The sequence below is a fragment of the Mycoplana sp. ABR4_002 genome (assembly GCF_056159645.1).
This window is the reverse complement of sequence record NZ_JBSWVO010000001.1, coordinates 2,566,692-2,623,329: the sequence shown is the minus strand read 5'-3', so window position 1 is coordinate 2,623,329 and position 56,638 is coordinate 2,566,692. Positions and strand designations below refer to the sequence as shown.

The 56,638-nt window shown below is 67.0% G+C and carries 48 protein-coding genes and 1 riboswitch (2 of these 49 only partly in view); of the genes, 17 read left to right on the top strand and 31 right to left on the bottom strand.

The window, feature by feature from the left end:
- From ACXAGF_RS12590 to ACXAGF_RS12555, 8 genes are all read right to left on the bottom strand, one after another.
- Positions 1–1,260, bottom strand: partial view of a gamma-aminobutyraldehyde dehydrogenase gene (locus tag ACXAGF_RS12590; RefSeq protein ID WP_475017511.1) — the 5' portion only. Its footprint begins 168 nt before the window's first position; the window shows 1,260 of its 1,428 coding nt (coding positions 1–1,260); its start codon is at positions 1,258–1,260; its stop codon lies off the left edge, out of view.
- Between the two features lie 31 nt (positions 1,261–1,291).
- On the bottom strand, positions 1,292–2,107 hold the full coding sequence (locus ACXAGF_RS12585) for an ABC transporter permease (RefSeq protein WP_475017508.1): 816 nt from the start codon (positions 2,105–2,107) through the stop codon (positions 1,292–1,294).
- Complete coding sequence (locus ACXAGF_RS12580) at positions 2,097–3,047, bottom strand: ABC transporter permease (RefSeq protein WP_475017506.1); 951 nt, start codon at positions 3,045–3,047, stop codon at positions 2,097–2,099. The genes ACXAGF_RS12585 and ACXAGF_RS12580 overlap by 11 nt, the downstream gene beginning before the upstream one ends.
- Complete coding sequence (locus ACXAGF_RS12575) at positions 3,044–4,045, bottom strand: ABC transporter ATP-binding protein (RefSeq protein ID WP_475017504.1); 1,002 nt, start codon at positions 4,043–4,045, stop codon at positions 3,044–3,046. Before ACXAGF_RS12575 ends, ACXAGF_RS12580 begins: the two co-directional genes overlap by 4 nt.
- Before the next feature lie 207 nt (positions 4,046–4,252).
- Positions 4,253–5,413 carry an ABC transporter substrate-binding protein gene (locus tag ACXAGF_RS12570; protein WP_475017502.1) on the bottom strand — a complete coding sequence of 387 codons (1,161 nt, stop codon included), beginning with the start codon at positions 5,411–5,413 and terminating at the stop codon, positions 4,253–4,255.
- A 230-nt stretch (positions 5,414–5,643) separates the two neighbouring features.
- Positions 5,644–6,180, bottom strand: coding sequence for an SRPBCC family protein (locus tag ACXAGF_RS12565; protein WP_475017501.1), 537 nt, complete (start codon positions 6,178–6,180; stop codon positions 5,644–5,646).
- Positions 6,177–6,545, bottom strand: a complete 369-nt coding sequence (locus tag ACXAGF_RS12560) for an ArsR/SmtB family transcription factor (protein ID WP_475017500.1) — start codon at positions 6,543–6,545, stop codon at positions 6,177–6,179. Before ACXAGF_RS12560 ends, ACXAGF_RS12565 begins: the two co-directional genes overlap by 4 nt.
- Before the next feature lie 149 nt (positions 6,546–6,694).
- Entirely contained in the window at positions 6,695–7,603 is a 909-nt protein-coding gene (locus ACXAGF_RS12555; protein ID WP_475017498.1) for a LysR family transcriptional regulator, read from the bottom strand.
- A 148-nt stretch (positions 7,604–7,751) separates the two neighbouring features.
- Between ACXAGF_RS12555 and ACXAGF_RS12550 the strand changes: the two genes are divergently transcribed.
- From ACXAGF_RS12550 to ACXAGF_RS12540, 3 genes are read left to right on the top strand one after another with little or no spacing between them, the layout of a single operon-like run.
- Entirely contained in the window at positions 7,752–10,364 is a 2,613-nt protein-coding gene (locus ACXAGF_RS12550; RefSeq protein WP_475017497.1) for an AMP-binding protein, read from the top strand.
- A gap of 32 nt (positions 10,365–10,396) precedes the next feature.
- Positions 10,397–11,326 (top strand): alpha/beta hydrolase, encoded by a 930-nt coding sequence (locus ACXAGF_RS12545; RefSeq protein WP_475017496.1) that lies wholly within the window; start codon positions 10,397–10,399, stop codon positions 11,324–11,326.
- Positions 11,323–11,736 (top strand): ACT domain-containing protein, encoded by a 414-nt coding sequence (locus ACXAGF_RS12540; protein WP_475017495.1) that lies wholly within the window; start codon positions 11,323–11,325, stop codon positions 11,734–11,736. The genes ACXAGF_RS12545 and ACXAGF_RS12540 overlap by 4 nt, the downstream gene beginning before the upstream one ends.
- 18 nt (positions 11,737–11,754) lie before the next feature.
- Here ACXAGF_RS12540 and ACXAGF_RS12535 read toward each other — a convergent pair whose 3' ends face one another.
- The 12 genes from ACXAGF_RS12535 to bcoG all read right to left on the bottom strand — a co-directional run bounded on the left by ACXAGF_RS12535 (position 11,755) and on the right by bcoG (position 27,828).
- On the bottom strand, positions 11,755–12,228 hold the full coding sequence (locus ACXAGF_RS12535) for an SRPBCC family protein (RefSeq protein WP_475017493.1): 474 nt from the start codon (positions 12,226–12,228) through the stop codon (positions 11,755–11,757).
- A gap of 353 nt (positions 12,229–12,581) precedes the next feature.
- A complete protein-coding gene (locus ACXAGF_RS12530) occupies positions 12,582–14,582 on the bottom strand; it encodes a CocE/NonD family hydrolase (protein WP_475017492.1) in 2,001 nt (666 codons plus the stop codon).
- A 40-nt stretch (positions 14,583–14,622) separates the two neighbouring features.
- Positions 14,623–15,615: a threo-3-hydroxy-L-aspartate ammonia-lyase gene (locus ACXAGF_RS12525; RefSeq protein WP_475017490.1), complete on the bottom strand. Its 993-nt coding sequence runs from the start codon at positions 15,613–15,615 to the stop codon at positions 14,623–14,625.
- A 70-nt stretch (positions 15,616–15,685) separates the two neighbouring features.
- On the bottom strand, positions 15,686–17,317 hold the full coding sequence (locus tag ACXAGF_RS12520) for an ABC transporter ATP-binding protein (RefSeq protein ID WP_475017489.1): 1,632 nt from the start codon (positions 17,315–17,317) through the stop codon (positions 15,686–15,688).
- Positions 17,310–18,137, bottom strand: coding sequence for an ABC transporter permease (locus tag ACXAGF_RS12515; RefSeq protein ID WP_475017488.1), 828 nt, complete (start codon positions 18,135–18,137; stop codon positions 17,310–17,312). The genes ACXAGF_RS12520 and ACXAGF_RS12515 overlap by 8 nt, the downstream gene beginning before the upstream one ends.
- Positions 18,134–19,258, bottom strand: coding sequence for an ABC transporter permease (locus tag ACXAGF_RS12510; protein WP_475017487.1), 1,125 nt, complete (start codon positions 19,256–19,258; stop codon positions 18,134–18,136). Before ACXAGF_RS12510 ends, ACXAGF_RS12515 begins: the two co-directional genes overlap by 4 nt.
- Entirely contained in the window at positions 19,258–20,847 is a 1,590-nt protein-coding gene (locus tag ACXAGF_RS12505) for an ABC transporter substrate-binding protein (protein ID WP_475017486.1), read from the bottom strand. Before ACXAGF_RS12505 ends, ACXAGF_RS12510 begins: the two co-directional genes overlap by 1 nt.
- Before the next feature lie 266 nt (positions 20,848–21,113).
- The gene (locus tag ACXAGF_RS12500; RefSeq protein ID WP_475017485.1) at positions 21,114–21,896 is read right to left on the bottom strand and encodes a carnitinyl-CoA dehydratase; all 783 of its coding nucleotides are present in this window, start codon (positions 21,894–21,896) and stop codon (positions 21,114–21,116) included.
- Between the two features lie 4 nt (positions 21,897–21,900).
- A complete protein-coding gene (locus ACXAGF_RS12495) occupies positions 21,901–23,955 on the bottom strand; it encodes an acetate--CoA ligase family protein (protein WP_475017484.1) in 2,055 nt (684 codons plus the stop codon).
- 7 nt (positions 23,956–23,962) lie between these two features.
- Positions 23,963–25,123, bottom strand: a complete 1,161-nt coding sequence (locus ACXAGF_RS12490) for an acyl-CoA dehydrogenase family protein (RefSeq protein WP_475017483.1) — start codon at positions 25,121–25,123, stop codon at positions 23,963–23,965.
- 214 nt (positions 25,124–25,337) lie between these two features.
- Positions 25,338–26,828 (bottom strand): carnitine 3-dehydrogenase, encoded by a 1,491-nt coding sequence (locus tag ACXAGF_RS12485; protein ID WP_475017480.1) that lies wholly within the window; start codon positions 26,826–26,828, stop codon positions 25,338–25,340.
- A gap of 97 nt (positions 26,829–26,925) precedes the next feature.
- Complete coding sequence (bcoG, locus tag ACXAGF_RS12480; RefSeq protein WP_475017479.1) at positions 26,926–27,828, bottom strand: 3-dehydrocarnitine:acetyl-CoA trimethylamine transferase BcoG; 903 nt, start codon at positions 27,826–27,828, stop codon at positions 26,926–26,928.
- A 113-nt stretch (positions 27,829–27,941) separates the two neighbouring features.
- Here bcoG and ACXAGF_RS12475 point away from each other — a divergent pair, with 113 nt between their 5' ends.
- On the top strand, positions 27,942–28,922 hold the full coding sequence (locus tag ACXAGF_RS12475; protein ID WP_475017477.1) for a GlxA family transcriptional regulator: 981 nt from the start codon (positions 27,942–27,944) through the stop codon (positions 28,920–28,922).
- A 108-nt stretch (positions 28,923–29,030) separates the two neighbouring features.
- Positions 29,031–29,744 (top strand): LssY C-terminal domain-containing protein, encoded by a 714-nt coding sequence (locus ACXAGF_RS12470; protein WP_475017476.1) that lies wholly within the window; start codon positions 29,031–29,033, stop codon positions 29,742–29,744.
- Between the two features lie 157 nt (positions 29,745–29,901).
- Here ACXAGF_RS12470 and ACXAGF_RS12465 read toward each other — a convergent pair whose 3' ends face one another.
- The 6 genes from ACXAGF_RS12465 to ACXAGF_RS12440 form a co-directional block, all read right to left on the bottom strand.
- Positions 29,902–30,375, bottom strand: a complete 474-nt coding sequence (locus tag ACXAGF_RS12465; RefSeq protein WP_475017474.1) for a 6,7-dimethyl-8-ribityllumazine synthase — start codon at positions 30,373–30,375, stop codon at positions 29,902–29,904.
- 89 nt (positions 30,376–30,464) lie between these two features.
- Positions 30,465–30,632, bottom strand: a riboswitch (FMN riboswitch).
- Positions 30,633–30,738: 106 nt separating this feature from the next.
- Entirely contained in the window at positions 30,739–31,800 is a 1,062-nt protein-coding gene (locus tag ACXAGF_RS12460; protein ID WP_475017473.1) for an ABC transporter ATP-binding protein, read from the bottom strand.
- A 13-nt stretch (positions 31,801–31,813) separates the two neighbouring features.
- On the bottom strand, positions 31,814–32,605 hold the full coding sequence (locus tag ACXAGF_RS12455) for an ABC transporter permease (RefSeq protein WP_475017472.1): 792 nt from the start codon (positions 32,603–32,605) through the stop codon (positions 31,814–31,816).
- Positions 32,602–33,477 (bottom strand): ABC transporter permease, encoded by an 876-nt coding sequence (locus tag ACXAGF_RS12450; RefSeq protein ID WP_475017470.1) that lies wholly within the window; start codon positions 33,475–33,477, stop codon positions 32,602–32,604. Before ACXAGF_RS12450 ends, ACXAGF_RS12455 begins: the two co-directional genes overlap by 4 nt.
- A gap of 108 nt (positions 33,478–33,585) precedes the next feature.
- The gene (locus tag ACXAGF_RS12445; protein WP_475017468.1) at positions 33,586–34,692 is read right to left on the bottom strand and encodes an ABC transporter substrate-binding protein; all 1,107 of its coding nucleotides are present in this window, start codon (positions 34,690–34,692) and stop codon (positions 33,586–33,588) included.
- Positions 34,693–34,819: 127 nt separating this feature from the next.
- The gene (locus ACXAGF_RS12440; RefSeq protein WP_475019275.1) at positions 34,820–35,677 is read right to left on the bottom strand and encodes a MurR/RpiR family transcriptional regulator; all 858 of its coding nucleotides are present in this window, start codon (positions 35,675–35,677) and stop codon (positions 34,820–34,822) included.
- Positions 35,678–35,870: 193 nt separating this feature from the next.
- Between ACXAGF_RS12440 and ACXAGF_RS12435 the strand changes: the two genes are divergently transcribed.
- From ACXAGF_RS12435 to ACXAGF_RS12405, 7 genes are all read left to right on the top strand, one after another.
- Positions 35,871–36,638: an N-formylglutamate amidohydrolase gene (locus ACXAGF_RS12435; RefSeq protein ID WP_475017466.1), complete on the top strand. Its 768-nt coding sequence runs from the start codon at positions 35,871–35,873 to the stop codon at positions 36,636–36,638.
- Between the two features lie 122 nt (positions 36,639–36,760).
- Positions 36,761–38,131, top strand: a complete 1,371-nt coding sequence (locus ACXAGF_RS12430) for a glutamine synthetase family protein (RefSeq protein WP_475017464.1) — start codon at positions 36,761–36,763, stop codon at positions 38,129–38,131.
- A 168-nt stretch (positions 38,132–38,299) separates the two neighbouring features.
- Positions 38,300–39,685: an aldehyde dehydrogenase family protein gene (locus ACXAGF_RS12425; RefSeq protein WP_475017463.1), complete on the top strand. Its 1,386-nt coding sequence runs from the start codon at positions 38,300–38,302 to the stop codon at positions 39,683–39,685.
- Entirely contained in the window at positions 39,682–40,827 is a 1,146-nt protein-coding gene (locus ACXAGF_RS12420; RefSeq protein ID WP_475017461.1) for an iron-containing alcohol dehydrogenase, read from the top strand. Before ACXAGF_RS12425 ends, ACXAGF_RS12420 begins: the two co-directional genes overlap by 4 nt.
- Positions 40,828–41,407: 580 nt before the next feature.
- Positions 41,408–42,181, top strand: coding sequence for an AAA family ATPase (locus ACXAGF_RS12415; protein WP_475017459.1), 774 nt, complete (start codon positions 41,408–41,410; stop codon positions 42,179–42,181).
- 135 nt (positions 42,182–42,316) lie between these two features.
- Positions 42,317–43,033, top strand: a complete 717-nt coding sequence (locus ACXAGF_RS12410) for an AAA family ATPase (RefSeq protein ID WP_475017457.1) — start codon at positions 42,317–42,319, stop codon at positions 43,031–43,033.
- Between the two features lie 318 nt (positions 43,034–43,351).
- Positions 43,352–44,875, top strand: coding sequence for a methyl-accepting chemotaxis protein (locus ACXAGF_RS12405; protein ID WP_475017456.1), 1,524 nt, complete (start codon positions 43,352–43,354; stop codon positions 44,873–44,875).
- A gap of 123 nt (positions 44,876–44,998) precedes the next feature.
- On the opposite strand, the gene ACXAGF_RS12400 is transcribed toward ACXAGF_RS12405, so the two are convergent.
- The gene (locus ACXAGF_RS12400; RefSeq protein ID WP_475019274.1) at positions 44,999–46,315 is read right to left on the bottom strand and encodes a L,D-transpeptidase family protein; all 1,317 of its coding nucleotides are present in this window, start codon (positions 46,313–46,315) and stop codon (positions 44,999–45,001) included.
- Between the two features lie 366 nt (positions 46,316–46,681).
- Here ACXAGF_RS12400 and ACXAGF_RS12395 point away from each other — a divergent pair, with 366 nt between their 5' ends.
- Positions 46,682–47,536: a DUF4432 family protein gene (locus ACXAGF_RS12395; protein WP_475017454.1), complete on the top strand. Its 855-nt coding sequence runs from the start codon at positions 46,682–46,684 to the stop codon at positions 47,534–47,536.
- Between the two features lie 85 nt (positions 47,537–47,621).
- Entirely contained in the window at positions 47,622–47,960 is a 339-nt protein-coding gene (locus ACXAGF_RS12390) for a protein tyrosine phosphatase family protein (protein WP_475017452.1), read from the top strand.
- Positions 47,961–48,061: 101 nt separating this feature from the next.
- Here the strand turns inward: ACXAGF_RS12390 and ACXAGF_RS12385 are convergent, their stop codons facing one another.
- The 4 genes from ACXAGF_RS12385 to ACXAGF_RS12370 form a co-directional block, all read right to left on the bottom strand.
- Positions 48,062–49,735, bottom strand: coding sequence for a thiamine pyrophosphate-binding protein (locus tag ACXAGF_RS12385; protein ID WP_475017450.1), 1,674 nt, complete (start codon positions 49,733–49,735; stop codon positions 48,062–48,064).
- Positions 49,732–50,928 (bottom strand): succinate--glutarate CoA-transferase, encoded by a 1,197-nt coding sequence (gene caiB / locus ACXAGF_RS12380; RefSeq protein WP_475017447.1) that lies wholly within the window; start codon positions 50,926–50,928, stop codon positions 49,732–49,734. The genes ACXAGF_RS12385 and caiB overlap by 4 nt, the downstream gene beginning before the upstream one ends.
- A gap of 154 nt (positions 50,929–51,082) precedes the next feature.
- Complete coding sequence (locus ACXAGF_RS12375) at positions 51,083–52,036, bottom strand: DMT family transporter (RefSeq protein WP_475017445.1); 954 nt, start codon at positions 52,034–52,036, stop codon at positions 51,083–51,085.
- Positions 52,037–52,058: 22 nt separating this feature from the next.
- Positions 52,059–52,991, bottom strand: a complete 933-nt coding sequence (locus ACXAGF_RS12370; protein ID WP_475017443.1) for an alpha/beta fold hydrolase — start codon at positions 52,989–52,991, stop codon at positions 52,059–52,061.
- A 190-nt stretch (positions 52,992–53,181) separates the two neighbouring features.
- Here ACXAGF_RS12370 and ACXAGF_RS12365 point away from each other — a divergent pair, with 190 nt between their 5' ends.
- From ACXAGF_RS12365 to ACXAGF_RS12355, 3 genes are all read left to right on the top strand, one after another.
- Positions 53,182–53,946 carry a ribonuclease T2 family protein gene (locus ACXAGF_RS12365; RefSeq protein WP_475017441.1) on the top strand — a complete coding sequence of 255 codons (765 nt, stop codon included), beginning with the start codon at positions 53,182–53,184 and terminating at the stop codon, positions 53,944–53,946.
- 236 nt (positions 53,947–54,182) lie between these two features.
- The gene (gene ettA / locus ACXAGF_RS12360) at positions 54,183–55,832 is read left to right on the top strand and encodes an energy-dependent translational throttle protein EttA (protein WP_475017440.1); all 1,650 of its coding nucleotides are present in this window, start codon (positions 54,183–54,185) and stop codon (positions 55,830–55,832) included.
- Positions 55,833–56,233: 401 nt separating this feature from the next.
- Positions 56,234–56,638, top strand: the 5' end (the start) of a protein-coding gene (locus ACXAGF_RS12355) for an ArsR/SmtB family transcription factor (RefSeq protein WP_475017437.1). Its footprint extends 609 nt past the window's final position; only the first 405 of its 1,014 coding nucleotides appear in the window; its start codon is at positions 56,234–56,236; the stop codon falls past the right edge of the window.

The following is a 56,638-nucleotide window of genomic DNA, read 5'->3' as shown; positions in this document are numbered from 1 at the left end:
GCGCATGGCCTTGGAAACGTCCTTGGTCCAGACCGAGGAGGCGAGGCCGTAGTCGCTGTCGTTGGCCCAGCCGATCGCCTGCTCCTCGCCGGAGAACCGGGTGACGGAGACGACCGGCCCGAACACCTCGCGCCGGACGATCTCGTCATCCTGGGTCGCGCCGGCGACGACGGTCGGCTGGAAGAAGAAGCCGTCGTCGCTGCCCTGCTTGCCGCCGGTGGTGATCTCGATGTGGCTGACCTCGGCGGCGCGCTCGACGAAGCTCGCGACGCGATCGCGCTGGCGCTTCGAGATCAGCGGGCCGATCTCGTTGTCGCCGTCGTCGGCCTGATTGTAGCGGATCGTCGATACGGCCGAGGAGAGATCGGCGACGAACCTGTCGTAGATGCCGGCCTCGGCATAGATGCGGCAGGCGGCGGTGCAGTCCTGGCCGGCATTGTAGTAGCCGAAGGCGCGAATCCCGCTCACGACGGCGTCGAGATCGGCGTCGTCATAGACGATCACCGGCGCCTTGCCGCCGAGTTCGAGATGGGTGCGCTTGACCGTCTTGGCGGCGGCGGCGAGCACCTTCTTGCCGGTGGCGACGTCGCCGGTGATCGAGACCATGCCGATCTTCGGATGGTTGATCAGCGCGTTGCCGACCGTCTCGCCGCGGCCGAGCACGACGTTGACGACGCCTTCCGGCAGGACGTCGGCGAGCACCTTGGCCATCTTCAGCGCCGTCAGCGGCGTCTGCTCCGACGGCTTGAAGACGACGGTGTTGCCGCCGGCGATCGCCGGGGCCAGCTTCCAGGCCATCATCATCAGCGGGTAGTTCCACGGTGCGATCGAGCCGACGATGCCGATTGGATCGCGGCGGATCATCGAGGTGTGGCCGGGCAGGTACTCGGCGGCCACCGGCCCGTGCAGGGTCCGCACCGCGCCGGCGAAGAAGCGCCAGCAGTCGACGATCGCCGGGATCTCGTCGTTGCGCACGGCATTGATCGGCTTGCCGCAGTTCAGCGCCTCCAGCGCGGCAAAGCCGTCGGCGTCGCGCTCGATGGCGTCGGCGATCTGCAGCAGATAGCCGGCGCGCTCTCCGGGCGTCGTCGCCGACCAGGAGACGAAGGCCTTCTCCGCCGCCGAGACGGCCGCGTCGATCTGCGCATGCGAGGCCTCGGGCAGGTCGACGACCGTGGCGCCGGTCTTCGGGTTGAGGATGTGCTCCTCGCTTTCGGTGCCAGCCTCCAAGCGCGAGCCGATCAGCATCTGCGTGTCCATTACAAGGTCTCCCTCTGTCAAAGTCGTTGTTCTATTTGCCGGCGCCGGCGACCTGGTCGCCCTCGCGCGTCAGGTAGTAGGCGGCCAGGATCGGCAGGAAGGTGACGAGCACGACGACCATGGCGACCACGTTGGTGACCGGCCGCTGGCGCGGGCGCACCAGTTCCTCCAGCATCCAGATCGGTAGCGTCTGCTGCTGGCCGGCAGTGAAGGTGGTGACGATCACCTCGTCGAAGGACAGGGCGAAGGCCAGCATGCCGCCGGCGAGCAGCGCGGTGCCGATGTTGGGCAGGATCACGTAGCGGAACGTCTGGAAGCCGTCGGCGCCGAGGTCCATCGATGCCTCGATCAGCGAACCGGAGACGCGGCGGAAGCGCGCCACGGCGTTGTTGTAGACCACCACCACGCAGAAGGTCGCGTGGCCGAGCACGATCGTCCAGAACGAGAAGGGAATCTCGGCAAAGGAAAAGGCCGAGCGCAGCGCGATGCCGGTGATGATGCCGGGCAGGGCGATCGGCAGGATGACGAGCAGCGAGACCGTCTCGCGGCCGAAGAACTTCGTCTGGCTGACGGCGGCGGCGCAGAGCGTGCCGAGCACCAGCGCGGTCGCGGTCGCAATCGCGGCCACCCGCACGGACAGGCCCAGTGCCTGCCAGACGTCCGGCCGGTTCCAGGCGACGGCGAGCCAGTCGAGCGTCAGGCCCGGCGGCGGGAACTGGTAGCTCTTCTCCTCGGTGGTGAAGGCATAGAGGAAGATCAAAAGGATCGGCAGGTGCAGGAACAGGAGCCCGGCGGCCGCGGCGATCTTCAGCCCGAGGGGCGCGGAGGAGGAACGGTCAGAGTGCATCGAAGGCCCCCTGTCTTTTGGCGATCCAGAGATAGAAGCCCATGATGACGATCGGCACGACGGTGAAGGCGGCGGCGAGCGGGATGTTGCCGGCCGTGCCCTGCTGGGCATAGACGGCCTGGCCGATGAACAGGCGCGACGAGCCGATGATCTGCGGGATGATGTAGTCTCCGAGCGTCAGCGAGAAGGTGAAGATCGAACCGGCGATGATACCCGGCAGCGCCAGCGGGAACAGCACGTGGCGGAAGGTCTGGGCCGGGGTGCCGCCGAGGTCGGCCGAGGCCTCGATCAGGTTTCCCGGCACCCGCTCGAGCGCGGCCTGGATCGGCAGGATCATGAACGGCATCCAGACATAGACGAAGACGATGAACGTGCCGGTGTAGCTGATCGACAGCGAGTTGCCGCCGACGACCGGCAGCGCCAGCCAGGCGTCGAGCAGCCAGGTCAGGTGCAGCCTGGCGAAGGCCCAGGTGAGAATGCCCTCCTTGGCAAGGATCAGCTTCCAGGCGTAGACCTTGACCAGGTAGCTCGACCAGAGCGGCAGCATGACCGCGAGGTAGAACAGCGCCTTCCATTTTCCGCGGGCGTAGCGCGCAGCGTAATAGGCGATCGGGAAGGCGATGACGGCGGAGGCGAGTGTCACCAGTGCCGCCATCACGACCGTGCGCAGGATGATGTCGAAATTCGCCGGCGCCAGCAGCTGCCGGTAGGTGGCGAGCGTGAACTCGTAGTTGATCAGGCCGGAGAACTCGTCGATCGAGAAGAAGCTCTGCAACAGCAGCGCGAACAGCGAGCCGAGATAGACGATGCCGAGCCACAGCAGCGGCGGGGCAAGCATCAACAGCAGCAGAACCTTGGGATTGCGCCAGAAGAAATCCGACAGCCGGCCGAAGGTGCCCGCGCGTCGGGCGAGGATGGTCGTTTCGGCGATCGCGCTCATGCCGCGTCGTCCATCAGGTGCAGGTCCTCGGCGGCGAAGGAGAGGGTGACGCCCGAGCCTTTCGGCGGGAGCGTGTCTGCGGCAGGCACCATGGCGGCGACGCGGGTGCCCGCGGTCTCGACCGTCAGCCGGTTGGTTGCGCCGAGGAAGCTCGTGCCGACGACCGTGCCGGAGAAGCGCTTGCGATCGGGGCCGCCTTCGCCCAGCACCAGCGCCTCGGGGCGCAGGCTCGCATAGCGCGGCGGATAGCCGAGGCTCTGCACGAAGGACGGCGCCAGCACGTTCGAGGAGCCGACGAAATCGGCGACGAAACGGGTCTGCGGCCGCTTGTAGACGTCCTCGGGCGTGCCGAGCTGCTGGATCCTACCGTCGTTGAACACGGCGATGCGGTCGGCCATCGACAACGCCTCGCCCTGGTCGTGGGTGACGAAAACGAAGGTGATGCCGAGCGACTTCTGCAGTGCCTTCAGTTCCTCCTGCATCTGCTCGCGCAGCTTCAGGTCGAGCGCGCCGAGCGGCTCGTCGAGCAACAGCACACGCGGGCGGTTGACGAGGGCGCGGGCGAGGGCGACACGCTGGCGCTGGCCGCCGGACAGCTGGCCGGGGCGGCGGGTGCCATAGCCGGGGAGTTGCACCATGTCGAGCGCGTTCTCGGCCGCCTTCAGCCGCTCCTGCTTGCCGACGCCCTTGACCATCAGGCCATAGGCGACGTTCTCGAGGATCGAGAGGTGGGGGAACAGCGCGTAGTCCTGGAACACGGTGTTGACGTTGCGGCGATAGGGCGGCACGCCCTCTGCGGTCTCGCCGAAGATCTCGATGTGCCCCCCGGTCGGCTGCTCGAAGCCGGCCATCAGCCGCAGGCAGGTGGTCTTGCCCGAGCCGGACGGGCCGAGCATGGCGAAGAACTCGCCCTCGGCAACGGCGAGGTTCACGCGGTCGACGGCGCGCACGGCGCCGAAGTGGCGGGAGACGTTCTCGAACAGGACGGCGGCGGTCATGGAAACTCCGATCTTCAGTTTGTCCCTAACGGGACGACGCGGGTGGCGTCGGTCTGCGCCGGGGCCGGCAAAGCGGTGCCCGGCCGATCCCGTTCCTCTCCCCGCGGACGGGGAGAGGGCAGGAGGGGCAAACGCTGCACGGTCAACGAGGGCAAACCCCTCCAGGCCGGTAAGGCCATCCTCCCCGCCAGGGGGAGGGCATCGGCATCAACGCCCGCCGATCACGCCGATATAGTCGGACACCCAGCGGTGATAGGGCACGCACTCGCCCTGGCTCTCGCACTTCGATACCGGGGTCTTCCAGAACTTGATCTTCTCGAAGTTCTCGAAGCCGTTGTTGGCGCAGCCCTCGTCCGTCAGCAGCGCGTTGCCCTGGCAGGCCGCCGGGACGGACGGCACCGCGCCGAACCAGGCCGCGGCGTCACCCTGCACCTTGGGCGAGAGCGAATGCTCCATCCACATGTAGGCGCAGTTCGGGTGCTCGCTGTCGACGTGCAGCATCGTCGTGTCCGACCAGCCCGTCACGCCTTCCTGCGGGAAGGTGGAGGCGATCGGCTGCTTTTCCGCCTGCATCAGGTTGACCTGGAACGGCCAGGACCCCGAGGCGACGACGCCCTCGTTCTTGAAGTCGTCGATCTGGATCATCGCGTCGTGCCAGTAGCGGCCGACGAGGGTGCGCTGCGTGCGCAGCACGTCGAGCGCCGCCTTGTACTGGTCCTCGTTCAGCTCGTAAGGGTCCTTGATGCCGAGGTCCGGCTTGTGCGCCATCAGGTAGAGGGCTGCGTCGGCGACATGGATCGGGCCGTCATAGGCCTGAATGCGGCCCTTGTTCGACTTTCCGTCCGGCAGGGTCGTCTCCTCGAACACCACCTTCCAGCTGGTCGGCGCCTCGCCCTTGAAGGCATTGGTGTTGTACATCAGCACGTTCGGGCCCCAGAGATAGGGGGTGCCGTAGTGCACGCCGTTGACGGTGTGCCAGGGCGCGTTCTGCAGGCGCTCGTCGACCGCCTTCCAGCTCGGAATCAGATCGGTGTTGATCGGCTGGACGCGTTTGCCGGCAATCAGGCGCAGCGAGGCGTCGCCGGAGGCGGTGACGAGGTCGAAGCCACCCTCGTTCATCAGCGCGACCATTTCGTCCGAGGTGGCGGCGGTCTTCACCGAGACCGTGCAGCCGGTCTTGTTCTCGAACTCGGTGACCCAGTCGAAGTTCTTGTCGGTCTCGCCGCGCTCGATGTAGCCGGCCCAGGCGACGATCGAGACCTCACCTTCACCGGGGCCCAGTTCCTTCAGCGGCTCCTGGGCGACGGCGGCGGTGGCAAAGGCAAAGGAAAGGGTCAACGCAGTGCAGGAATGCAGTAAGCGCTTCATGGTGGACTCCCGGTTTGTCCGCTTGTCGTGCGGTATTGTTCCCGGAAGTAAGGTGCCCCCATTTCGCCGCTTTCGCAAATCCATTAATCAGATAAACGATATCGGAAAAACCGATATCTGGATGATGGCCGCGGATTTGGCGCGGGCGGGCGACGGGCGCCGAACGGCGCCCGGGAAGGGGGCAGGCAACAGACCCGACGGGCGGCGGCCTGCGCCGAACGGCAGCCCGGTCAGGCCGGAATGCGCCGGTCGTATTCCTCCCGCAGCCGGCTCCAGCCGTCCCAGAACGGCCCGGGCTCCTTGCTGCCGGACACGCGCGCCACCAGGATGTCGAGGTGCATGTGCCAGCCGGCGCCGATCATGACGGTGTTGGCGCGGTCGGAGATGCGGCGGTGGATGACGGTGAGCAGGACGTCGCTGCCGACCGGATCGAGGCGGAAGCACACCTCGCCGCGCGGGGGCCAGGCAAAGACAAGCTTGCGCAGCGGGTCGATCTCGGTGATCCGGCTCTGCATCCGGTGCTCCTCCGGAAAGCCCTCGGGACGCTGGCCCGGCGGGTCGGTCAGTTCGTCGTTGCGCCAGACCAGCTCGAACGGCGCCCCGACGGTGAGGTCCATGTCGCCGGAGGCCAGCCACTGGCGGCGCAGGTCGCTCTCCGTGAGATAGGACCACACGCGCTCGACGGGGCCGGGCAGAAGGCGCTGGACCTTTACGGTAGCGGGTTCGACCAGCAGGCCATAGCTTTCGATGGTCGCCATTTCGTTCATCGGTCGTCTCCTTTTTGGGGGTTGGAAGCCTTGCCTTCATCCTCCTTGCGAAGGATCTGCTCGAGCACGGCCAGCCGGTCGGTCCAGAAGTGCTCGTAGAAGCTCAGCCACTGGTGGGCGCTGGCGAGCGGACCGGGCTCGATCCGGCACAGGTGCGTGCGCCCGCGCACCTCGCGGCGAAGCAGCCCGGCGCTCTCCAGCACCTTGATGTGCTTCGAGGCGGCGGCGAGCGAGATCGCGAAGGGTTCGGCCAGCTGGGTCACCGTGCGCTCGCCATCGGCAAGATCGCGCAGCATGCGCCGGCGGGTGGCATCGCCGAGGGCGTGAAAGACGGAGTTCATCTGCTGGATCTGTTGCTCAACCATGTGGTTGAATATAGGCGTGCGGATGAAAATAGTCAACCATCTGGTTAACTGTTGACGCGAACCCGCCAGGGCACCACTTCCCGGGCGGAAGCGTCATCCGGCGAGGCGATGGCGGGCGGGTATCGTCTGGGCGCAGCGGCCGGGGACCGCTAGCGTCCCCGACCGCTGCGCAAGGCTTCGGCAACGCCGACGAAGTCGCGCGCCGATTGCGGCAGGCTCGAGCCCTTGCGCCACACCATGCCGACCTGGACGACCGGCAGTGCGCCAGAGACGTCGCGGCTTTCGATGCGGTCGCCTTCCAGCGACCAGGGGCGGTAGACCAGGTCAGGCAGCAGCGCGATGCCGGCGCCGGTCGCAACCAGGCTGCGCACCGCCTCGACCGAGCGCGTCCGGAAGGCGACGTGCGGACGCGCACCGAGGGCGGAGAGCAGCTTGCCGGTGTTCTCCTCGATTTCGTCCACCGTCAGCATGATCAGCGGTTCCGTGGCGATGTCGCGGACGGAGATGATCTCGGCAGAGACCAGCGGATGGCCGAGCGGCAGCCACAGGCGATAGGGCGAGGTCTCGATGATCTCGGCCTGCAGCGCCATTCGGTCGCGCAGGTTGGAGATGACCATCACGGCGACGTCGAGCTCGCCGCCGATGAGCAGGTGTTCGAGGTAGGAGCCGTTGTCCTCGATCGCGCTGACCTCGACGCCCGGGAACGCGCGGCGGTAGCGCGCGAGCAGGTCGGAAAGCACGTAGCCGGCGACCAGCGAGGTGACGCCGAGATTGAGCTGGCGCTTCTCGGTCGTCCGGTCCTCGGCAAACGAGCGCCGGGCGTCGGACACGCTGGCCAGGATCTTGGTCGCGTGCCGCAGGAACTGGTGGCCGTTATGCGTGGTCGTCAGCCCGCGCGGATGGCGCTCGAACAGCTCGACGCCGAGGTCGCTCTCCAGTTCCTTCACCGCCTCGGTGATCGAGGATTGCGAGATGGAGAGGATCTGGGCTGCGCGCGTGACCGAACCCTGTTCGGCGACCGCGACGAAATACTGCAACTGACGGAGGGTGAAGGCCATGGCGGCAGTTAATACGCGCCCCTGTGCCGAGGCAAGGCCGGGACGGTGACCCGGCTCGCGGGGGCTGTGGCGAAGTTAATCTTGATTTTTTGTATCAGCATATGCATAGCGCTGCCGTCCTCAGGCAGTTCCGGCAGGCAGCAACACCATGTCCCGAAATCTCACGTCCGTCTTCGCCGAGCGCGGTGACGCGCCGGCTCTAGTTTTTCCGGGCAGGCCGGCGGTCAGCTATGCGAGTCTGGCGGCGGGAATAGCCCGCAGGTCCCAGGCGTTCGAGGGCGGCAAGAAGCTGGTGGCGATCGCGGCGGAGCATACGGAACACGCCATCACCACCTACCTCGCCGCGTCGGCGATGGGGCACACCGTCGCCATGCTGCCGCCGGCTCCCTGCGGTGGCCATGACGAGGCGTTCGAGTTGCGGTTCCAACCGGACATCCTATGCCGCAGGGTTGGAGCGCGCTGGACGGTGACCGAAACGAGGCCCGAACCGGGTGCGGCGCGAGGCGCGCTGCATCCGGAGCTGGCGCTGCTGCTTCAGACTTCCGGCAGCACGGGCGGGGCCAAGGCCGTGCGCCTGTCGCGGGCCGCGGTCGATGCGAATGCCGGGGCGATCGCGCACTATCTCGGCCTTGGCAGCGCCGACCGCGGCTGCCTGGTGCTGCCGCTGCACTATTCCTACGGACTCTCGGTGCTGCACTCGCATCTCCACGTGGGCGCCAGCCTGTTCCTGCCGCAATGCTCGATCCTCGACGAGGCGTTCGCCGAGGGGCTCGCGGCGCAGGAATGCACCAATTTCTCCGGCGTACCCTACTCCTACGAGTTGCTGGAGGGGATCGGCTTTCGCCAGATTCGCTTGCCCTCGCTCCGGCTGATGACCGTGGCCGGCGGCCGGCTCGCGCCCGAGACGGTGGGCCTCTACAACGGCCACATGCGCGCGCGGGGCGGCGCTTTCTTCGCCATGTACGGGCAGACGGAGGCCACCGCGCGCATCGCCTACGTGCCGCCCGGGCAACTGGACGGCAACGAGGATCGCATCGGCATCGCCATCCCGGGCGGCACGCTGTCCCTCGAGAGCGAAACCGGCGAGAAGCTGACCCGCCCGGGAGAGGTTGGCGAACTGGTCTATCGCGGCCCCAACGTCATGATGGGTTACGCGGCGTCGCGCGCGGATCTCGCCACCGGGCCGCAGGTCCCGGCGCTCCGCACCGGCGATCTCGCGACCGTCGACGAGAACGGGCTCTATCGCATCACCGGACGGATCAAGCGGATATCCAAGCTGGCCGGTCGCCGCATCGGCCACGACATGCTGGAAGAGCAACTCGGGCGACAGGGCATCAGGTCCGCGGTCGTCGGCGACGACGAGCGGGTCCATGCCTTCTATGTCGGCGCCCACGGCCGCGACGCGGTCCGAAAGGCGCTCGCCGCTGCCGGCGGGCTGACGCTGCTGCAGGTCGAGGCGACGCCCGTGGATTCCCTGCCGAGGCTGGCCTCCGGCAAGCTCGACTATGGCGCCCTCAAGACCCGGCTCGGCGCGAGCCGGACCGGCGGCGAGCGGGAGGCCGCCAGCGTCCGCGAAGCCTTCGACCAGGTGTTCTACCCGCGCAAGGCCGGCCCGCAGGACAGCTTCGTTTCGCTTGGCGGCGACTCTCTGCGCTACGTCCAGCTCTCGCTGGCGCTGGAGCGGATCCTCGGCGAGCCGCCGGCGAAGTGGGAGACCATGAGCCTTAACCAACTCGGCACGCTCCGGCCCGGAGACCCGTCGCCCGCCATCGGTGTCGACCTTCTGATCCGGGCGCTGGCGATCGTGCTCGTCGTCGTCCAGCACCAGACGCTGTGGCCGGTGCCGGGCGGATCGGCGGCCATGGTCGTGCTGGTCGGTTTCGGGCTCGCGCGCTTCCAGGCCGGCGCACTGATGGCCGGCGACGTAGCGCGGGTGCTGCGGCTCGCCTTGCCGGCGCTCGTTCCCTACTACCTCATCGTCGCTTCCTATGCCGTCGCATGGGGCGAGGTTCCCTGGGCTTCGGTGTTGCTGCTCGGCAATTTCGGCTTCGCCGACCCGGTCCGTCACGACATGGTGCCGTATCTCTACTGGTTCATCGAGGCCTTCTGCCAGATGCTGCTGGTGGTGGCGGCGCTGTTTTCCGTTCCCGCCGTCCGGCGCTTCACCGCGTCCGACCCGTATGTCGCCGGCCTGGCGTTCCTGGCGCTGGCGCTAGCCGCGCGGCTGCTGGTGCCGCTCCTCGAGATGGGCAACCGGCAGATCTTCACGCTGCCTTGGATCTTCTATCTGGCCGCGTTCGGCTGGACGGCAGCGTTTGCCGGCACGCTCCGGCGCAAGCTCGCGCTCGCGGCGATCGCCGTCGCCGTGTTCACCTTCTTCGCTTACGAAGGCGTGTGGATCGGCACGCGCGTCAAGTACCTGCTGCAGATCGCGGTGCTGTTCGGGCTGTTGTTCTGCCTGCGGGTGCCGATGCCGTTGTGGCTGAAGGCGGCCGTGTTGCCGGTCTCGGCGGCAAGCTTCCACATCTATGTCCTCCATCGATTCGTTCCGGAACTGGTCATGGCGCCGATCGCGGCCGCGGTCCCATCGGGCGTGTACTCGTTGCTGGCGATCGTCGGCGGCGTCGGCCTCGGCCTTGCGGCGTGGAGGCTGCAGGGGCGTGTGCTGGCGTGGCTCGCCTTCGAAAAAGGCAATGGGATTCTGGCGCGCGTTCGGACATATATTGATCTGCGCGCCCAGCGACCGACCCGTTCGGCCTGAGCGGCCATCTCGTCACGCAACCGGGAGTACGCATGACCGCCGAAACACCGAAGCCAATGCCGACTGAACCCGGGATCCTTGCGTTTCACAGGCTGTGCGAAGAGTTCTACCCGGCGGACGCGACCGAGGCGCCGATCGCCCAGCAGCGCCAGTGGTACGACGCCCTCTGCGCGCAGTTCGATTCACCTGCGCCGGCGGGCATGACGACGGAGGACACGCTGGTGCACGGTCGGATTCCGATCCGGCGCTACCGACCGGCCAAGGTCGTGACACAGACGCGCCTCTACTACATTCACGGCGGGGGTTTCGTCGTCGGCTCGCTGCAAAGCCACGACGCAGTCTGCGCGGAGATTGCCGACAACGCCGGCGCGGAGCTGGTTTCGATCGACTACCGGCTGTCGCCCGAGCATGTCTGGCCGGCCGCCTTCGATGATTGTTGGGACGTGCTCAGCTACCTGTTGCGGGGCCGGGGCCCCGTCGTCGTCATCGGCGACAGCGCCGGCGGCAATCTCGCCGCCGGAATCGTGCTGAAAGCCCGTGACGAGCGAGTGGACGGCATTGCCGGCCAGGCGCTCGTCTATCCCGGCCTCGGCGGGGACCTGACGGTCGGCTCCTTCGTCGACATGGCCGCCGCACCGGGGCTGGCGACGGCGGACGTGGCCTACTACCGGGACATCTACCAGGCGCCGTCCGGCAATCCCTATGCCTTCCCGCTTGCGCACCCCGATCTTTCCGGCCTGCCGCCGTGCTACATCACCGCCGCCCACTTCGACCCGTTGCGCGACGACGCGCGCCGCTATGCCGCCCGGCTGGCGGAGGCAGGCGTCGAGGTCTGGTTCCGGGAAGAGCCGCAGATGATTCATGCCTGGCTGCGCGCCCGCAACATGAGCGAGGGCGCGCGCGCGGGCTTCTCGGCATTGTGCGGCGCCGTCAACCGGTTTGCCGGGGCAGCGGTGCGGTGAGCGGCATCACCGACCTTGACCGCCTGCTGGCGGAGATGCGGCCGGAACTGCGCGGCGGCACGTTCGTCTACAGCACCGTGCCGCATGCGGAGGCAGAGCAATACCACCACCTGCGGCCGCTCGGCACCTTTGCAGAGGCGGAAGGCCTGACGCTGATCCTTCCCGAGGCAACAGCCGCAGCACACGGACTTGCCGCGAGCGCACCGCTCAGGATGATCACCCTGACCGTGCATTCCTCGCTTGCCGCGGTCGGTCTGACCGCCGCCGTGGCGACGGCGCTGACGCGCGTGGGGATCAGCGCCAATGTGGTCGCCGCCTTCCACCACGATCATGTCTTCGTTCCTGCGGACGCTGCCGACCGGGCCCTGGCGGCGCTGCTCGCGCTTTCGACGCAGCGCACGCCGCGGTGAACGACGCCGGCACCGCCTTCAGCGGTTGTCCCAGTGTTCCCGCAGCAGGTAGGATTCGAGCCTGTCGAAGCACTCGCCCCAGGTCGCCTCGTTCGCTTCCAGTTCAGCAAGGCTGGCGAGGGGATATTGCTGGAAGCCGAGTCGCGTCGTGCCCCTGACGTCTTCGAAGGTGGCCGTCACCAGGGTGTCGCGCCCGTCACCCTCCAGGCCGAAGCTGAAAACGATGCGCTGGCCGTCGACGATCTCGCGATAGCGCCCCGCCATGACGGAGTCCTCGCCCAGCGGGGAGCGGACCACCGTGCGCCAGGAACCGCCCGGACGAAAGTCGACCTCCACGGTGTGGGCGTAGTGGTCACGCGGACCCCACCATTGGGAGAGGGGGGCAGGGGCGGCCCACAGCCGAAACACGACCGTCGGCGGCGCGTCGAAGCGCCGCTCCAGGTACAGAACGTTTTCCGCAGACGGGGCCGCGGGCTGCAGCAGGGTCATCATGCTCTCCTTGGAACGCCGGATCGCCCAAAGGCCTCCGGGGTTCGAATTGCGCGTTCGGACGGCCGCGACCGGTGCTCCCTGAACGGAGCCGTTGCGATGCGAAGCCGGGCCTGCGGGAACCGATCCCGAAGGCGCATCGTCGCCGTCTGACGTGGACATTGCCGGAAGGTCGTGACACGAACCACCCGAATCGCCCTGTACCGTGGTCGGCAAAAGTGGCGATCCGGCGGCGCGAGGGCGAAGAGTGTGCGCACGGGCAAACACGTTTTCGTGGTCGCACGGGCCAATATCGTGAAGGCCGTCCGGTGCCGCGCCGGTTCGTCGCCGCGGCGGGCCGGCGCGGGATGGGGGCCTTACATGTGGTCGCGCGGGATGGTCTTGTCGAAGCTCTTCTCGAAGACCTGCGTCTCCCCTTCGAAGGCTTGAACCCTGCCCGAGATCAGCCAGTCGGTCGCCGTGCAGGCAATCGATGCGGAAGAGATCGTCCGGACGGACCACCCCTTCCGCTGCATGTCGCAAATCCAGCTTGCCGTGCCCGTCGCCGACAGCGGGTTGCCATCGGCGATCGACCAGAGTTCCTCGCGCACCTCGCGCGTCGCAAGGCCGGTGCCGGGATGTTCGTGCAGCCCGCTGTCCTCGTGGATGGAATACGCCGTCCGGCCGTTCGTCAGGTCGCGCCGGACGTCGCGGGCGGTCCTTGCCTTCGACAGCTGGCGATAGCGCGGCAGCGGATCGGGATCGGCAGGCTCGGCCAGCGAGATCGGCTCGTGCGCGCCCAGCTTCGGCAGGGCGAGGCCCAGCGCGGCGAGGTCGACCGTCAGCCCGGGGTCGGTCGGCGGCGGGAGCAGCATCGGCCAGTACGCGGTCGACAGCGACAGGCGGATGCGGTGGCCGACGCCGAACCGGTAACCCATCGCGTCGAGGACCAGGCGGATCCGAGTCTTTTCGCCCCTGGGCATGGGCTTCGGTTCGGCGTTGCCATCGCGGTGGGCGAGGTTCAGCACGCCGAAGGTGACGCGGGTCGCGGTGCCGTCGGGCTGGACATCGACAAGGCGAGCGCAGAGGTTGGCGACGCCGTCGTCGCAGGCAACCTCGAGATCGAGCACCGGCTGGCCGAGATAGTCGCGCGCCTCGGTCAAGGGCGGCGTCTCCAGCACCAGCGAGCCGGCGTCGTCCAGGCGCTGGTCGAGCGCCATCTCGGCATCCGGCTTGAGCGTGAACCATTCTCCGGCCATCGTGCCGGTGTCGAGCGGAGAGCGCAGGTAGTGGTCGTGGTTGCTCGCGCCGGCGATCGCCATGCCGGGCGCGAGCGTGCCGAACTGCTCGGCATAGAAGCACTCCATCTCCGGCGCCGCCCACGTGTCCTTCGCGATCCAGGCGCCAGGATCGAATTCGCGCCGCAGCGCCGGCTTCGGGCGATCCTGGATATAGGCGCGCACCTGCGGCCAGTGCTCGGCGCCGTTGTCCTCGCCGCGCAGCCAGCGATTCCACCAGGCGATCGCCTCGCCATGGAAGTCCATGCGCGGCTTCGGCCAGGCGAAATGCGGGTATTTATGGACCCACGGGCCGATAAGCGCCTTGGCCTTCGGACCGAGGCCTTCGACCGCCTTCAACGGCGTGTTTCGGTAACCGTCGGCCCAGCCGGCAATGACGAGCGCCGGCACCGGAAAGCCCGCGAAGTCCTCGCTGATCGAACCGTGCCGCCAGAACGCGTCGCGGCGCTGGTGCTGCAGCCACTCCTCCATGAAGAAGGGCTCGTTCTGCAGCCGCTCCAGCCACATGTCCTTCCAGCGTTCGCCGACGATGTCCGGATCGGGCGCACGGGACTGGTAGGCCAGCATGGTCGCCGCCCAGGAGAGCTGCGCCGACAGGTGCGTGCCGTTCTTGTAGTGGATGTCGTCATTGTAGCGGTCGACCGTCGAGGCGATCGAGATCACCGCCTTCAGCGCCGGCGGCCCGAGGGCCGCGACCTGGAGGCAGTTGAAGCCGCCCCATGAGATGCCCATCATTCCCACATTGCCGTTCGACCAGGGCTGGGCGGCGATCCAGGCGATCACCTCGCAGGCATTGGCCAACTCCAATGGGGTGTACTCGCCGTCGATCACCCCCTCGGATTCGCCCGAGCCGCGAATGTCGACGCGCACGCCGGCAATGCCCGCGGCGGCAAACACCGGGTAGGTGGATTCGTCGCGCGCACAGGTTCCGTCGCGCTTGCGATAGGGAAGGAACTCGAACACGGCCGGAACCGGATCGGCGTCCGTGCCGTCGGGCATCCAGATGCGTGCGGCGAGCCGGGTCCCGTCCGCCAGCGTGATCCATTCGTTTTCGATGACGGTGAAATTGCGTTCTGGCATCGTCTTCAGTCCGTTTCCTGCCTGCGTCCCCTTCCGGACGCTACTTTCCAGCCATCATCGCGCCGAAGGCCGCAAGATCGATATTGCCGCCGCTGAGGATGACCCCGACGCGCTTGCCGACGCAGGAGATCGCGCCGTTGAACACCGCCGCCGCGGCAAGGCAGCCGGTCGGCTCGACGATGACCTTCATCCGTTCCGCGAAGAAGCGGATCGCATCGACCAGTTGCGCATCGGTGGCGGTGACGATGTCGTCGACGTTGCGCTGCATGATGGGAAGGCTGTGATAGCCGATATGGGTGGACAGCGCGCCGTCGGCGATCGACTTCGGCACCGGGATGTGCACGACCTCGCCCTTGCGCAGCGACTGCTGTCCGTCGTTGCCGGCCTCGGGCTCGACGCCGAACACGACGCAGCCGGGCAACAATGCCCGCGCTGCGAGAGCGCATCCCGCCAGAAGGCCGCCGCCGCCGAGCGGGATGACGAGGACGTCGATCTCGCCGACCTGCTCGATCAGTTCGAGCGCCGCCGTGCCCTGTCCGGCGATCACCTCCGGATGATCGTAGGGCGGGATCAGGGTGGCGCCCCGTTCGGCGGCAATGCGGGCGCCGATCTCGGCGCGGTCTTCGCCGTAGCGGTCGTAAAAGACAATCTCCGCGCCGTATCCGCGCGTCGCTTCGACCTTGATCGCCGGGGCGTCGCGCGGCATGACGATCGTCGCGGCCACGCCCTGCAGGCCGGCGGCGTAGGCGATCGCCTGGGCATGGTTGCCCGACGAGTAGGTGACGATGCCGCCTTTCCGGGCGCCGGGCTCGAGCGCGGCGATGGCGTTGTAGGCGCCGCGGAACTTGAACGCGCCGCCGCGCTGCAGGTTTTCGGCCTTGAAGAACAGCGTGGCGCCGGCCCGCGCATTGGCCGTGCGTGAGGTCAGCACCGGCGTGCGGTGGGCGGCTCCGGCGATGCGGTCCGCCGCCGCCCTGACGTCGCTGAAGGTCGGGATACGCAGCGTCTGCGCAGCGCCGGGCTGTTCGTTCATCGGTCCTCCGGGATCCGGACAAGGCGGATGGTGCCGGGGCGTCGCCGCCCCGGCCAGGTTCAGGCCGTGCTCAGTTCCCCGCGCTTTCCATGCGCCGGGTCTTCAGCACGTTCTCGAGCCAGCCAATCTCCATTTCGGGCACGGATTTCAGCAGCAGATCGGTATAGTCGTCGAACGGCGGCGACAGCACCTTCGACTTGGGGCCGAAGCGGACGAGGCGACCGCGGTGCATCACGGCGACGGAATCGGCGATGGCGCGGACGATGGCGATGTCGTGGGTGATGAACATGTAGGAGACGTGCGTTGCGTCCTGCAGTTTCATCAGCAGCTTCAGGATCCCCTCGGCGACCAGCGGATCGAGCGCCGAGGTCGGCTCGTCGCAGAGAATCAGCTCCGGCTTGGCCGCCAGCGCCCGGGCGATGGCGACACGCTGCTTCTGACCGCCGGAGAGCTCTGCCGGGTAGCGGTCGAGGAACATCTCGCCCATCTCGATCTGGTCGAGCAGTTCCTTTACCCGTGCCGTCTTCTGCTGGCCGTGCATGCCGTAGTAGAAGCTGAGCGGCCGTCCGATGATGTCGCGCACCGTCTGGCGCGGATTCATCGCCGTGTCCGCCATCTGGTAGATCATCTGGATCCGTCGCAACTCGTCGCGCGAGCGCCCCTTGAGCGCCGGTGGCAGCGGTTTGCCCTCGAAGGCTACCGTGCCCGCCAGGGGCGGCAGGAGGCCGGTGATGACGCGGGCGAGCGTCGACTTGCCCGATCCGCTCTCGCCGACGATCGCGAGTGTCTGGCCCTTCGGCAGGTGCAGCGAAACATCGTGCAGCACCTTGAAGCCGTTGGGGTAACCGGCGGTGACGTGCTCGACCTTGAGCAGCGTGTCGGACTGGTCCGCCGCCTCCTCGCGCCGGGCTCCGCGGACATTGACGAGCGCGCGGGTATAGTCCTGCGTCGGCGCCTCGATGATCTGCTTCACCGATCCGTATTCGACCATCTTGCCGTGCCGGAGCACGAGGATGTCGTCGGTGATCTGGGCGACGACGGCCAGGTCGTGGGTGATGTAGATCGCGGCGGTGTGGGTCTCCTCGATCGCGTGCTTGATCGCCGCCAGCACGTCGATCTGGGTCGTCACGTCGAGCGCGGTCGTCGGCTCGTCGAACACGATCAGTTCGGGGTTCGGGCACAGCGCCATCGCCGTCATGGCGCGCTGGAGCTGGCCGCCCGACACCTGGTGCGGGTAGCGCTCGCCAAAGGTCTCCGGATTCGGCAGGCCGAGCACGCGGAACAGGTAGACGGCCCGTTTCTCGGCCTCGCTCCTGGACATGACGCCGTGCTTCAGCGCGGCCTCGATGACTTGGTCGCCAAGGCGGTGGGCAGGATTGAAGGCCGCCGCCGCCGACTGGGCGACATAGCACACCTTGCTGCCGCGTACCTGCCGGATGCCGGCGGGGCCGAGCTTCAGCAGGTCCTGGCCGTTCAGCTTCACCTCGCCGCCGGTGATGCGCACGCCGCCACGGCCATAGGCGAGGGCGGTGAGCCCGATCGTCGACTTGCCGGCGCCGGACTCGCCGATCAGGCCGAGCACCTTGCCCTTTTCGACGTCGAACGAGACGCCCTCGACCAGGGTGACGGTTTTCGGCGGCTCACCCGGAGGATAGCTGGTCGCCTCGATCTTCAGGTTGCGGACGGAAAGCAGATCAGGCATCGCCGCGCCCTCCCTTCAGGCTCGAGGTGCGTTTCATCAGCCAGTCGACCACAAGGTTGATGCAGACGGTCAGGCCGGCGATGGCCGCACCCGGAACGAGGGCCGCGGATATGCCGAAGATGATGCCGTCCTTGTTGTCCTTGACCATGCCGCCCCAATCCGCCGCCGGCGGCTGGATGCCGAGGCCGAGGAAGGAGAGGGTGGAGAGGAACAGGATCGAGAAGGCGAAGCGCAGGCCGAATTCCGCCAGCAGCGGCGACAGCGTATTGGGCAGGATCTCGCGGAAGATGATCCAGCCGGTGCCTTCGCCGCGCAGCCGCGCGGCCTCCACGAACTCCATCACCGCCACGTCGAGCGCGACGGCGCGGCCGATGCGGAAGACGCGGGTGGAGTCGAGCACGGCCATGACGACGATCAGGATCCACAGTGCCTGCGGCAACACCGCCAGCACGACGAGGGCGAAGATCAGCGTCGGGATCGCCATCATCAGGTCGTTGAAGCGGGAGAAGGCCTGGTCGACGAGGCCGCCGGTGACCGCGGCCGTGAACGACAGCAGCATGCCGAGCGAGAACGACAGGACGGTCGCCGCCAGCGCCACGAAAATGGTGGTGCGGGAACCGTAGATCAGCCGCGAGAGCAGGTCGCGTCCGAGATTGTCGGTGCCGAGCAGGAACTCGCCTCCCATCGGCATCCAGATGTCGCCGACGATTTCGCTTTCGCCGTGGGGGGCGAGCCAGGGGGCGAAGACGGCACAGATGATCGCGATCGCGATCCCGGTCATGCCGACCCACGCGCTTACGGGGATGGTGTTCAGCCTCATCGCGGGTGCCTCAGTCTCGGGTTGGCGACGATCGCGATGATGTCGGCCATCATGTTGAGGAAGATGTAGAGCGCGGCGAAGATCAGGCCGCAGGCCTGTACCACCGGCATGTCGCGCACCGTCACCGCATCGACCATGTACTGGCCCATGCCGGGATAGACGAACACGACCTCCACGACGACGACGCCGACGACAAGATAGGCGAGGTTGAGCGCGATCACGTTGACCACCGGGGCGACCGCGTTGGGCGCGGCGTGCTTGGCGATGATGCGCAGGCCGCTGAGGCCCTTCAGTTCCGCGGTCTCGACATAGGCGGACGACATGACGTTGAGGATGGCGGCCCGGGTCATGCGCATCATGTGCGCCAGCACGACCAGCACCAGCGTTGCCGTCGGAAGGGCGATCGCCGAAAGCCGGTCTCCCAGCGTCATCGTGTCGTAGACCGTCGCCGGGAAGGTGGCGATGCCGAGTTGGACGGCGAAGAACATGATCAGCAGGTAGCCGATGAAGAACTCCGGCAGGGAGATCGCCGCCAGCGAGATCACGTTGATGGCCTTGTCTACGAACCGGTCGCGAAAGTGGACGGCGAGCATGCCAAGGCCGATCGCCAGCGGAATGGAGATGGCGGCCGCAAAGAAGGCGAGGAACAGCGAATTGCCGAGCCGCTTGCCGATCTGTTCGCTGACGGAGTTCCTGGAGGCCCAGGAGCTGCCGAAGTCCCCCTGCAGCGCCCCACCCAACCATTGCAGGTAGCGGGTCGTGGCGGGTTGATCGAGCCCCAGATCCTTGCGGATGTTCGCCACCGCCTGAGGGGTGGCCGACTGGCCGAGATAGGTGGTCGCGAAATCGCCGGGCAAGGCTTCGACGCCGCCGAAGATCAGGAGCGAAACGGCAAACAGCAACGCCACGCTGAGGGCGAGCCGCTGCAGGACGAGGGCCACGAGCGGGTTGTGGCGGGTGAATTTCGCCCAAAGGGAGATGCCGCCGTTGTCGCCGGCAGGCCCGGCTGCGGCCGAAACTTCGCCGGACGCGCTGGCGCCCGCACCGGCGGGTTGCGGGTTTTCACCCGCAACCCCCGATATCGTCAGTTCCGGACCGCGCGTCGATCCGCCGCCGGCCATCAGGATTCAAGCCACACGCGGGTTGCGACGTAGCCGTTCGACATATCGTTGCCGATATCGTGGACGTAGCCCTTCACCTGCTTGGACGCCGCGTTCACGAAGTCGTTGAACATCGGCAGGATCAGGCCGCCTTCGTCCCGCACCATCATGCCCATGGTGTGGTACATCTCCTTGCGCTTGGCCTCGTCCAGTTCGGAGCGGGCCTCGAGCAGGAGCTTGTCGAAGTCGGGGCGCTTGAAGCGGGTGTCGTTCCAGTCGGCCGTCGACAGGTAGGCGGTCGAGTACATCTGGTCCTGGGTCGGGCGGCCGCCCCAATAGGAGGTGCAGAACGGCTGCACGTTCCAGACGTTCGACCAGTAGCCGTCGCCCGGCTCGCGCTTGACCTCGATATCGATGCCCGCCTTCTTGGCGCTCTGCTGGTACAGGACGGCGGCATCGACGGCGCCGGGGAAGGCGACGTCGGAGGTGCGCAGCAGGACCGGGCCGCTGTGACCGGACTTCTTGAAGTGGAAGGCCGCCTTGTCCGGATCATAGGCCCGCTGCTCGATGCCTTCCGGGAAGAGCGCGTAGGTGGAGTTGATCGGAAAGTCGTTGCCGACCTTGCCGTAGCCGCCGAGGATCTTTTGCACCATGGTTTCGCGATCCATGGCGTATTTCAGTGCCAGCCGCAGGTCGATGTTGTCGAACGGCGCGGTATCGCAATGCATGATGAAGACGTAGTGGCCACGGGCGGAGGTGTTGAGGATATCCACGTTCGGCGCACGCTTCAGCAGGTCGACCGTCTTCGGGTCGACGCGGTTGATGTAGTGCACCTGGCCGGAAGACAGCGCGGCGATGCGCGCGGTCGCGTCGTTCATGGCGATCAGTTCGACCGAATCGACGTAGCCGCGGTCCTGGCGCCAGTCGTCGGCGTAGCGCTCGAAGGTGGCGCGAACGCCCGGCTCGAAGCTCGTGACCTTGTACGGGCCGGTGCCGATCATGGCGTTCGGGTCGTCGAGACCGCCGTTCGGCTGGATGACGAGGTGGTAGTCGGTCAGCAGCAACGGCATGTCGGCGTTGCCTTCGGTCAGCACCAGTACAAGCTTGTCGCCGTCCGCCTTGATCTCCTTGATCGACTTCATCACGCCGAGCGCGCCCGATTCCGACTTCTCGTCGGTGTGGCGCTGCAGGGTCTTGATCACGTCGTCGACGGTCAGTTCCTTGCCGTCGTGGAACTTGACGCCCTTGCGAATCGTGAAGGTCCAGGTCGAGGCGTCAGCCGACGGCTCCCAGGACTCGGCCAGCGCAGGAACCGGCTCGCCGGTGGACGGGTCCGATTCGACCAGCATGTCGCCCCAGTTGCGGCCGACAACGAACATGAACTGGGAAAGGGCCTTTGCCGGGTCTTTTGAATCGGTTGCCGCCGCGCCTTCAAGTCCGAGTTTGAGATGGCCGCCCCGCTTGGGCTCCTGAGCCTTGGCGGCGGTTTCGAACATCGTGCCAGCGGCGGCGAGCGTAATGCCGAAGGCGGCTGCGCGGCCCATGAACTCGCGCCGGTTCATTTTGCCGAGCATGACTTGCTGTGCGAGATAGTCCTTGAAGTCCGTCATTCCACTGTTCCCTCTTGTTGGGCCGTGTCGGCCGCTGTTGTTTTGATTGGCAGAATATCTGGTCTGGTGCCGCGTCCTGCGCGTCGACTGCACTGGCACCCGTCGGTGCTCGTTTTCCCGTCCGTCGTTGCTCCTCTTGCCTGACGCCGTGGATGGCGCTCCTTATTGATAAGCTTAAAACATTCACTGCGAATGTAACGCCCTAAATCTCCTGTTTTTTCCACAAGCCAGTGCTTATGGAGTTTAACCCGGCGACGGCGGCAGGGCTACCGCCCCTTCCACACCGGATCGCGTTTCTCGGCGAAGGCGCGGGCCCCCTCCAGCTGGTCTTCACTCGAATAGAGGATGTCCACCGTCTTGAATTGCCGGCGGGTGATCTTGTTCATCGTCGTCTGGAACGCTTCGCCCTCGGCCGCGCGCACGACCTCCTTGATCGCGGCATAGACGAGCGGCGGGCCGCTCTCGAGCAGGCGGGCAAGCTCCCACGCACGCGCCATCAGCCTTTCGGCCGGCAGGATCTCGTTGACGAAACCCCAGCGATGCGCCTCCTGCGCGTCGAGCCAGCGGCCGGTCAGCAGCATGTCCATGGCGATGTGGTAGGGAATGCGCTTGGGCAGCTTGATCGAGGCGGCGTCGGCGACGGTGCCGGAACGGATTTCCGGCAGCGCGAAGGTCGCGTGCTCGGCGGCGAGGATCATGTCGGTCGACAGCGCGATCTCGAGGCCGCCGCCGCAGCAGATGCCGTTGATGGCGGCGATGATCGGCTTGTTCAGGTCACGCAGTTCCTGCATGCCGCCGAAGCCGCCGACGCCGTAGTCGCCGTCGACCGCGTCGCCCGCGGCCGCCGCCTTCAGGTCCCATCCCGGACAGAAGAATTTTTCGCCCGCGCCGGTGATGATGGCGACGCGCAGGCTGTCGTCGTCGCGGAAGTCGCGGAAGATTTCGCCCATGATGCGGCTGGTCACCAGATCGATCGCATTCGCTTTCGGGCGATCGATGGTGACTTCGAGGATGCCGCCTTCGCGGCGCTGTTGGATCGGTCCGGACATGGGCTCACTTCCTCAGACGGATCAGGGCATCGGCTGCGACGACGCCGTCGCCTTGCGGAAGCACCATGATAGGATTGATATCGAGTTCATCGACAATTGAAGCGTTTGAAACGACATAGGATGCCGCCGATGCGACGGCGGCGACGAGCGCCTCCATATCGCCGGGCGCGGTGCCGCGGTAACCGGCGAGCAGCCTTGCAACCTTCAGGCCCGATATCGCCGCGCGGATCGTGGCCTCGTCCGTCGGCAGCGTCAGGATGGCCGAGTCCTCCAGCAGCTCCACCAGAACGCCGCCGGCGCCCACGGTCAGCACCGGACCGGCCACCGGATCGCGCATCGCCCCGACGATCAGTTCGGCGACCGGCCTGCCGACCATTTTCTCGACGAGATAGCCGGAGGCCACATGCGCCATGGCCCCGGCCGCCTCCAGCACCGCGCCGCGCGATTGCAGGTTGAGCCTGACCGCGCCTGCCTCGGTCTTGTGGGCCACGCCGAGTCCCTTGAGCACGACGGGGAAGCCGAGCGCCTCGGCCGCTTGCGCCGCCGCTTCGGCTGTCTCGGCCACGCGGCCCTCGGGCACCGGCAGGCCGTGGTCCGCGAGCGCACGCTTGGCCTCGTGCTCGGTGAGGGTGACGGCCTCGCCAGGGGCGGGACCGACCTTGACCAGCGGCGCTGCCATCGGCTCGGCCCACTTCGCGCCGATCGCCGCGGCCGCTTCGGCGGCCGCCAGTGCTTCCTCGATCCCCATGAAGGGAACGACGCCGTGCGCCATCAGCATCAGTGCGGTTTCCTCCGGCAGGTTTTCGCCCATGCTGGCAACGATGCCGGCGACCGCGCCGGTCGCCCGCGAGGCGTCGATGACGGCGTGGCAGGTGGTCACCCAGTCGGTGGCGTCGCAGCGGTCCTGGCGGGGAAAGTCGAGCACGATCAAGTTCAGCGCGTAGCCGCCCCGCATCATGGCGGAGAAGGCGGCGGTCTGCTTGTCGCGGTTGCCCCAGACGAAGGTGTGGTAGTCGAGCGGGTTGGCGATCGTCACCATCTGCCCGAGGCTCTCGCGCAGCGGCTGGCGCTGGTCGTCGCGCAGCGCCCGGTAGACGGTCCTGCGCTTGACGCCGGCATCGGCCATCAGCGAGGCCTCGCCGCCGGAGCAGCTCATCGAGGAGATGTCGAAGCTCGATAGCGGGCCGTGCAGGTGCAGGAGCTTCAGCGTCTCCAGCAGCTCCGGCAGGGTTTCGACCCGGCCGATGCCGAGGCGCGACAGCAGCGCCGTTGACACGGCGTCGTTGCCCGCGAGCGAGGCGGTGTGCGAGACCGTCGCGAGCTGCGCCTGTTCGGACTTGCCGACCTTGAGCGTCACCACCGGCTTGTTCAGCGCGCGCGCGCGGCGCGCCAGTCGTTCGAGCGATTCGATGCTGTCGAAGCCCTCGATGTGGAGGCCGACGGCGGTGACGCGCGGATCTTCCAGCACCGCGCAGGCAAGATCGCAGAGCCCGGTCTGGGCCTGGTTGCCGGCGGTCAGGATGTAGGCCAGCGGCAGGCCGCGCATCTGCATCGAGATGTTGCAGGCAATGTTGGAGGATTGCGTGAGAATGGCCACGCCCCGCTCGACCCGCACCATGCCGTGCTGGTCGGGCCAGAGCAACGCCCCGTCCAGCATGTTGATGAAGCCGTAGCAGTTGGGGCCGAGGATCGGCATGTCGCCGGCGGCCGCGACCAGCGCCTTCTGCAGGTCGTCGCCATCGGCGAGCTCGGTCACCGCCTCGCGGAAGCCGGAGGCGTAGCAGACCGCGCCGCCCGCGCCGCGGGCGGCGAGATCACGGATGATCTCGATGGTGAGCTGGCGGTTGACGCCGACGAAGGAGGCATCCGGCGCGCCGGGAAGCTCGGCGACGGAGCGATAGCAGCGGCGGCCGTGAATCTCTTCCCTGGTGGGGTGGACCGGCCAGATCTCGCCGGAAAAGCCCATCTTGTCGCATTGCTCGATGACGCGGCCCGCCTCCTTGCCGCCGAAAACGGCGATGGAGCGCGGCCGGATCAGGCGGTCGAGGGAACGTGTCATGTCCGGATCACGCTCCCAGGGGCCGCAGCAGATCGCGGCTGATGATGTGCCGCTGGATCTCGGAGGTGCCGTCCCAGATCCGCTCGACGCGGGCGTCGCGCCAGAAGCGGGCGAGCGGCAGGTCGTCCATCAGGCCCATGCCGCCGTAGATCTGGATCGCCTCGTCGGTGACGCGGGCGAGCATCTCGGTGGCATAGACCTTGGCCGAGGCGATCTCGCGGTTCGACGGCAGGCCCTGGTCGAGGCGCCAGGCGGCCGACAGCGTCAGGAGGTCGGCGGCGTCGATCTCGGTGATCATGTCGGCCAGCTTGAAGGAGACGCCCTGGTTGGCGCCGATCGGCTTGCCGAACTGCTTGCGCTCGGCGGCGTAGTTGAGCGCGTAGTCGAAGGCGCGGCGGGCGCGGCCGACGGAGGTGGCGGCGACCGTGAGCCGCGTCGCATAGAGCCAGTCGTTGGCGACGTCGAAGCCGCGGTGGACCTCGCCGAGGATCTGCGAGGAGGGCAGGCGGCAGTCGTCGAAGGTGAGAATGCAGTTCTTGTAGCCGCGGTGCGAGACGGAGTTGTAGCCGTCGCGGATCTCGAAGCCCGGGGTGCCGCGGTCCACCAGGAAGCAGGTGATCTTCTTCTTCGGGCCGCGCGGCGTCTCCTCCTCGCCGGTGGCGATGAAGACGATGACGAAGTCGGCGATGTCGGCGTGGCTGATGAAGTGCTTGGTGCCGTTGACGATCCAGTCGTCGCCATCCTTGCGGGCGAAGCACTTCATGCCGCGCACGTCCGAGCCGGCATCCGGCTCGGTCATGGCGAGCGCGTCGAACTTGTCGCCGCGCACGGCCGGGATCAGGTACTTCTCGCGCTGCTCGGCGTTGCAGCCCATCAGGATGCCGGAGGGGCGGCCAAAGAACACCGTCAGCGCCATCGAGCCGCGGCCGAGTTCGCGCTCGACCAGCGTGAACGAGGTGTGGTCGAGGCCGGCGCCGCCCACTTCCTCCGGAAAGTTGCAGCCGAAGAACCCGATCTCCTTGCATTTTCGGGCGATTTCCTGGCCCAGTTCCCGCGGCACGAAACCGGTGCGCTCGACTTCGTCCTCGTGCGGATAGATTTCGGTCTCGACGAACGAGCGGACCGTGTCGACGATCATCTGCTGTTCGTCTGTCAATGCGAAGTTCATGGCGTTCTCCCTCGTATTTTCTGCCGGACCGGTGCCGGCCCGCCTTTGCCCGCTGCCGCTCCGTGTCCCCGCCAGGGGAATGGGGCAGCGGCGACGTCTCGCCCGGTTCGCTTTCCTCGAATCGAAGCCGGGCAGTTGCAATCTGGCCGTCGCCCCGCCCTGCGGGATGACGGTCGCCTTTGCTGGATGCGGGGCGTCAGCCCCGATCCGGGGGCTATCGCTTCTGGCCGACGTGCCGGCCGACGCCTTCCGGCGCCGGCAGCTTCGCATGCGCCTTGGCCAGCATCGCCAGCTTGTCGAGTACCTTGCCGTTCGCCGGCGCGGCCTTGCCGGCCTTGCTGTCGACGTGCAGCATCATCTGCTCGGCCGTCGCGACCGCCTCGCCGGTCGCCGCGTCGTAGATCGTCGAGAAGATGTGCAGCCGCTTCTCGTCGTAGGACAGTACCTGGCAGGTCGAGTAGAGCGCGTCGCCGAGCTTGGCCTCGCCGAGGTTCCGGATGTGGGTCTCGACGGTGTAGTAGCTGTGGCCGTCACGAACATAGTCGAGATCGACGCCGATCAGCCGCAGCAGGCCGTCGGAGGTATCGCCGAAGACCTGCAGGTAGCGGTGCTCGGTCATGTGGCCGTTGTAGTCGACCCAGGCGGCGCTGACCCGGGTGTCGACGACACGCAGCGGCTGCTCGCCGCCGAGGTCGGTTTCCGGCTTTTCCGCATTCGCCCAGAGATGCTCCTCGAACTCGGCAAGCAGCTTGCCCGCGCCCCAGCCGCGGCCGTCGTCGCCGGCCTTCAGCGCGTGCATGATGCCGACGAGGTTCTGGTCGCGGATGCGCTCCAGGTCGCGGATGCCGCGGGCGCCGGACTGGGCGTCGGACTGGGAGGCGATCTTCTCGACCAGCTCGTCGTTCAGGTCGACGACGTCGGTCAGCTTGGTCCACGGCCAGGACAGGCAGGGGCCGAACTGGGCGAGGAAGTGACGCATGCCCGCCTCGCCGCCGGCGATGCGATAGGTCTCGAACATGCCCATCTGCGCCCAGCGCATGCCGAACGAGTAGCGGATCACGTCATCGAGCGTCTCGGTGTCGCAGATGTCGTCCTTGATCAGCCACAGGCCCTCGCGCCACACCGCTTCCAGCAGGCGGTCGCCGACGAAGGCCTCGATCTCCTTGTTGATGATCACGCCCTTCATGCCGATCGGCGCGAGTCGCGCCCTGGCCTCTTCGAGCACGGCCCTGGAGGTCTTCTCGCCGCCGACCAGCTCGGCGAGCGGCAGAAGGTACACGGGGTTGTAGGGATGGGCGACGAACAGGCGCTCGGGATGCTTCATGTCGCGCTGCAGGTCGGTCGGCATCAGCCCGGAGGTCGAGGAGCCGATCAGCGCCGCGGGGTCGGCGGCCGCATCGATCTGGGTGAGGACGCCACGCTTCAGTTCCAGCCGCTCGGGCACGCTTTCCTGAATCCAGTCGGCACCTTGCACGGCTTCCTGGATGCTCTTGCTGAAGGTCAGCTTGCCCTTCGGCGGCAGCGGGGCCATCGTCATCATGGCATAGGCGCGCTCGGCATTGGCCATCACCTCGCCGATGATGCGCTCGGCCTCGGGGTGCGGGTCGTACATGTTGACGTCGATGCCGCCGAGGATGAAGCGGGCCGCCCAGGCGCCGCCGATGACGCCGCCGCCGATGCAGGCTGCCTTGTTGATCTTGCTCATATTCGTTCCCACTCGAAATTGTTGCGATGGCCCTGCAGGCACCCGACTCGCGTCCCGGCTCCGGGACCCGGCAAGTGCGTGCGGGAGGACCGGAATGTCAGCGCTTCGTCAGCTTCAGCTTTTCGCGCACCTCGGCCGGACCGATGACGCGGGCGCCCATGTTCTCGATGATCGAGACCGCCTTGTCGACGAGCTGGCCGTTGGTGGCGAACTCGCCCTTGCCGGCATAAAGGTTATCCTCGAGGCCGACGCGGACATTGCCGCCGGCGAGCACGGCCGCGGCCGGGTAGGCCAGCGCGTTGCGGCCGATCGAGAAGGCCGAGAAGGTCCAGCTCTCCGGCACGTTGTTGACCATCGCCATGTAGGTGTTGAGGTCGTCCGGCGCGCCCCACGGAATGCCCATGCAGAGCTGGATCAGCACCGGGTCCTCGATCAGGCCTTCCTCGACCAGCTGCTTGGCGAACCACAGGTGGCCGGTGTCGAACGCCTCGATCTCCGGCCGCACGCCGAGATCGGTCATCTTCCGCGCCATGGCGCGCAGCATCGACGGCGTGTTGGTCATCACGTAGTCGCCGAGCGAGAAGTTCATCGTGCCGCAGTCGAGCGTGCAGATCTCCGGCAGGCATTCGGCGACGTGCGAGACGCGCTCGGTGGCGCCGGCCATGTCGGTGCCGATCTGCTTCAGCGGCAGCGGCTGTTCGACGTCGCCGAAGATCATGTCGCCGCCCATGCCGGCGGTGAGGTTGAGCACGATGTCCACTTCGGCCTGGCGAATGCGGTCGGTGACTTCCTTATAGAGGTCGTTGCGACGCGAGGGGGCGCCGGTCTCCGGATCGCGAACGTGGCAGTGGATGATGGCCGCACCCGCCTTGGCGGCCTCGACGGCTGCTGCGGCGATCTCCTTCGGCGAACGCGGTACGTGACGCGACTTGTTGGCGGTGTCGCCCGATCCGGTCACGGCGCAGGTAATGAAGACATCGCGGTTCATGGCTAGGGGCATTGGTCTCTCCCAGATTTTTCCTTGTGACCATTACGAGCCAAGGAGCGTCGCTTTGCTTTTCATTTTCAGCGATAATCTTTACACTTTGGGAAGATCGAGGGGAGAATTCATCGATGCTGGAGCCGTCGTCCGAAACGCTGGAGATCGACATCCTTGTCTTGCCGGAAACGAACCTGATCCTCGTCGCCTCGCTGATCGAGCCGCTTCGGGCGGCAAACCGGATCTCCGGCCACGACCTTTACCGCTGGCGGATCTTCTCTCCGGACGGAGCGGCCATCGAGACCCGAAGCCGCATCCCCGTGCCGGTCGACGGTCCGTTCCGGCCGGGGCAGGAGACGGCCCCGCTGTTCATCCTGTCGAGCTACCAGTGGGAGCGGAGCGCGACCGCGGGGCTGCGCATGCAGCTGTCGCGCACGGCGCGCCACCGCGCGATGATCGCGGGCATCGAATCGGGCAGCTGGTTGCTGGCGGCCGCCAGCCTGCTCGACGGTCATTCGGTGACGATCCACTGGGAGGACCGGGAGGACTTCGCCGCGGCCTATCCGCACGTCACGGTGCTGCAGGAGCGCTACGTCATCGACGGCAAGCGCATCACCACCGGCGGTTCGCTGCCGACGCTGGACCTGATGCTGGAAATCATCCGCCGGCGCCAGGGCTATTCGCTGGCGCTGGAGGTCTCGCGCCTGTTCATCTACGAGCACGAACGCACCGGCGGGCTGCTGCAGGTGCCGGCGCTCGGCAACATGCGCGTCGCCGACCAGCGCGTCAGCCAGGCGGTGCGGCTGATGGAGGACACGGTCGAGGCGCCGGTCACGCTGGCGCGACTGGCCCGCCGTGTCGGGATCAGCGCCCGCCACCTGCAGGACCTGTTCCAGGAGACGATGGGGGTGGCGCCGCACCAGCACTATCTCGCGCTGCGCCTGAACGCGGCCCGGCGCAAGGTGATCGAGACGAGGCTGGAGTTTGCCGACATCGCGGCGGCCACCGGTTTCAACTCGTCCTCGGCGTTCTCGCGCAGCTACCGGGCACACTATCACGAGAGCCCGACGGAGACGCGGCGCAGGCTGCGGGCGGTGGGCAAGGGGCAGGGCTAGGGATGCCGCGTCCGCACGAGCGGAATGACGGTACTCGACAATCGAGGCGCGCGGGCGCACCTTGCGCAATCCCGCCTGACGGGCCAGCAAGGAGGAACAGGAACGCCGATGCGCCATCGCACCAAGATCCGTGCCGTCCTGGCGGTCTCCGCCGTGCTTGTGGCGGCCTACCTGCTCGTCGCCTACCTCCTCCTTCCGGAAATCTGGATCTTTCGCGACGCGAAGCGCCTCGGCAGTCTCAGCAGCATGGTGACGGTCACGGATGACGACATCCCCGGCGACCCGATCAATGTCGGCCTGGTCGGGACACGGCTGGAGCTGATCCGCGCCTTCGCGGCGGCCGGCTGGGACCCGGCGGACAAGATCACGCTTCGCTCCTCGATCGACATCGGCCTCAGCGTCGTGCTCGACCGCCCCGATCTGGACGCGCCGGTGAGCCCGCTCCTGTTCGAGGGGCGAAAGCAGGACCTGGCCTTCGAGAAGCCGGTCGGAAGCAGTGCCGATGAACGTAACCATGTCCGCTTCTGGCAGACCGAGCGCACCGGCACCGACGGCCGGCCGCTATGGCTGGGGTCGGCGAGCTTCGACCGCGGCGTCGGCGTCAGCCATGACACCGGCCAGATCACGCACCATATCGGCCCGGACATCGACGCCGAACGGGATCTCGTGATCGCCGACCTCGGCAAGGCCGGCGCGCTCACCTCGACCTACGAGATCGAGGGCATCGGCCCGACGCAGGATGGCCGCAACGGCGGCGGCGACCCCTACTTCACCGACGGCAAGGCGCTGGTCGGCGTGCTGGCCGAGGGCAAGACGGACTGACGCGACCCCTCGCGGGGCGGCGGCCGACGGGCGAATTCGCGTGCCGGCTGAATCGCTTGGCGCGGTTCGTTGCGAGGTTGATTCCGCTGCTTCAGCCAAATTGGCAAGGCCGCGCGGGGGACAGGCCGCCGCGCGGCAGGTCGGCGGTCAGATCCTGTCAGGTGCTTGCCAGGGCGAGCCTGGCTCGCGCATCGATGATCTGGGCGGCCGCGTGGGCGGCTTCCTTGCCCTTGATGACGAAGTGGTCGCGGAAGAAGGCTATGTGCGCCTCGCTCTCCTGGAAATGGTGCGGCGTCAGCACGGCGGAGAGAACGGGAACATCGGTGTCGAGGCCGACTCGCACGAGTGCGTCGACGACGGTGCCGGCGACAAAATCGTGGCGGTAGATGCCGCCGTCGACCACGAGGGCGACCCCGAGGATGGCGGAATAGCGGCCGGTGCGTGCCATCGCTTTCGCCTGCAGCGGGATTTCGAGCGCGCCGGGTACATCAATGATCTCGACGTCCGAGGCTCGGCCGCCGAGCGTGGTCCACTCGGCGACGAAGCCGTCGACGCAGCGGTCGACGATTCCGGCGTGCCAGCGCGCGCGGATGACGGCGATCCTGGAGGTGGGATTGGCGGAAATGTTCATGTCTTGGCCTTTCAAGGGTTGTGCCATTTTGCAATGATCCCCTTGGGCGAACACGCAGGACGGCGCGGCCCCGTCTCGGGGCGCTGCCTGCTTGCTCTCTTCCATCCGGACTATTGACCGTCGGCTCCGGCATCGCACCGGATCTGCTGACCCTCCGGCAGAACCGGAGGCGCTCGCGGGCTCCGGGTCCCGCCGCAACCTTGCGCCGCGTGCCCGATACCGCCGGTGGGGAATTCCGCCCCGCCCTGAGAACGATGCGAGCCTATCCTGCCGCGGGCCGTCGATCAAACGCGGCTGCGACGAATAGCACGCGAGTTGCGACAGCGCCGCGAGCGGTGTCCGGACCGCAGCGTTGTCGCATGCTCAATCGCGAATGATCAGCAGGTCGCCGGCGGTGAAGCGCAGCGTCACGGTCTGGCCGACGGTTGGCGCCACCAGGCCGGGACTGTTGAAGGTGTCGAAGGAGATGACGCTGGGACCGACCCGCATGCGGGTGCGGACGACCGAACCGAGAAAGTTGCTGCTGACCACCTGGCCGGTCAGCGCCGTGTCGCCGCTGGCGCCTTCGGCGATCGAGCCGGCCTCCGGGCGCAGCGCAAGCGACACCGTCTCGCCGGCCTTCACCGGACCGAGCGGCTCGCGCAGGGTGACGCTCTGGTCGCCGATCGAGACGCGATTGGCCGCCGGATCGATCACCTTGGCCTCGATCAGGTTCAGCGTGCCGACAAAGGAGGCGACGAAGCGGGTAGCAGGGCGGTTGTAGATTTCCGCTGGCGTGCCGATCTGGTCGGCGCGGCCGGCATTCATCACCACGATCCGGTCGGAGATCGACAACGCCTCCTCCTGGTCATGGGTGACGAAGACCGTGGTGATGCCGAGCTGCTGCTGGATCTGGCGGATTTCCTCGCGCAGCGATACGCGGATCTTGGCGTCGAGCGCCGACAGCGGCTCGTCAAGCAGCAGCACCTGCGGCATCGGGGCCAGCGCGCGGGCGAGCGCCACGCGCTGCTGCTGGCCGCCGGACATCTGGTAGGGATAGCGATCGGCCAGATGCTCCAGCTTGATCAGCCCGAGCATTTCCTTGACGCGTGCCTCGATCTCCTGCTTCGGCCGGCCGGCGACCTTCAGCCCGAAGGCGACGTTGCCGAAGACGTTGAGATTGGGAAAGAGCGCGTAGGCCTGGAACACCATGCCGATGGTGCGCTGGTTGGGCTTCAGCCCGGCCTGGTCCTTGCCGGCCAGTTTGATCGTGCCGCCGCTCGGCGTCTCGAAGCCGGCGATCATCCGCAGGACGGTCGTCTTGCCGCAGCCCGACGGGCCGAGGAAGGAGACGAACTCGCCCTTTTCGATCTCCATGTTGAAGTCGCTGACGACCTGTACCGGCCCGAACGACTTCTGGATGTGGCGGAGAGAGAGAAACGTCATGTGGATTGATTCCTCAGGCCTTTGCGGGCGCGGTTTTCTGAAGGCGGGAGACGAGCTGGATCAGCGCCAGGCAGCCCCAGGTGATGACAAACGCGATGACTGACAGCGCGAACGGCTCGTAGGGCTTGTTGGCGCCGATACGCTGCAGGTAGGGGCCGAAGGCGGGCCGGTCGAGCAGGGCGGCCAGGGTGAATTCGCCGATGACGATCGCGAAGGTCAGGAAGGCGCCGGACAGCACGGCGGGCAGGACATTGGGCAGGATCACCCGGCCGAGAATGGTGATCCAGCCGGCGCCGAGGCTCTGGGCCGCTTCGGTCAGCGTGGCGACGTCGATGGTGCGCAGACCGGTGTCGACGGCGCGGTACATGTAGGGCAGCGCCAGGATCGTATAGCCCAGGGCCAACAGCAGGTTGGTGCCGAATACCGAACCGGTCAGCGGCAACCAGCTGGAGGTGTTGTAGAGCCGGATATAGCCGAAGACGATGACGATTGCCGGTATCACCAGCGGCAGCAGCGTCAGGAACTCGACGTAGGGCCGCGCCCGGGGCATCTTCAGCCGCACCCAGAAGGCCGTCGGCACGACGATCAGGATGCCAATGACGATCGTCACCAGCGCCATGACGACGGAGTAGGAGAACGTCGCCTGGAATTCCGGGTCGGCCAGCACGCGGGCATAGGCGTCGAAGCTGTAGACCCCGCGCCGGGCCTTGAGCGAGAACTCGAACAGGCCGCTGAGCGGGATGAAGAAGTAGAGCAGGCCGACGATCAGCGCCACCCAGCCGGCGATGCGTGCCCAGACGCTCATTTCAGCCACCTTTCGGCGCGCACCCGCAGCCAGATATAGAGGACGTTGGCGACGGCGGTGACGACGATCATGCCGAAGGCCATGGCATAGCCGAGATTGGGGTTGCCGAGGACGTCGCCACGGATCTGGGCGAACAGCTGGATCGGCACGATGTTGAGGCCCGAGCCGGTGAGCGCATAGGCAGTGGCGACGGCACCGAAGGCGTTGGCGAACAGCAGCGCGAAGGTGCCGAGCAGCGAGGGAAACAGGATCGGCAGGGCGACCATGCGCCAGTACTGCAGGGCGCTGGCGCCGAGGATCGCGGCAGCCTCGCGCCACTCGCGCCGCAGGCCTTCCAGCGCCGGCGCGATGATCAGGATCATCAGCGGGATCTGGAAAAACAGGTAGGTGACGGTCAGACCCCAGAAGCTCAGGATGTTGAAGCCGAGATCGCGCTGCAGCACGATGCCGAAGTTCTGGCGCAGCAGCACGCTGACGAGGCCGACCGGGCCGAAGGTGGCAAGGAAGGCGAAGGCCAGCGGCACGCCGGCGAAGTTCGACGCGACCCCGGAAAACGTCATCAGCGGCGACTTGATCCAGCGGGGGACCGCGCCGAACACGACGGCGGCCGCCATGGCAAAGCCGATCAGGCTGCCGAGCGCAGCCGAGGCGAAGGAAATCTTGATCGAGATCCAGTAGCTCGATGGAATCGTGCCGCTGTTCAGGTCGATGATGTTCTGCAGCGTGAAGGAACCGTCGCGCGTCTGGAACGCGCCGATGACGATGTGGATCGTCGGCAGCACCAGGAACATCGTGATGAAGACCACGAAGGGCAGCAGGCCCAGCCATGTGAGCGGAAGTCGCAGTCGATGCTTGCTTGGCACTTTTCTCATCGTTCCGGTCGCTGCCGGTCGGTCCGGCTCAATATCGGTCAACAGGATCTGGAAATGGCGGGCCCCGACCCGAAGAATCGGGCCGGGGCCGCGTCTCGTGCGTCCGCCTTACTGGACGTTGGCGCCGACGACGGCGTCCCAGCCGCCGGTGACGACGGCCTTGTTGGCGTTCTGCTCTTCCACGGTCGGGAAGACGGCCGCCTCGTAGCTTTCAGCCGGCGGCAGGGCGTCGATCAGCTCCTGCGGGACCTTGCCGGCCTTGACCATGGCGTTGAAGCGGGCCGGGTGGCAGTAGCCCTTGAGCCACAGGTTCTGGCCTTCGTCCGAGTAGAGGTACTCCATCCACAGCTTGGCGGCGTTCGGATGCGGTGCGTAGGCGGAGATGCCCTGGACGTAGACGCCGGCGAGCACGCCGGACTTCGGAACGACGACCTCGACCGGCGGGTTGTCCTTCAGTTCGTCGCGCCATGCCAGCGCGTTGTAGTCCCAGGCGACCGAGATCGGCGTTGCACCCTGGGCAATGGTGCCCGCCTTGGCGATGACCGGTACGAAGTTGCCGGCCTTGTTCAGTTCGGCGAAGAACTCAAGGCCGGCCTTGCCGGATTCCTCACCCGGCTTGGCGCCCTTGGACAAACCGGCAGCCAAAACGGCGAGGATGGCCTGGTTGGACGAAAGGGGAGGGCCGGCGAGCGCGACCTGTCCGGCATATTCCGGCTTCAGCAGGTCGGCCCAGTCGGTCGGGGTGTTCTCGACGAGGTCCTTGTTCACGATGAACGACAGCACGCCGTAGTAGTCGCCGTACCAGTAGCCGTCGGCGTCCTTGACGTTGTCCGGGATCTCGTCCCAGGTCGAGACCTTGTACGGCTGCAGCAGCCCCTCTTCCTTCATCTGCGGGCCGAAGGCGAGGCCGACGTCGACGACGTCCGGCGCCTGCGGACCCTTGTTGTCCTTGTTGGCCTTGATGGCCTCGACCTCGTCGGCCGAGCCGGCGTCCGGGTTCAGCTCGTTGACCTGGATTTCCGGGTACTTGGCCTTGAAGCCGGCGATCACGTCGCCATAGCCGCACCAGCTGTGGGGCAGGGCGATGGTGGTCAGCATGCCTTCCTTCTTCGCGGCCTCGATCAGTTCCGCGCTCGGTTCGGCAGCGGCAACAGCCGTGCAGGCCACGAGGATGGCCGTAGAGAGCGATAGCAGTCGGCGGGTATGTGACATCACGGGTGTTCTCCTTTTGTGTGCCAGTCAACTTCGGCGAAGCTGATAGCGGTGCGGTATGAAGCTTATGTGACAGTTTTTAAACGATTTTTCCGCTCCAATTGGGTTATCCCCCGACCTTGCGGCAGTATCAGAGAGGCCTGCGGAAGAGCTTGCTTGCCTCGAGCAGTCCCTCGAGCGATTTCATCCGGTCTCGTGTTTCTCCCCAGTTTGCGCTTTGCACGGCTTCGATCAGGGCTTCGACGACGAAAAGCGTGACGACAGACGAATCCCAGGCGGACGGCGCCTCGATGTGGATACGGAAGACATGCGTGGCCAGCTTCGAAATCGGCGACGCCCACTGGTCGGTGAACAGCACCAGCTCGACGCCGCGCTCGCGGGCGATGCGCGCGAAGGTCTCCATCTCCTGCTCGTAGCGCCGGATGTCGAAGACCACGATGATGTCGCCGGCCTTCATGTTGAGAACGTAGTGCGGCCAGGCACTGGGATTGGAGGCGAGCTGGGTGACGTTCGGGCGGATCACCTGCAAATGGGTGAACAGGTAGTCCGCCAGCGCCTTGGTGATCCGCCCGCCCACGACATAGACGCTGCGCTTGCGGTCGGCGATCATCGCGGCCGCGCCGTCGAAGTCCGCGGTTTCGACCTGCGAAAGGGTCTGTCGCAGGTTGGCCAGGATCGCTTCGGCGAAGCGGTTGAGGATGTGGGTGCCCGGGGCGTTCGCCGCCCAGCGGTCATGCTTGGCGATCGGGTTCGACAGCGTCGCTTCGAGTTCCTGGTGCAGGTGCGACTGGAAGTCGGGGAAACCGCGATAGCCGAGCTTCTGCACCATGCGGGCGACCGTCGGGGTCGACACGCCGGCGTTCTCCGCCACCGTGGTAATGCTGCCAAGGCCGGACACGGGATAATTGTCCAGCAGCGATGCCGCCAACTGCCGCTCGGCACGCGTCAGCGCGTCGTAATGCGCGTTGATCACGTCGGACACCGTCATGGATGCCTGATTCAACGACAATCTGTTCCCCAATCTGCCGCTCTTTGGCGACCTTGGGCGAAATTAAAATCACTGTCACAATTCGTGTCAAATGGTTTTTTGAAAAGATAGTTTCATTGCTGGTTGACAGAACGGAGCGAGTGAAGAATTCTCTTCATCAGTCTAGAATTGGCCGTTCGAGGGGACCGGCTGCATGGAAATCCTGACCGAAAACGAAGGCGATCCTGTCGCCGTCGAGAATGTCAACGGACACAGCCGGTTCGTGCTGGTCTGCGAGCATGCCTCGCTGCGGATGCCCCAACGGTTGGGGACGCTTGGGCTGTCGCCGGAGGCGCTCGGAAGCCACATTGCATGGGACCCGGGGGCGCTTTCGGTCTCGCGCCTGATGGGAAGGAGCCTCGACGCCACGCTGGTTCATCAGCGGTTCTCCCGACTTGCCTACGACTGCAATCGCCCGCCGGAATCGCCGGGGGCGATGCCGGAGACGAGCGAGATCTACCCGGTGCCGGGCAACCGGTCGCTGTCGCAGGCCGAGCGCGCGGCGCGCGCCGCGGCGCTCTATTTTCCCTTTCGCGACCGTGTCGCCGACCTCGTCCGCGCACGCATGGCCGCGGGGCGGGCGCCGATCCTTGTTACGGTCCACAGCTTCACGCCGGTCTATTTCGGCAAGCAGCGATCCGTCGAGGTCGGCATCCTGCATGACGACGACAGCCGGCTGGCCGACCTGATGCTGGCGGCCGCAGGGCGGTCGAAGCTGTTCGACACGCGCCGCAACGAGCCCTATGGGCCGCAGGACGGCGTGACGCATACCCTGCAGGTGCATGGGCTCGCCAATGGCCTGTTGAATGTGATGATCGAGGTCCGAAACGACCTGATCGGGGATGAGGTCAGCCAGGGCGTCATGGCTGACTATCTGACGGGGCTGCTGCTGGAAAGCGTGCCGCTCACGTCGCAGACATAGGATCGCGGCGCGCTGGGCTGCGGGCGAGGTCAGTTCGCAAGCGCCGCGGGACGCCGGCGCTTCCGCATTGCAGTTCCGGCCGCCGGAGGCGGCGGCCACACTCTGTTCATAGGACCGAAATCATGAGCGCAAGTTACACGTTCGAGCAACTGAAGAAGGATGTCGCCGAGGGGCGCATCGACACGGTTCTGGCCTGCCAGGTCGACATGCAGGGTCGCCTGATGGGCAAGCGGTTCCATGCCCAGTTCTTCGTCGACGGCGCTTACGAGGAGACGCATTGCTGCAACTACCTGCTGGCCACCGACATGGAGATGGAGACCGTCTCGGGCTACCGCTCGACCAGCTGGGAGGCGGGCTACGGCGACTACACGATGAAGCCGGACCTTTCGACGCTGCGGCGCATCCCCTGGCTCGAAGGCACGGCGCTGGTGCTGTGCGACATGCTCGACCACGCCACCCACCAGGAGGTTCCGCACTCGCCGCGCGCGGTGTTGAAGCGGCAGATCAAGCGGCTGGAGGCTATGGGGCTGAAGGCCTACATGGCGAGCGAGCTGGAGTTCTTCCTGTTCGACCAGACCTATGACGACGCGCGCGACAGCGGCTATCGCGACCTGCGCCGCATCAGCAGCTACAACGAGGACTACCACATCTTCCAGACGACCAAGGAAGAGGACGTGATGCGGGCGATCCGCAACGGCCTGCAGGGCGCCGGCATCCCGGTCGAGAACTCCAAGGGCGAGGCCTCGGCCGGCCAGGAGGAGATCAATGTGCGTTACGCCGACGCGCTGACCATGGCCGACCGGCACGCGATCATCAAGAACGCCTGCAAGGAGATCGCCTGGTCGCGCGGCAAGGCGATCACCTTCCTCGCCAAATGGAACTACGACGCGGCCGGCTCGTCCTCGCACCTGCACCAGTCGCTGTGGAGCCTCGACGGCAAGACGTCGAAGTTCTACGACCCGGAGGGCAAGTACGGCATGTCCGAGATGATGCGGTGCTACGTGGCGGGGCTCCTGAACCATGCCAGCGAGATCACCTATTTCCTGGCGCCCTACATCAATTCCTACAAGCGCTTCATGGCCGGCACCTTCGCCCCGACCAAGGCGGTCTGGAGCAAGGACAACCGCACCGCCGGCTACCGGCTGTGCGGCGAGGGGACGAAGGCGGTCCGCATCGAGTGCCGCGTCGGCGGCTCCGACCTCAATCCCTATCTCGCCATGGCGGCGCTGCTGGCGGCCGGCATCGCCGGCATCGAGGGCAAGCTGGAGCTCGAGGCGCCGTTCGTCGGCGACGCCTATGGCGGCAAGGGCATCCGCGAGATACCCAAGACCCTGCGCGAGGCCACCGAGTTCATGACGAAGTCGACGATGCTGCGCGAGGCCTTCGGCGAGGACGTCATCGATCACTACACCCGCGCCGCCCAATGGGAGCAGGAGGAGTACGACCGTCGCGTTACCGACTGGGAGGTGGCGCGCGGCTTCGAGAGGGCTTAAGGGTTTCTTAGCATATCCGCTCGCCCGGCCCCCGCCGACAGGGAGGCCGGGCCTTGCTGGTCGGCCCGTCGATGGGCCCGGTAAACGGCCCGTCCATGCGGGCAGGGCGGAGCACGGCAGTCATTTGCGCCGTGTCGGACGTTTCATGCAACCGATAGGAAGACGATCATGACCGTGATCAAATGCATCTCACCCGTCGACGGCTCGGTCTATGCCGAGCGCGAGGCGATCTCCCTCGAGGCGGCCAAGGACGTCGTCGCGCGGGCGCGCAAGGCGCAGAAGGCCTGGGCGAAGCGTCCGCTCGAGGATCGCGTCCAGCTCGTGCTGAAGGGCGTTGCACGCCTCAACGAGATGACCGACGAGGTCGTGCCGGAACTGGCCTGGCAGATGGGTCGTCCGGTGCGCTACGGCGGCGAGTTCAAGGGCTTCAACGAGCGCTCGAACTACGTCGCCGACATCGCCGGCTCCTCGCTCGCCCCGCTCGTGATCGAGGAAAGTGACCGCTTCGAGCGCCGCATCGAGCGCGAGCCGCACGGCGTCGTCTTCGTCATCGCCCCGTGGAACTATCCCTACATGACGGCGATCAACACGATCGCGCCGGCGCTGATGGCGGGCAACGCCGTGGTGATCAAGCACGCCGCGCAGACGCTGCTCGTCGGCGAGCGGATGGTGCGCGCCTTCCTCGAAGCGGGCGTTCCCGATGGCGTATTCCAGAACGTCTTCCTCGATCACGACACCACCTCGGCGCTGATCGCCGCAAAGAGCTTCGACTTCGTCAACTTCACCGGTTCGGTCGAGGGCGGCCGGGCGATCGAGCGCGCGGCGGCCGGCACCTTCACGCCGCTCGGCCTCGAACTGGGCGGCAAGGATCCGGGCTACGTCATGGCGGACGCGGACCTCGACGCCGCCGTCGACACGCTGATGGACGGCGCCACCTACAATTCGGGCCAGTGCTGCTGCGGAATCGAGCGCATCTACGTGCACGAATCGCTCTACGACGCGTTCGTCGAGAAGTCGGTCGCCTGGGTGTCGAACTACAAGCTCGGCAATCCGCTCGACCCGGACACCACGCTCGGGCCGATGGCCAACAAGCGTTTTGCATCCGCCGTGCGCGCGCAGGTCGCCGACGCCGTCTCGCGCGGCGCCAAGGCGCTGATCGACCCGAAGCTCTTCCCGCAGGACGACGGCGGCGCCTATCTCGCCCCGCAGATCCTGGTCGACGTCGACCACTCGATGGAGTTCATGACGGAAGAGACCTTCGGCCCGGCGGTCGGCATCATGAAGGTCCGGAGCGACGCAGAGGCGCTCGAGCTGATGAATGACTGCAAGTACGGCCTTACCGTCTCGCTCTGGACCAAGGATGCCGAGCGCGCCGCCCGCATCGGCCGGGAGCTCGAGACTGGCACCGTGTTCATGAACCGGGCCGACTATCTCGATCCCGCGCTCTGCTGGACGGGCGTGAAGGAGACCGGCCGCGGCGGCTCCTTGTCCGTCATCGGCTTCCACAACCTCACCCGTCCGAAGTCCTACCATTTCAGGAAAGCACTCGCATGACCATCACCGCCAACTGGAGCTACCCGACCGCGATCAAGTTCGGGGCCGGGCGCATCAAGGAACTCGCCGATCACTGCAAGGCGGTCGGCATGAAGCGGCCGCTGCTCGTCACCGATCGCGGCCTTGCGCCGATGGCGATCACCCAGAACGCGCTCGACATCCTCGACGCCGCCGGTCTCGGCCGGGCGATCTTCGCCGAGGTCGACCCGAACCCGAACGACAAGAACCTCGAGGCCGGCGTCAAGGCCTTCAAGGACGGCGGTCACGACGGCGTCGTCGCCTTCGGTGGCGGCTCCGGCCTCGACCTTGGCAAGGCGGTCGCCTTCATGGTCGGCCAGACGCGCCCGGTCTGGGACTTCGAGGACGTCGGCGACTGGTGGACGCGCGCCAATTCCGACGGCATCGCGCCGATCGTCGCCGTCCCGACGACGGCCGGCACCGGTTCCGAGGTTGGCCGCGCCAGCGTCATCACCAATTCCGAGACGCACACGAAGAAGGTGATCTTCCACCCGAAGTTCCTGCCGTCGGTGACGATCTGCGACCCGGAACTGACGGTCGGTATGCCGAAGACGATTACCGCCGGCACCGGCATGGACGCGTTCGCCCATTGCCTCGAAGCCTATTGCTCGCCGTTCTACCATCCGATGAGCCAGGGCATCGCGCTGGAGGGCATGCGGCTGGTGAAGGAGTTCCTGCCGCGCGCCTACGCGGAGGGCGGCGATATCGAGGCCCGCGCCAACATGATGTCGGCAGCGGCGATGGGGGCGGTCGCCTTCCAGAAGGGGCTCGGCGCGATCCACTCGCTGTCGCACCCGGTCGGGGCGATCTACAACACCCATCACGGCATGACCAATGCTGTCGTCATGCCGCCGGTGCTGCGGTTCAACCGCTCCGCCATCGACGGCCGGATCGCCAGCGCAGCAGCCTATCTCGGCATCCCGGGCGGCTTCGACGGCTTCTACGATTACGTCCTGCGGCTGCGCTCGGAACTCGGCGTTCCGGACAAGCTTTCCGCCCTCGGCGTCGGTACCGACCGGGTCGACGAGATGGCGGAGATGGCGATCGTCGACCCGACCGCGGGCGGCAATCCGGTGGAACTGACGCGCGAGGCGGCGCGGAAGTTGTTTGTCGAGTGCATCTGAGCCGTTGTCCGGCCTCGCCGATCACCGAACCCGGGGCACGGCCCCGGGTTTTTTCGTCTTTGCGGCATCAGGTAAGTCCCCCAAAACCGGCCCGCGGAGCTGAACCAAAAGAGCGAAACACGCCTTTTCGCTCCTCCAGGCGATGCCCGCGCTTTGTCGCAGCCACGCCATGGGGCATCGCCGGCTGGCTGCTGCCAATGGCGATCCGCCGATCGAGAGATCCAACGTTCGTTCAGTCTCCGGACACGCCTACTGAACGCACAACAATGAGCCACGCGATCAGCACCACAACAAAGGGGAACCACAGCCAGGCGCACCAGTCCCATAGATGCGGGCCGCGGAGAGTTGCGTAGAGAAGGAGAGACCATTTCAGGTCTGGTGGCTTTTGCTACCGAACGCTTCGTCTTTATGGGCATAAGTGGAGAAATGCGCGGCCCGGGCCTGTCATCGACTTGTCATATTTTTGACGTCACCGACACAATGCTAAGCGATTCTTAACCAGCATTTGGAACGCTGTTCGGTGGCCCTCCAAATGCGGGAGGGGCGGCTCGATCACTGGCGGGCCGGAACTGGAAGACTGATGGCCGTCGTTGCGATTGCGAATGCGAAGGGTGGGTCCGGCAAGACGACGGCGGCCGTGCTTCTGGCAACTGAACTGGCAAATTCTGGCTCCAAGGTCGTCATCCTCGACTGCGATCCGCTCCGCCTGGCGGCCGACTGGGTCGACCGCGCCGGCGCGAGCGGGACAATCTCGGTCGTCACCGATGTCACCGCGGCGAACCTGCCGGGCTATCTGAGGGCCTTCCACAGACCGGACTGCGAGATCATCATCGACCTCTCGGCCGCAAGGGACGTGCTCGTCGCGCTGGCGCTGGGCGTGTGCGACCTGGCGCTGATCGCGGTCCAGGGCAGCGCGATGGACGCGCGCGGCGCGGTCCAGGTTCTGGAACTGATCCAGTTCATCGAGGCCAACGCGCGCAGCCGGATCAATCGCGCCGTGGTTCTGTCGCGCGTCAATCCCCTTGTCACCACGCACTCGCTCAGCAAGGTCCGCGACCTGTTGCTGCTGCGCGGCATGCCGATGATCGAGACGCCGATCGTCGAACGGGCGGCCTTCCGGCAGATGTTCGAGCGGGCCGGCACGCTCTATACCGTCGAGGGCGATCGCAACGCCGTGGCCCTCGAAAAGGCCCGGGCCAACATGCAGGCCTTCGCCCGCGACGTGATGAGGCGCGCCGCCGGGGCGGGGCGGGCGGACGCCGGACCCTATGCCCGCATGTGCTACCAGCGTGAAGCCGACGCAGCTGTCGAGGAGCGAGAGCTTCTCCCGGTCCGGCAGGCGGCCGCTAGATAACGCCGCGCCCCGCCGGTTCGCGGCAAGGCTCTTTGCAGTTTGTTAACCATCTTTTGAAAGGTTCGGTTAACCAGGTGCCGACCGCTTCGCATTGCCGGAGCGGCAGGGCTCGCGTCGCAAAAATGAGGAAATGACATGCCCGTAATTTCGTTCGCCAACGCAAAGGGGGGCGCGGGCAAGACCACGGCTGCCCTCATTCTCGCGACCGAGCTGGCGGCCCAGGGATATCGCGTCACCATTCTCGACGCAGATCCGCAGCGCTGGATCAGCGGCTGGCACGAACTGACCGGCCCGCAGCGGAACCTGACGGTGATCTCGGAAGTGTCGATGGGGTCGCTGCAGTCGCACATCCGCGAGAGCCGCGATGCGACCGACTATTTCATTGTCGACCTTGCCGGCGCGCGCGACGCGCTGGTGGCGACCGCGATCGGCCTGTCCGACCATGTGATGATCCCGGTGCAGGGCTGTGCCATGGATGCGCGCGGCGCCGCCCAGATCCTGGAACTGCTGCAGCAGCTCGATCAGCGCGCCGGGGTGCGCATCGCCCACTCGGTTGTCCTCACCCGCATGAGCGCGGTCGTCACCACGCGCGCCATGGGCGCGATCAAGCAGGTGCTGGCCGAGCGCGGCGTTGCCGTGCTCGACACGACGATCGCCGAGCGTGCCGCCTTCCGTGACATCTTCGACTGTGGCGGCACCTTGCGGACGATGGATCCGAACCGCGTGTCGAACCTGGAAAAGGCGCGCGAGAATGCCCGGCTGTTTGCCGAGGAGGTGCTCTGGCGCGTCCCCGCACGCCGTGCCGCCTCGTCGATCGCGCGCAGCCTGCAGGCGCGCGCCCGCGCCGCCTGACGCTTGGCCAAGGCTGGCCTTTTGTTGGCCGCAACAGCCGCTGCCTCCGCGCGGTCGACCCTTGCGGAGGTCTTCGCATGTCGGCCCGAACCTGACAAACCGCAAATCCGGCTGCGACCAAATGAACCGCAGCCAATGGCGCAGCGGCCCATCCTGCCTAACCAAGCGTTTACCATGCCGGTTTACGTGTTGCCGGGAGCCGAAATCGAGGCAGGGCGCCATGCGAGGCGCCGACCGGCCGCAGCGTACCGGGCGGCAGGCCGTTTTCGGACATGGGCGATCTCTACCCGCAACACCCCAAGGGGCATGGAACAGTCAATGAGCGCAGTCACACCCACCTCCGGCAACAACCACGATCTCGACCGTCGCCTGGGCTACCTTGGCCTCGATGCGGGCGCCCGCAAGGAGCTGCGCTCGCTCAAGCCGCTGCTCGCAAAGGAACTCGCGCCGGCCCTCGACCGGTTCTACGCGGTTGTCCGCAACAGCCCCGAAGTGAGCCGGCTCTTCTCCGGCGATGCGCACATGTCCAAGGCGAAAAGCGCGCAACTCGGCCACTGGGACAAGATCTGGAACGCCGACTTCAACTCCGACTATGCCGAAAAGGTTCTCGCCATCGGCAGGGTCCATGCGCGCATCGGGCTCGAGCCGCGCTGGTATGTCGGCGGCTACGCGCTGATCGTCGAGCACCTTCTGACCGCCGCGTTGAAGGAGCTGTGGCCGAAGCCGGGCCTGTTCTCGCGCCAGGAAACCTCCGCGGCGGCGGCAGCTGCCAAGCTGTCGAGCCTGATCAAGGCCGTCTTTCTCGACATGGATCTCTCGATCTCGGTCTACATGGATGCCTCGGATGTAACCAAGCAGCAGGCGGTGCAGGCCCAGGTGGTGGCCGAAGAGCGCAAGCTTGTCAGCGACAGCTTCGGCGCGGCGCTGAAGCGCATCGCCGCCGGCGACCTGACGGCACGGATCGAGGGCGACCTGCCGGATGCCTATGAGGCGCTGCGCGCGGACTTCAACCATGCCGTCTCCGCGCTTGGCGAGGCGATCGGCCAGATCAATGCCGGCGCCAGCTCGATCAATGTCAGCGTGCAGGAGATCGCCGCGGCCTCCGACGACCTCGCCCGGCGTACCGAGCGCCAGGCGGCCAATCTCGAGGAGACTGCCGCCGCCGTGGAGGAGGTCACGACCACGGTGCGCCAGACGGCGAAGAGCGCGGACGAGGCGAACGCGCTGGTGTCGGCGGCGCGCGGCAATGCCGAACGCAGCGGCGAGGTGGTCGAGCAGGCGATCACCGCCATGCAGGACATCCAGCAGTCCTCGGCCAGCATCGCCAACATCATCGAGGTGATCGACGAGATCGCCTTCCAGACCAACCTTCTGGCGCTCAACGCCGGCATCGAGGCGGCCCGCGCCGGCGAGGCCGGCCGCGGCTTTGCCGTCGTCGCCTCGGAGGTGCGGGCGCTGGCACAGCGCTGCGCCGACGCGGCCAAGGACATTCAGGACCTGATCGCCCGTTCGCACGGTCAGGTCGAGGGCGGCGTGCGCTCGGTCAACGAGGTCGCCCAGTCGCTGCGCCAGATCGTGTCACAGGTGGTCGAGGTCAGCTCGGTCTTTGCCGCGATCCACGCGAGCACGGCAGAGCAGGCGACCGGCCTGCAGGCCGTCAACCAGGCGATCAACGCGATGGACCAGATCACCCAGCAGAACGCCTCGATGGTGGAGCAGGCCAATGCCGCGAGCCAGGCGCTCTCCAAGGATGCCGCCGCGATCGCCCAGCGGCTCAGTGCCTTCCGCACCAGCGGCCAGGCCGTTGCCGCTGTTTCGATGGGCTACGTCAGGGCCGCCTGACCGGCGCTGCGGGCAGGGCGCCGCGTCCCCGGCGCCTTCACCCGCTCCGTGCTGCGCGACATGATGGCAAAGAAAAGCGCCGGCCCGGGGGGCGGCGCTTTTCGCATTGGACGCGTGCGACGCTCAATCGACGAATTCGACCGTGACGCCGGGCGAGGCCATCTTGGCCAGCTCGGTTGCGTCCCAATTGGTCAGGCGGATGCAGCCGTGGCTCTGGGTCTTTCCGATCTTCGAGGGATCGGGCGTGCCGTGGATGCCGTAGGTGGGCTTCGACAACGCCATCCAGATCGTGCCGACCGGGCCGTTCGGGCCGGGCTGCAGCGTCAGGATCCTGTCGTTGGCGCCCTGCTGGAAATTGATCTTGGGGTTGTAGGTATAGTTCGGGTTGAAGGCGATGCGCTCGACCGTCACCGTGCCCGAAGGCGAGGGCGTGGCGTCCGAGCCGATGCTGGCCGGGTAGGCGGCGATCAGGTCGCCGGCCTCGTCATAGGCCAGCACCTGCTTGCGTCCCTTGTCGGCGAGGATCCGGGCGACCTTGCCCTTCTTCTGGGAGCCGACATTGACGACCTTGATGATCGTGCCGGGGATGGAGAAGTCGACGCCCGGGTTCATCTCTTTCAGGTAGGCCTCGTCCATGTGGAAGCGCTCGGCCAGCATCTCCGCCGTCGAGGTGTAGGACAAGGCCGGCAGCGCGGCCTTGTGGGCGTAGTCATCCGGGATTGCGGCGACATAGGGTCCGGCCGCGTCGGCGGCGGTGATCTCGTAGGTGGTGAAGGGCAGGCCGCCGTTCAGGCGCAAACGCTCTACGATGGCCTCGGTGTCGTTGGGGTCGAGCGTCTCCCCGCTTGCGGCCTGCCAGGCCTCGATCGCCTTCGTCACGTTGGAACCCTTCCGGCCGTCGATGACGCCCGGCGAAAACCCCTCGCGATCGAGCAGCACCTGCAGCGCGGTCACCTCGGCGGACGACTTTCTACCGATCGCGATTGCGGACGGAAAGCGCGGCCCGGGGACGAATTCGCCGTCGAGCGGCTGGTCCGGCAGTGCGGCCATGTCGTTGCTATCCCAACTCTGCTGCGGTTGCTCGCCATCGTAATAGCCGTCGTTGGGCAATGGTTCCGGCAGGGCGGAGCGGTCGACCGTGCCGGGCCCGCGAAAGGCGGGTACGGAGCCGGTGGTCAGGTCGTCGCGATAGTCGTCCGGGGGCGGGGGGAAATAGTCGCGCGCGGTCTCGGGAAAACCCTCGACCGGGCGATAGCGGTCGCGGCGATAGTCGCGCTGCTCGTAGCGCTGGAAATAGCGGTCGGCCGGCATCGCCGTGGCAATGAGGTTGCCCCAGGAGTCGACGTAAACCCGGCGCCCGTTGCGGTCGCGGCCCACCCGCACGCTACCGTCAGCGGGGATGTAGTCGAGAATGTCGCCCTCCGGCGTCACCAGCAGCATCTCCGCCCGGCGTTCGCCGAAGAAGGTCTGGGCGCCCGCGGGCGAAGCCGCCAGAAGCGTCGCCAGTGCCAACAGGGAAATGCTTGTTTTGAAAACGGAATTCACGGAATCTACCTGTCGTCAATACGGTTTCCGGGACGTGGCATCGAATTTCGACGTTAATATGGAAAAGGTGAAGCCAAGGTTAACAGAACCCTAACAATCCATCACCCTTCCGTGCGCCGGCCGTCAGCGCGAGCGCCCCGCGGCCTGCAATGGAAGAACGTAGCATATTCGGGACGGGTTCCCGCAGGCTGATTGGTCAAGGCGATTCCGCATCGGACGACGGTGCGCTAGCATGGCCGCAAACCGATTCCGGGAGAAATCATGACCCTCGCATTGACCGCCGAGAATGGCGAGCACAGCTTCGACATCGCGCTGGACCCGCAGTCCGCGCTCGACCTCCGTGATGCGATCTTTCGCGGGATCAACCTCGCCCCGGGAGCGGCGGTCCCGTCGGACGGCGATCCGCGTATCGACCGGGCTCTGCCGGGTTTCCTGTTCACCTGCGGTCCGGATCACATCCGCCATCCAGAACCGGTCGAGGGCGCGGCCGACGGCCGGCGGTATCCGCTGCACGGCTCGCTGTCCTCGCATCGGGCCAAGGACGTCCTGTTCGAGGAGGACGAGGGGGAGGTCGTCTGCTCGGCGCGGGTGCCGATCGGCCTCGCCAACGGCGGGACCGCAGAGATGAAACGGCTCTGGCGCGCCGACCGCAATACCGGTCACATCACCCTGGACGACACCGTGACGAATACCGGCGAGCGTCCGTGGCCGCCGGTGGCGATGTACCACATCAACTTCAACACGCGGTTGTTCGACGAGAACACCCGGCTCGCCGGGGCGATGCTGGAGGGGGGAAGCCTGCCCTGGCGGTTCGGCGAGGGCGACATGCGCATCTTCTGCGTGTCCGCGGCCGCGACCGCGCAGCACGGCTGGGCGGACATCGCGATCGGGCCGATCGCTGTGCTGGGCGGGCGCAGCCTGCACGTGCGCTTCCGCGTCGATACGCTGCCCTACCTGCAGGTCTGGCGCAACCAGTCGCCGGGCTGCCACGTGCTGGGGCTGGAGCCGGTGACGCACAGGCTGGCCACCAGGCAGGAACTGATCGCCTCGGGCGAGATGGCGGATTTCGCGCCGGGCGAACGGGTCGGTTACGGGCTTTCGTTCGAATTGCGATAGCGGCGGGCCGGCATCGGCGCCGATTGACGACCGATGCCGAGGGGCCTACACCCAAGGCCAACGAATTTCAGCAAGGGCAAGCACCATGGACATCCGCGCGATCAACGACGAGTACTCGGTCTCGGGCCAGATCACGGTCGAGGATCTGGACGAGGTCAAGGCGATGGGCTTCAGGTCGATCGTCTGTCACCGGCCGGACCATGAAGCCCCGGACCAGCCGGAGTTCTCGCAGATCGCGACGCGTGCGAACGAACTGGGCCTCGACGTCGCCCACATCCCGGTCGGCCCGATGGGCGTGACGGCGGACGCGGTGCGCGACATGGTCGATGCGCTCGACGAATTGCCGCGGCCGATGCTCGGCTACTGCCGTTCCGGCGCCCGCTCGACCAACATCTACGCCCAGACGCTGCACATCCGCGGCTGACCCTGCGCGGTTGCGGGGTGCGGCCGGTTTTCGGCGGGCGCGCCGTGCCTTTGGAAGCGCGCCGCGCCTTGGGCGGGCGCGCAACATGGATGGATCACGCTTCAGGTGCGATCGCGGATCTGCGACAAGGTCCGCGTCGGCGTGATCGCCTCGGGGTCGAGCCTCACCTCGATGATCGACGGCTTGCCGCTCGCCCGGGCCCGCAAGAAGGCGGGGGCGAAATCCTCGGTCCGCAACACGGTCTCGCCGTGGCCGCCATAGGAAACAGCCAGCGCGGCGAAATCGGGATTGGTCAGGTCGGTGGCGCTGACGCGGCCGGGATATTCCCGTTCCTGATGCATGCGGATGGTGCCGTAGATGCCGTTGTTGACCACCACCGTGATGATCGGCAGGCGATAGCGGACGGCGGTGGCGAACTCCTGCCCGTGCATGAGGAAGCAGCCGTCGCCGGCGAAGCAGATCACCTCGCGCTCCGGGAACAACTGCTTGGCGGCGACGGCGGCCGGCAGGCCATAGCCCATCGAGCCCGAGGTGGGGGCGGCCTGGGTGGCAAAGCGCCGGAAGCGATGGAAGCGGTGCACCCAGGTGGCATAGTTGCCGGCGCCGTTCGAGAAGATCGCGTCCTCCGGCACGTTGTCCTCCAGCCAGGCCATGATCGGCCCCATCTGCACCGCGCCCGGGCCGGTGGCCGGCGGCGTCGACCAGGAAAGATAGGCCTGGTGCATCGCCCTCGTCCGTTCCGCCCAGCGGGGCGTGGAGGCGGGCCGCAGGTCGGCGAGGCTTTCAACGAACTCGGAGGCGCCGGCGCAGATCGCCAGCTCGGGGCGGTAGACGCGCCCGAGTTCGGACGGGTCGGGATGGACATGCACCAGCGTCTGACGCGGGTAGGGGCTGTCGATCAGCGTGTAGCCGGAGGAGGGCATTTCCGAGTAGCGCCCGCCGAGAAGCAGCACCAGGTCGGCCTCGCGGATCTCCTTCGCCAGGGCGGGATTGATGCCGATGCCGGAATCGCCGGCATAGTTCGGATGCAGGTGGTCGAACAGCATCTGCCGGCGGAACGAGCAGGCGACCGGCAGCGACCAGCGCTCGGCAAAGGAGGCGATGCCGGCCGCGCTCTGCTCGGTCCAGCGCGTGCCGCCGAGAATGACGAGCGGACGCTCGGCCTGCTCCAGCAGCGTCGCCAGCCGGGCCATCTGTTTCGGCCCGGGATGGGCCTCGACCGTCATGTAGCGCTGCGCCGCGGGCGCCGCAACCGCCTCGGTCAGGATATCCTCCGGCAGCGCCAGCACAACCGGGCCGGGACGGCCGGAGGTGGCGATGGCGAAGGCGCGGGTCACGAATTCGGGAATGCGCCGCGGATCGTCGATCTCGGCGACCCATTTGGCGACTTCGGTGAAGGCGCGGCGGTATTCGATCTCCTGGAAGGCCTCGCGCTCGCGGGCCTCGCGCTGGACCTGGCCGATGAAGAGGATCGTCGGGATCGAATCCTGCCGGGCGATGTGGAGCCCTGCCGAGGCGTTGGTGGCCCCGGGACCGCGCGTGACCATGCAGATGCCGGGTTCACCCGTCAGCCGGCCCCAGCAGTCGGCCATCATCGCCGCGCCGCCTTCCTGGCGGCAGACGAGCACGTCGATGTCCGTGTCGTGAAGGGCGTCGAGCACGGCAAGATAACTCTCGCCCGGGACGCAGGCGATGCGGCGGACGCCGTTGGCAACCAGCGCATCGACGATCAGTTGACCGCCCGTGCGCCGTTCCGAGGCACTGTGGTTCGTCATGCCGATTTCCTCCCGGCTTCGAGCGCCTCCAGTTCGGCAAGCACCTCCCCGGTGTGCTCGCCGAGCCGCGGGCTGGGGCGGTCGTAGACAAGCGGGGTCTCGGAGAACACGATCGGGGTGCGCACGCCGGGAATCCTGTTGCCGTCGCGGTCGGCGAGATCGAGCCGCAGGCCGCGCGCCTTGACCTGCGGGTCGTCGAAGGTTTCGGCGATCGAGTTGATCGGGCCGGCCGGCACGCCGTTCTGTTCGCACGCCGCCAGCAGCTCGGCCTTCTTCCACTTCCGGCTGCGCTCCAGGATCGGCGGGCGCAGCGCTGCACGGTTCTTCACCCGCGCGCCATTGGTCGCGAAGCGCTCGTCGCCTGCCAGCTCGGTCATGCCGAGGATGGCGCACAGCCGCTGGAACTGGCCGTCGTTGCCGACGGCCAGGATCATGTGACCGTCGGCGGTCTCGATCACCTCGTAGGGGGTGATGTTCGGGTGGGCGTTGCCGAGTCGGGCCGGGGCGCTGGCGGAAACGAGATAGTTCATGTTCTGGTTCGCCATGACGGCCGACTGCACGTCGAGCAATGCCATGTCGATGTGCTGGCCCTTGCCGGTGCGCAGCGCGTGGATCAGTGCCGCCTGGATCGCCGCCACCGAATAGATGCCGGTGAAGATGTCGGCGATCGCCACGCCCGCTTTCATCGGCTCGCCATCCGGCGCGCCGGTGACCGACATGAAGCCGGACATGCCCTGGACGATGTAGTCATAGCCTGCCCGCGCCGCGTAGGGGCCGTCCTGGCCGAAGCCGGTGATCGAGCAGTAGACGAGTTTGGGGTTGTCGGCGGCGAGGCTGGCATAGTCGAGGCCGTACTTCTTCAGGCCGCCGACCTTGAAGTTCTCGATCACGACATCGGCGGTGCCGACCAGCCGGCGCACGGTGTTCTGGCCGTCCTGGCTGCGGAAATCGACGGTGATCGAGCGCTTGTTGCGATTGGTGGAGTGGTAATAGGCGGCCGACAGGTTGTCGCCGTCCTTGCCGGTGACGAAGGGCGGGCCCCAGGCGCGGGTGTCGTCGCCGCCATCGGGGTTTTCCACCTTGATCACGTCGGCGCCGAGGTCGGCAAGCATCTGTCCGGCCCAGGGGCCGGCGAGCACGCGCGCGAGTTCGATCACCCGGATGCCGGCAAGCGGCAGGTTCTTCTCGTCCATTGCTTCCTCCAAGCCGGCGCAATTCGTCCCTTGGCGGGTTCTCGCACCGGCACCAGACGCTGGATAACAAAAAGCATCCGGCGGAGATAGCATCAACCGGGCATGAGGTGATGAGCGGACGGACTTACCACCCGCGCCGTTTGCGGTCAGGCTTTCAGGCCAGCGGCGGCATCGGCGCCGGGGTCGCGCGCTTGCGCAGCTTGTGCTCGCGCCAGATCACGTAGAGGCCCGAGGCGATGATGATGGCGATGCCGGCCCATTTGAGCGCGTCGGGCAGGTCGCCGAACACCCACCATCCGAGAATGGTGGCGGAGACGATCTCCAGGTATTGCAGCGGCGCCAGCACCGAGGCGGGCGCATTTCGATAGGCGTAGGCGCCGAAGATGCCGGAGATCGTTGCGGCGACGCCGGCGCCGACGATGTAGAGCGCGGTGACGCCCGTGGGCACGACCGGGGTGAAATCCGCCCAGCCGAACCGGCTGCCGGCAAGCATGGCGACGGCGGCAAAGCCCGCGCCCCAGAGGCCGGTATGCAGTTGCATCGACCAGGGGTCCTCGTTGCGTGCCGCGAGACGTGTGATCAGCAGGAAGATCGCCAGCGCAAAGGCGGACACGACCGGCAGCAGCGCTATCGGGCCGACCTCCTGCAAGCTCGGCTGGATCACCAGGAGGGCGCCGCAAAAGCCCACCGCGCAGGCGGTGTAGCGCCGCCAGCCGATCGTTTCCTTGAGGAAGATCGCCCCGAGAATGGTCAGGATGATCGGCTCGACGAAGAAGATTGCCAGCGCGTCGGCGACTTCCATCACCGACAGCGCGATGACGAAGCAGATCATCACCGTGGCCGCCATCAGCCCGCGCACCGCGTGCAGCGCCGCCTTGCGCCAGGTGAGGTCGAACAGGGTACCGCGCCAGAGCACGATCGGCAGCAGCGTCGCTGCCTGGAAGATGAAGCGGCAGAGCGTGATCACCGCCGCCGGCACGTCGGCGACCGCGAGCTTGGAAAAGATGTCGATCACCGGCGCGATCAGCACCGCGACGACCATCAGGGCGAGGCCGAGGGCGACCTCCTGGTGGAGATCGGTCGAAGGGGATGCTGCTCGCGCGGTCATGTTCGCCTGCCGGTCGGTGGGATCAAGACGCAACCCTTTGGCACCAAGCGCTGAATTCCGCAACTGGCATTTCTCGCAGGTCCGGACGCTCGAGCAGGGTCTCGTGGCGCAGCCCCGGATAAATGCGGCAGGTGACGTCGCCCATGCCGGTGTTTGCGAGCCGCCGGCCGAGCCAGGCCACGGACCGGCCGAAATCGGTGGCGGGGTCCTGGTCGCCGCCGACGAGATGGACGGGAAGCGTCTTGGGCAGCCGCGCGAGTGCGGCCTTGTCCGCTGCGGCAAAGGTCATGGCGAAGATGTCGCGCCAGAGCGAGACGCTGGCGTCGAAGCCGCAGAGCGGATCGGCGACGTAGCGGTCGACCTCGGCCGGATCATGCGACAGCCAGTCGAAATCCGTGCGGCGGCCCGCCACCGCCTTGCCCCAGGCGCCGAAGGTCAGCTTCGGCAGCCATGCACTCGGCACGTCCGAGCCCTTGCGCATGCGTTCGGCCAGCAACAGGCCCTGCGCGGCGCGACCGGCAAGACCGGGGCGGACGTTGGAGTTCCACACCGCCAGGCCGTCGATAGCCGCCGGATAGGCTTCTGCGAACGACAGCGCCAGCAACCCGCCCAGGGAATGACCGAACTGGATGCGCGGCAGTCCCGGGTGGCTGGCCGATGCCATCTCCAGCATCGCCAGCATGTCCTTCAGCGCCGTGCGCCAGCCGTCGCGGGCCGCAAAGCGGCCGAGCGGCGCGTCCGGCGCGGCCGTCTCGCCGTGGCCGCGGTGGTCATGGGCGTAGACGTGGAAGCCTTCGGTCGCCATGCGCTCGGCAAAGCCCTGGTAGCGGCGCGAATGCTCGGCAAGGCCGTGGCTGATCAGGAGGATGCCCCTGGCTTCGCCGTGGGCCGGTGCGTGGCGGTAGGCGAGGCTGGCGCCCGTCGGGCTCTCCAGATGCAAGGTGCTTGTAAACATGCCGCTTCGGAAGGTCCTTCTGACGGGTCGATCGGTGCGGAGATGGACGTGATTTCTCCGGGAAAATCAATCGGGACGGCGACGGGCGGCCCGGCTGGAGGGTGCGCAGGGCAAAATGATAAATTCAGGGTTGCAATTTTCCCGCATTTGTTGCTTCATGTTTATGTTTTGTTCCGTTGGGGGATGGGTCATGACTTTACCGAGATCGATTGTCAGCCTGGCCGCGGCGCTCGCCGCATATCTGGCGATGGCCACGCCGGGCGCTGCCGCTGCCACGGACGAGACCAAGGCGGCCGGCGGCAGCGGGCAGGGACGGACGCGGCATGTGCTGGCCTTGACCTGGCAGCCGGGCTTCTGCCGCACGCGCCCGGACAGCCCGGAATGCGCCTCACACCCGGCGAACGGGCCAGCGGCCGCGCGGCTGACGCTGCATGGCCTGTGGCAGGTGAAGAAGAGCTATTGCGGTATCGGCGCCGACCAGAAGAGGCAGGACCGCCAGCGGCGGTGGACGGAACTGCCGGCGCTCGCGCTCTCCGCCGAGACGACGGCGCGGCTGGCGATCGCCATGCCCGGCGTTGCCTCCGGGCTCGACCGCCACCAGTGGCTGATGAACGGTACCTGCCATGCGGCGAGCGCCGAAGCCTACTATCGCAGCGCGCTGGCGATGCTGGAGGCGGTCGAGCGGTCGGCGGTGGGCGCCTATCTCGCCGGCCAGGCCGGCAGCACCGTCACCCAGGCCGGGGTTGCGGCCGCCTTCGAGGCGGCCTTCGGCGAGGGCGCGGGCGAGCGGGTGAGGCTGCGTTGCCGCACGGTCGGCGGCGAGGCGGTCGTCACCGGGCTGACGGTCGGACTGGCCGCGGCCGAGGGAGACCTGGCGGCGCTGGTGCGCGGGGCGGCCCCCACGACGTCGAGATGCGAGCGCGGCTTGCTGGAACGGGCGGTCGTCGCCGATTGACCCTGGCCGGAGCGAGGCCGCTGGGGCGCAGGCGGGCGCTCACCGATTGCCGCCGGCCGGCCGGTGCGAGGCGGCGCTGGCCGGCGTGCACCTAGTCGCGGCGCCGGATGGTACCCGATGTTGTTCCTGCCGGCGGCGACAAATCCCACCGGCGGGGGGCTCTCGCGCATTGCCGCTGCCGGAGAATTCGCCTACATAGCGGGCAATTTTCCCCTTCGATGCGGAGCGCACGCTGAATGGCACGTCAATTCATCTATCACATGGCCGGGCTCAACAAGGCCTATGGCAACAAGAAGATCCTGGAGAACATCCACCTTTCCTTCTATCCGGATGCCAAGATCGGCATCCTCGGCCCGAACGGCGCCGGTAAGTCGACCGTGCTGAAGATCATGGCCGGGCTCGACAAGGAGTTTACCGGCGAAGCCTGGCTGGCGGACGGAGCCACCCTCGGCTACCTGCCGCAGGAGCCCCAGCTCGATGCCTCCAAGACCGTGTTCGAGAACGTGATGGAAGGCGTCGCCGACAAGAAGGCGATCCTCGACCGCTACAACGAACTGATGATGAACTATTCCGACGAGACGGCGGAAGAGGGCGCGAAGCTCCAGGACGTCATCGACAGCCAGAACCTCTGGGACCTGGAAAGCCAGGTCGAGATGGCCATGGACGCGCTGCGCTGCCCGCCGGGTGACGCCGCCGTCGGCAACCTTTCGGGCGGCGAGAAGCGCCGCGTCGCGCTGTGCCAGCTTCTGCTGCGCCAACCCGACCTGCTCCTGCTCGACGAACCGACCAACCACCTCGACGCCGAGACCATCGCCTGGCTGGAAAAGCACCTGCGCGAATATCCGGGCGCCATCCTGATGGTCACCCACGACCGCTACTTCCTCGACAACGTCACCGGCTGGATCCTCGAACTCGACCGCGGCCGCGGCATTCCCTACGAGGGCAACTATTCGGCCTACCTGCAGGCGAAGTCCAAGCGCATGGCGCAGGAGGAGCGCGAGGAGGGGGCCCGGCAGAAGGCGCTCGCCCGCGAGCAGGAGTGGATCGCCTCCTCGCCGAAGGCCCGCCAGGCCAAGTCGAAGGCCCGCATCCGGGCCTATGACGAACTGGTCAAGGCCGCGGCCGACCGCCGTCCCGGCGACGCCCAGATCGTCATTCCGGTCGGCGAGCGCCTTGGCAACGTGGTGATCGAGGCCGAGAACCTGACGAAATCCTATGGCGACCGCGTCCTGATCGAGAACCTCAGCTTCAAGCTGCCGCCGGGCGGCATCGTCGGCGTCATCGGTCCGAACGGTGCCGGCAAGACGACGCTGTTCCGCATGATCACCGGCCAGGAGCAGCCGGACGGCGGCGAGATCCGCGTCGGCGACACGGTCGATCTCGGCTATGTCGACCAGAGTCGCGACGCGCTCGCCGGCGACAAGACCGTCTGGGAGGAGATCTCCGGCGGCAACGACGTGATCAAGCTCGGCAAGCACGAGGTCAACTCGCGCGCCTATTGCGGCGCCTTCAACTTCAAGGGCGGCGACCAGCAGCAGAAGGTCGGCACGCTCTCCGGCGGCCAGCGCAACCGCGTCCACCTCGCCAAGATGCTGAAGGCCGGCGGCAACGTGATCCTGCTCGACGAACCGACCAACGACCTCGACACCGAGACGCTGGCCGCGCTCGAGGACGCGCTGGAGAACTTTGCCGGCTGCGCCGTGATCATCAGCCACGACCGCATGTTCCTTGACCGGCTGGCAACCCACATCCTCGCCTTCGAGGGCGACAGCCGCGTCGAGTGGTTCGAGGGCAACTTCGAGGACTACGAGCAGGACAAGATCCGCCGCCTCGGCCCGGACTCGGTCAATCCGAAGCGCGTCACCTACAAGCGCCTGACGCGCTGAGCGCCGCCGGACATCCGCTGACAGGTTGAATTCGGGCCGCCACGCTTGTTCCGCGTGGCGGCCCTTCTGTTGGCGGGGTCCTCGTCGTCGGCAGGCCGCGCGTTCGCTTCGCCGTTCTTGCAGCCCGAGGCTTGCGTCGGTTTGCCCGGGCTAGCGGCCCCGGTCAGCGTCGCTTGGCTCTACCGGCGGGGCATGACGCGACGCATCGAAAGGCACCGTGTTCACCAGCGCCCCGATGGGCTGCCGGTTCGCCCCGGCCGCTGCTTGTCGCTCCTTGTCGCCACGGTCGCTGTTGTGACCCCTGCCGCGCAACGGTCGGCCGCGACCAGATTATCGCTTGCACTTCGAAGGCTCGTGACATAAAGATATCTTTATATCTTGATCGGCAAGGCGGACGCGACGTGGCGAAACTGGATCTGGAAGATTTCGTAGAGGTTCTGAAGACGGTCGGCGAGTCGACCCGTCTGCGGCTGTTGGCGCTGCTGTCGCGCGGCGATCTGACGGTGACCGACCTGACCGACATTCTCGGCCAGTCGCAGCCCCGCATCTCGCGCCATCTCAAGCTTCTGACCGAGGCGGCGCTGATCGAGCGCTACCAGGAGGGCGCCTGGGCCTATTTCCGGCTGCGGCACGACGGCCCCGCAGTCGGCCTGGCGCGGCTGCTGCTCGACAATGTCGACGAGGTCGATCCGGTGCTCGCCCGCGACGCCGAGCGGCTCGCCGTCCTGAAGAAAGCGCGGGCGGACAAGGCCCAGGCCTATTTCAGCCGCAACGCCGCCGAATGGGACGAACTGCGGCGCCTGCAT

Excerpts from the sequence above, each read along its gene's own strand:
- ACXAGF_RS12545 (WP_475017496.1), top strand. The coding sequence starts at position 10,397 with ATGACCGCCGAAACACCGAAGCCAATGCCGACTGAACCCGGGATCCTT.
- ACXAGF_RS12575 (WP_475017504.1), bottom strand. The coding sequence starts at position 4,045 with ATGACCGCCGCCGTCCTGTTCGAGAACGTCTCCCGCCACTTCGGCGCC.
- ettA (WP_475017440.1), top strand. The coding sequence starts at position 54,183 with ATGGCACGTCAATTCATCTATCACATGGCCGGGCTCAACAAGGCCTAT.
- ACXAGF_RS12435 (WP_475017466.1), top strand. The coding sequence starts at position 35,871 with ATGGAAATCCTGACCGAAAACGAAGGCGATCCTGTCGCCGTCGAGAAT.
- ACXAGF_RS12425 (WP_475017463.1), top strand. The coding sequence starts at position 38,300 with ATGACCGTGATCAAATGCATCTCACCCGTCGACGGCTCGGTCTATGCC.
- ACXAGF_RS12440 (WP_475019275.1), bottom strand. The coding sequence starts at position 35,677 with ATGACGGTGTCCGACGTGATCAACGCGCATTACGACGCGCTGACGCGT.
- ACXAGF_RS12475 (WP_475017477.1), top strand. The coding sequence starts at position 27,942 with ATGCTGGAGCCGTCGTCCGAAACGCTGGAGATCGACATCCTTGTCTTG.
- ACXAGF_RS12470 (WP_475017476.1), top strand. The coding sequence starts at position 29,031 with ATGCGCCATCGCACCAAGATCCGTGCCGTCCTGGCGGTCTCCGCCGTG.
- ACXAGF_RS12385 (WP_475017450.1), bottom strand. The coding sequence starts at position 49,735 with ATGACGAACCACAGTGCCTCGGAACGGCGCACGGGCGGTCAACTGATC.
- ACXAGF_RS12455 (WP_475017472.1), bottom strand. The coding sequence starts at position 32,605 with ATGAGCGTCTGGGCACGCATCGCCGGCTGGGTGGCGCTGATCGTCGGC.
- ACXAGF_RS12565 (WP_475017501.1), bottom strand. The coding sequence starts at position 6,180 with ATGAACGAAATGGCGACCATCGAAAGCTATGGCCTGCTGGTCGAACCC.
- ACXAGF_RS12505 (WP_475017486.1), bottom strand. The coding sequence starts at position 20,847 with ATGACGGACTTCAAGGACTATCTCGCACAGCAAGTCATGCTCGGCAAA.
- ACXAGF_RS12405 (WP_475017456.1), top strand. The coding sequence starts at position 43,352 with ATGAGCGCAGTCACACCCACCTCCGGCAACAACCACGATCTCGACCGT.
- ACXAGF_RS12520 (WP_475017489.1), bottom strand. The coding sequence starts at position 17,317 with ATGCCTGATCTGCTTTCCGTCCGCAACCTGAAGATCGAGGCGACCAGC.
- ACXAGF_RS12430 (WP_475017464.1), top strand. The coding sequence starts at position 36,761 with ATGAGCGCAAGTTACACGTTCGAGCAACTGAAGAAGGATGTCGCCGAG.
- ACXAGF_RS12370 (WP_475017443.1), bottom strand. The coding sequence starts at position 52,991 with ATGTTTACAAGCACCTTGCATCTGGAGAGCCCGACGGGCGCCAGCCTC.
- ACXAGF_RS12375 (WP_475017445.1), bottom strand. The coding sequence starts at position 52,036 with ATGACCGCGCGAGCAGCATCCCCTTCGACCGATCTCCACCAGGAGGTC.
- ACXAGF_RS12585 (WP_475017508.1), bottom strand. The coding sequence starts at position 2,107 with ATGCACTCTGACCGTTCCTCCTCCGCGCCCCTCGGGCTGAAGATCGCC.
- ACXAGF_RS12580 (WP_475017506.1), bottom strand. The coding sequence starts at position 3,047 with ATGAGCGCGATCGCCGAAACGACCATCCTCGCCCGACGCGCGGGCACC.
- ACXAGF_RS12510 (WP_475017487.1), bottom strand. The coding sequence starts at position 19,258 with ATGGCCGGCGGCGGATCGACGCGCGGTCCGGAACTGACGATATCGGGG.
- ACXAGF_RS12465 (WP_475017474.1), bottom strand. The coding sequence starts at position 30,375 with ATGAACATTTCCGCCAATCCCACCTCCAGGATCGCCGTCATCCGCGCG.
- ACXAGF_RS12530 (WP_475017492.1), bottom strand. The coding sequence starts at position 14,582 with ATGCCAGAACGCAATTTCACCGTCATCGAAAACGAATGGATCACGCTG.
- ACXAGF_RS12390 (WP_475017452.1), top strand. The coding sequence starts at position 47,622 with ATGGACATCCGCGCGATCAACGACGAGTACTCGGTCTCGGGCCAGATC.
- ACXAGF_RS12535 (WP_475017493.1), bottom strand. The coding sequence starts at position 12,228 with ATGATGACCCTGCTGCAGCCCGCGGCCCCGTCTGCGGAAAACGTTCTG.
- ACXAGF_RS12500 (WP_475017485.1), bottom strand. The coding sequence starts at position 21,896 with ATGTCCGGACCGATCCAACAGCGCCGCGAAGGCGGCATCCTCGAAGTC.
- ACXAGF_RS12525 (WP_475017490.1), bottom strand. The coding sequence starts at position 15,615 with ATGAACGAACAGCCCGGCGCTGCGCAGACGCTGCGTATCCCGACCTTC.
- ACXAGF_RS12420 (WP_475017461.1), top strand. The coding sequence starts at position 39,682 with ATGACCATCACCGCCAACTGGAGCTACCCGACCGCGATCAAGTTCGGG.
- ACXAGF_RS12460 (WP_475017473.1), bottom strand. The coding sequence starts at position 31,800 with ATGACGTTTCTCTCTCTCCGCCACATCCAGAAGTCGTTCGGGCCGGTA.
- ACXAGF_RS12415 (WP_475017459.1), top strand. The coding sequence starts at position 41,408 with ATGGCCGTCGTTGCGATTGCGAATGCGAAGGGTGGGTCCGGCAAGACG.
- ACXAGF_RS12570 (WP_475017502.1), bottom strand. The coding sequence starts at position 5,413 with ATGAAGCGCTTACTGCATTCCTGCACTGCGTTGACCCTTTCCTTTGCC.
- ACXAGF_RS12485 (WP_475017480.1), bottom strand. The coding sequence starts at position 26,828 with ATGAGCAAGATCAACAAGGCAGCCTGCATCGGCGGCGGCGTCATCGGC.
- ACXAGF_RS12515 (WP_475017488.1), bottom strand. The coding sequence starts at position 18,137 with ATGAGGCTGAACACCATCCCCGTAAGCGCGTGGGTCGGCATGACCGGG.
- ACXAGF_RS12550 (WP_475017497.1), top strand. The coding sequence starts at position 7,752 with ATGTCCCGAAATCTCACGTCCGTCTTCGCCGAGCGCGGTGACGCGCCG.
- ACXAGF_RS12400 (WP_475019274.1), bottom strand. The coding sequence starts at position 46,315 with ATGCTGCTGGTGACGCCGGAGGGCGACATTCTCGACTACATCCCCGCT.
- ACXAGF_RS12490 (WP_475017483.1), bottom strand. The coding sequence starts at position 25,123 with ATGAACTTCGCATTGACAGACGAACAGCAGATGATCGTCGACACGGTC.
- ACXAGF_RS12450 (WP_475017470.1), bottom strand. The coding sequence starts at position 33,477 with ATGAGAAAAGTGCCAAGCAAGCATCGACTGCGACTTCCGCTCACATGG.
- caiB (WP_475017447.1), bottom strand. The coding sequence starts at position 50,928 with ATGGACGAGAAGAACCTGCCGCTTGCCGGCATCCGGGTGATCGAACTC.
- ACXAGF_RS12410 (WP_475017457.1), top strand. The coding sequence starts at position 42,317 with ATGCCCGTAATTTCGTTCGCCAACGCAAAGGGGGGCGCGGGCAAGACC.
- ACXAGF_RS12365 (WP_475017441.1), top strand. The coding sequence starts at position 53,182 with ATGACTTTACCGAGATCGATTGTCAGCCTGGCCGCGGCGCTCGCCGCA.
- ACXAGF_RS12495 (WP_475017484.1), bottom strand. The coding sequence starts at position 23,955 with ATGACACGTTCCCTCGACCGCCTGATCCGGCCGCGCTCCATCGCCGTT.
- ACXAGF_RS12555 (WP_475017498.1), bottom strand. The coding sequence starts at position 7,603 with ATGGCCTTCACCCTCCGTCAGTTGCAGTATTTCGTCGCGGTCGCCGAA.
- ACXAGF_RS12395 (WP_475017454.1), top strand. The coding sequence starts at position 46,682 with ATGACCCTCGCATTGACCGCCGAGAATGGCGAGCACAGCTTCGACATC.
- ACXAGF_RS12560 (WP_475017500.1), bottom strand. The coding sequence starts at position 6,545 with ATGGTTGAGCAACAGATCCAGCAGATGAACTCCGTCTTTCACGCCCTC.
- bcoG (WP_475017479.1), bottom strand. The coding sequence starts at position 27,828 with ATGCCCCTAGCCATGAACCGCGATGTCTTCATTACCTGCGCCGTGACC.